Annotated in this window: 38 protein-coding genes and 10 pseudogenes; 30 read left to right on the forward strand and 18 right to left on the reverse strand. The window is 55.0% G+C overall.

Annotated elements, in window-relative coordinates; translation table 11 throughout:
* The first annotated feature begins 2 nt into the window (after nt 1-2).
* Nucleotides 3-679: pseudogene (locus GT355_RS16195) on the forward strand (IS6 family transposase).
* A gap of 63 nt (nt 680-742) precedes the next feature.
* Here GT355_RS16195 and GT355_RS16200 read toward each other — a convergent pair.
* Nucleotides 743-1,477: a uroporphyrinogen-III synthase gene (locus GT355_RS16200; protein WP_160135587.1), complete on the reverse strand. Its 735-nt coding sequence runs from the start codon at nt 1,475-1,477 to the stop codon at nt 743-745.
* Between the two features lie 89 nt (nt 1,478-1,566).
* A complete protein-coding gene (locus GT355_RS16205) occupies nt 1,567-2,202 on the reverse strand; it encodes a helix-turn-helix domain-containing protein (RefSeq protein WP_160135588.1) in 636 nt (211 codons plus the stop codon).
* A 342-nt stretch (nt 2,203-2,544) separates the two neighbouring features.
* Here GT355_RS16205 and GT355_RS16210 point away from each other — a divergent pair, with 342 nt between their 5' ends.
* The 5 genes from GT355_RS16210 to GT355_RS16230 all read left to right on the forward strand — a co-directional run bounded on the left by GT355_RS16210 (nt 2,545) and on the right by GT355_RS16230 (nt 7,642).
* Entirely contained in the window at nt 2,545-3,810 is a 1,266-nt protein-coding gene (locus GT355_RS16210; protein ID WP_275690162.1) for an FAD-binding oxidoreductase, read from the forward strand.
* An 87-nt stretch (nt 3,811-3,897) separates the two neighbouring features.
* Nucleotides 3,898-4,491: an NADPH-dependent FMN reductase gene (locus GT355_RS16215; protein ID WP_160135590.1), complete on the forward strand. Its 594-nt coding sequence runs from the start codon at nt 3,898-3,900 to the stop codon at nt 4,489-4,491.
* A 146-nt stretch (nt 4,492-4,637) separates the two neighbouring features.
* Nucleotides 4,638-5,135, forward strand: coding sequence for a flavin reductase family protein (locus tag GT355_RS16220; RefSeq protein ID WP_160135591.1), 498 nt, complete (start codon nt 4,638-4,640; stop codon nt 5,133-5,135).
* 68 nt (nt 5,136-5,203) lie between these two features.
* A complete protein-coding gene (locus tag GT355_RS16225) occupies nt 5,204-7,144 on the forward strand; it encodes a transposase (RefSeq protein WP_160135592.1) in 1,941 nt (646 codons plus the stop codon).
* Between the two features lie 252 nt (nt 7,145-7,396).
* On the forward strand, nt 7,397-7,642 hold the full coding sequence (locus tag GT355_RS16230) for a hypothetical protein (RefSeq protein ID WP_192928038.1): 246 nt from the start codon (nt 7,397-7,399) through the stop codon (nt 7,640-7,642).
* Nucleotides 7,643-7,704: 62 nt separating this feature from the next.
* On the opposite strand, the gene GT355_RS16235 is transcribed toward GT355_RS16230, so the two are convergent.
* On the reverse strand, nt 7,705-8,139 hold the full coding sequence (locus tag GT355_RS16235; RefSeq protein ID WP_160135593.1) for a hypothetical protein: 435 nt from the start codon (nt 8,137-8,139) through the stop codon (nt 7,705-7,707).
* Between the two features lie 503 nt (nt 8,140-8,642).
* Here GT355_RS16235 and tbsP point away from each other — a divergent pair.
* The 3 genes from tbsP (at nt 8,643) to GT355_RS18360 (ending at nt 10,312) form a co-directional block, all read left to right on the forward strand.
* Complete coding sequence (gene tbsP / locus GT355_RS16240) at nt 8,643-9,476, forward strand: transcriptional regulator TbsP (protein ID WP_160135594.1); 834 nt, start codon at nt 8,643-8,645, stop codon at nt 9,474-9,476.
* A 264-nt stretch (nt 9,477-9,740) separates the two neighbouring features.
* Nucleotides 9,741-10,031 (forward strand): type 1 glutamine amidotransferase family protein, encoded by a 291-nt coding sequence (locus tag GT355_RS18355; RefSeq protein WP_240145851.1) that lies wholly within the window; start codon nt 9,741-9,743, stop codon nt 10,029-10,031.
* A gap of 20 nt (nt 10,032-10,051) precedes the next feature.
* Nucleotides 10,052-10,312 carry a DJ-1/PfpI family protein gene (locus GT355_RS18360; RefSeq protein WP_240145857.1) on the forward strand — a complete coding sequence of 87 codons (261 nt, stop codon included), beginning with the start codon at nt 10,052-10,054 and terminating at the stop codon, nt 10,310-10,312.
* Between the two features lie 699 nt (nt 10,313-11,011).
* Here GT355_RS18360 and GT355_RS16250 read toward each other — a convergent pair.
* Nucleotides 11,012-11,908, reverse strand: a complete 897-nt coding sequence (locus GT355_RS16250) for a mechanosensitive ion channel family protein (protein WP_160135595.1) — start codon at nt 11,906-11,908, stop codon at nt 11,012-11,014.
* Nucleotides 11,909-12,287: 379 nt separating this feature from the next.
* Here GT355_RS16250 and GT355_RS18645 point away from each other — a divergent pair, with 379 nt between their 5' ends.
* Nucleotides 12,288-12,338, forward strand: a complete 51-nt coding sequence (locus GT355_RS18645) for a DUF7563 family protein (RefSeq protein WP_420825981.1) — start codon at nt 12,288-12,290, stop codon at nt 12,336-12,338.
* 441 nt (nt 12,339-12,779) lie between these two features.
* On the opposite strand, the gene GT355_RS16255 is transcribed toward GT355_RS18645, so the two are convergent.
* The gene (locus GT355_RS16255; protein ID WP_160135596.1) at nt 12,780-14,960 is read right to left on the reverse strand and encodes a transposase; all 2,181 of its coding nucleotides are present in this window, start codon (nt 14,958-14,960) and stop codon (nt 12,780-12,782) included.
* A 168-nt stretch (nt 14,961-15,128) separates the two neighbouring features.
* Between GT355_RS16255 and GT355_RS16260 the strand changes: the two genes are divergently transcribed.
* Entirely contained in the window at nt 15,129-15,758 is a 630-nt protein-coding gene (locus GT355_RS16260; RefSeq protein WP_160135597.1) for a methyltransferase domain-containing protein, read from the forward strand.
* 11 nt (nt 15,759-15,769) lie between these two features.
* On the opposite strand, the pseudogene GT355_RS16265 reads toward GT355_RS16260, so the two are convergent.
* Nucleotides 15,770-16,009: pseudogene (locus GT355_RS16265) on the reverse strand (IS5/IS1182 family transposase); the annotation flags it as partial.
* A 357-nt stretch (nt 16,010-16,366) separates the two neighbouring features.
* On the opposite strand from GT355_RS16265, the gene GT355_RS16270 reads away from it, so the two are divergent.
* The 6 genes and pseudogenes from GT355_RS16270 to GT355_RS16295 form a co-directional block, all read left to right on the forward strand.
* Nucleotides 16,367-17,152 (forward strand): DUF7260 family protein, encoded by a 786-nt coding sequence (locus GT355_RS16270; RefSeq protein ID WP_160135598.1) that lies wholly within the window; start codon nt 16,367-16,369, stop codon nt 17,150-17,152.
* Between the two features lie 91 nt (nt 17,153-17,243).
* Nucleotides 17,244-18,323 carry a mechanosensitive ion channel family protein gene (locus tag GT355_RS16275; protein WP_240145852.1) on the forward strand — a complete coding sequence of 360 codons (1,080 nt, stop codon included), beginning with the start codon at nt 17,244-17,246 and terminating at the stop codon, nt 18,321-18,323.
* Nucleotides 18,324-18,621: 298 nt separating this feature from the next.
* The gene (locus GT355_RS16280; protein ID WP_160135599.1) at nt 18,622-19,254 is read left to right on the forward strand and encodes a hypothetical protein; all 633 of its coding nucleotides are present in this window, start codon (nt 18,622-18,624) and stop codon (nt 19,252-19,254) included.
* 1 nt (nt 19,255) lies between these two features.
* Nucleotides 19,256-19,567 (forward strand): transcriptional regulator, encoded by a 312-nt coding sequence (locus GT355_RS18650; protein WP_160135600.1) that lies wholly within the window; start codon nt 19,256-19,258, stop codon nt 19,565-19,567.
* Nucleotides 19,568-19,595: 28 nt separating this feature from the next.
* Nucleotides 19,596-19,840, forward strand: a pseudogene (locus tag GT355_RS16290) (transposase); the annotation flags it as partial.
* A gap of 320 nt (nt 19,841-20,160) precedes the next feature.
* A pseudogene (locus GT355_RS16295) lies at nt 20,161-20,445 on the forward strand (hypothetical protein); the annotation flags it as partial.
* Between the two features lie 287 nt (nt 20,446-20,732).
* Here GT355_RS16295 and nadE read toward each other — a convergent pair.
* Nucleotides 20,733-21,395: an NAD(+) synthase gene (gene nadE, locus GT355_RS16300; RefSeq protein WP_160135616.1), complete on the reverse strand. Its 663-nt coding sequence runs from the start codon at nt 21,393-21,395 to the stop codon at nt 20,733-20,735.
* Nucleotides 21,396-21,403: 8 nt separating this feature from the next.
* Here nadE and GT355_RS16305 point away from each other — a divergent pair, with 8 nt between their 5' ends.
* Nucleotides 21,404-21,625 carry a hypothetical protein gene (locus GT355_RS16305; protein WP_160135602.1) on the forward strand — a complete coding sequence of 74 codons (222 nt, stop codon included), beginning with the start codon at nt 21,404-21,406 and terminating at the stop codon, nt 21,623-21,625.
* A gap of 66 nt (nt 21,626-21,691) precedes the next feature.
* Nucleotides 21,692-21,960: pseudogene (locus GT355_RS18365) on the forward strand (IS5/IS1182 family transposase); the annotation flags it as partial.
* Between the two features lie 312 nt (nt 21,961-22,272).
* On the opposite strand, the gene GT355_RS16315 reads toward GT355_RS18365, so the two are convergent.
* On the reverse strand, nt 22,273-22,773 hold the full coding sequence (locus tag GT355_RS16315) for a helix-hairpin-helix domain-containing protein (protein ID WP_240145853.1): 501 nt from the start codon (nt 22,771-22,773) through the stop codon (nt 22,273-22,275).
* Between the two features lie 268 nt (nt 22,774-23,041).
* On the reverse strand, nt 23,042-24,130 hold the full coding sequence (locus tag GT355_RS16320; RefSeq protein WP_240145854.1) for a mechanosensitive ion channel family protein: 1,089 nt from the start codon (nt 24,128-24,130) through the stop codon (nt 23,042-23,044).
* 169 nt (nt 24,131-24,299) lie between these two features.
* Between GT355_RS16320 and GT355_RS16325 the strand changes: the two genes are divergently transcribed.
* The 5 genes and pseudogenes from GT355_RS16325 to GT355_RS18655 all read left to right on the forward strand — a co-directional run.
* Nucleotides 24,300-25,184, forward strand: a complete 885-nt coding sequence (locus GT355_RS16325) for a mechanosensitive ion channel family protein (protein ID WP_160135603.1) — start codon at nt 24,300-24,302, stop codon at nt 25,182-25,184.
* Nucleotides 25,185-25,509: 325 nt separating this feature from the next.
* The gene (locus tag GT355_RS16330) at nt 25,510-25,833 is read left to right on the forward strand and encodes a DMT family transporter (RefSeq protein WP_160135604.1); all 324 of its coding nucleotides are present in this window, start codon (nt 25,510-25,512) and stop codon (nt 25,831-25,833) included.
* A 174-nt stretch (nt 25,834-26,007) separates the two neighbouring features.
* Nucleotides 26,008-26,769 carry a recombinase family protein gene (locus GT355_RS16335; RefSeq protein ID WP_160135619.1) on the forward strand — a complete coding sequence of 254 codons (762 nt, stop codon included), beginning with the start codon at nt 26,008-26,010 and terminating at the stop codon, nt 26,767-26,769.
* 304 nt (nt 26,770-27,073) lie between these two features.
* Complete coding sequence (locus GT355_RS16340) at nt 27,074-28,972, forward strand: transposase (protein ID WP_160135605.1); 1,899 nt, start codon at nt 27,074-27,076, stop codon at nt 28,970-28,972.
* 191 nt (nt 28,973-29,163) lie between these two features.
* Nucleotides 29,164-29,329, forward strand: a pseudogene (locus GT355_RS18655) (sugar-specific transcriptional regulator TrmB); the annotation flags it as partial.
* On the opposite strand, the pseudogene GT355_RS18660 reads toward GT355_RS18655, so the two are convergent.
* A pseudogene (locus tag GT355_RS18660) lies at nt 29,304-29,378 on the reverse strand (NAD(P)-dependent oxidoreductase); the annotation flags it as partial. The pseudogenes GT355_RS18655 and GT355_RS18660 sit on opposite strands and share 26 nt — an antisense overlap.
* Before the next feature lie 131 nt (nt 29,379-29,509).
* Here GT355_RS18660 and GT355_RS16350 point away from each other — a divergent pair.
* A pseudogene (locus GT355_RS16350) lies at nt 29,510-29,847 on the forward strand (winged helix-turn-helix transcriptional regulator).
* A 39-nt stretch (nt 29,848-29,886) separates the two neighbouring features.
* Here GT355_RS16350 and GT355_RS16355 read toward each other — a convergent pair.
* The 3 genes from GT355_RS16355 to GT355_RS16365 form a co-directional block, all read right to left on the reverse strand.
* Complete coding sequence (locus GT355_RS16355; RefSeq protein WP_160135606.1) at nt 29,887-30,165, reverse strand: DUF7521 family protein; 279 nt, start codon at nt 30,163-30,165, stop codon at nt 29,887-29,889.
* Nucleotides 30,162-30,539 carry a winged helix-turn-helix domain-containing protein gene (locus GT355_RS16360; RefSeq protein ID WP_160135607.1) on the reverse strand — a complete coding sequence of 126 codons (378 nt, stop codon included), beginning with the start codon at nt 30,537-30,539 and terminating at the stop codon, nt 30,162-30,164. The genes GT355_RS16355 and GT355_RS16360 overlap by 4 nt, the downstream gene beginning before the upstream one ends.
* 120 nt (nt 30,540-30,659) lie before the next feature.
* Complete coding sequence (locus GT355_RS16365) at nt 30,660-31,046, reverse strand: TFIIB-type zinc ribbon-containing protein (RefSeq protein WP_160135608.1); 387 nt, start codon at nt 31,044-31,046, stop codon at nt 30,660-30,662.
* Nucleotides 31,047-31,288: 242 nt separating this feature from the next.
* On the opposite strand from GT355_RS16365, the gene GT355_RS16370 reads away from it, so the two are divergent.
* A complete protein-coding gene (locus GT355_RS16370; protein ID WP_160135609.1) occupies nt 31,289-32,737 on the forward strand; it encodes a cytochrome ubiquinol oxidase subunit I in 1,449 nt (482 codons plus the stop codon).
* Complete coding sequence (locus GT355_RS16375) at nt 32,730-33,725, forward strand: cytochrome d ubiquinol oxidase subunit II (RefSeq protein WP_160135610.1); 996 nt, start codon at nt 32,730-32,732, stop codon at nt 33,723-33,725. Before GT355_RS16370 ends, GT355_RS16375 begins: the two co-directional genes overlap by 8 nt.
* Nucleotides 33,726-33,934: 209 nt before the next feature.
* Here the strand turns inward: GT355_RS16375 and GT355_RS18665 are convergent, their stop codons facing one another.
* Entirely contained in the window at nt 33,935-34,174 is a 240-nt protein-coding gene (locus GT355_RS18665; protein WP_420825980.1) for a zinc-binding dehydrogenase, read from the reverse strand.
* A gap of 56 nt (nt 34,175-34,230) precedes the next feature.
* Nucleotides 34,231-34,293: pseudogene (locus GT355_RS18670) on the reverse strand (hypothetical protein); the annotation flags it as partial.
* On the opposite strand from GT355_RS18670, the pseudogene GT355_RS18380 reads away from it, so the two are divergent.
* The 3 genes and pseudogenes from GT355_RS18380 to GT355_RS16390 form a co-directional block, all read left to right on the forward strand.
* Nucleotides 34,285-34,644, forward strand: a pseudogene (locus GT355_RS18380) (hypothetical protein); the annotation flags it as partial. The pseudogenes GT355_RS18670 and GT355_RS18380 overlap by 9 nt on opposite strands.
* Nucleotides 34,645-35,014: 370 nt before the next feature.
* Nucleotides 35,015-35,641: a TetR/AcrR family transcriptional regulator gene (locus GT355_RS16385; protein ID WP_160135611.1), complete on the forward strand. Its 627-nt coding sequence runs from the start codon at nt 35,015-35,017 to the stop codon at nt 35,639-35,641.
* Nucleotides 35,634-38,024: a PEP/pyruvate-binding domain-containing protein gene (locus GT355_RS16390; protein ID WP_240145856.1), complete on the forward strand. Its 2,391-nt coding sequence runs from the start codon at nt 35,634-35,636 to the stop codon at nt 38,022-38,024. Before GT355_RS16385 ends, GT355_RS16390 begins: the two co-directional genes overlap by 8 nt.
* 644 nt (nt 38,025-38,668) lie before the next feature.
* Here GT355_RS16390 and GT355_RS16395 read toward each other — a convergent pair.
* The 3 genes from GT355_RS16395 to gdhB all read right to left on the reverse strand — a co-directional run.
* Nucleotides 38,669-39,637 (reverse strand): deoxyhypusine synthase, encoded by a 969-nt coding sequence (locus GT355_RS16395; protein ID WP_160135612.1) that lies wholly within the window; start codon nt 39,635-39,637, stop codon nt 38,669-38,671.
* Nucleotides 39,638-40,520: 883 nt separating this feature from the next.
* The gene (locus GT355_RS16400) at nt 40,521-40,898 is read right to left on the reverse strand and encodes a hypothetical protein (protein WP_160135613.1); all 378 of its coding nucleotides are present in this window, start codon (nt 40,896-40,898) and stop codon (nt 40,521-40,523) included.
* A 1-nt stretch (nt 40,899) separates the two neighbouring features.
* Nucleotides 40,900-41,960, reverse strand: a 1,061-nt coding sequence (gene gdhB, locus GT355_RS16405; RefSeq protein ID WP_160135614.1) for a glutamate dehydrogenase GdhB, incomplete at its 5' end; no start/stop codon positions are given.

Here is a 41,960-nt window from a genome sequence, read left to right on the forward strand (position 1 = left end):
TCATGCTACTCTCAGATCTGCTCAAGGGGAGTTTTGACACCGCTACGCTTGAATGTTGGCAGCGTGAGCGAACGGCGAACGCCCTAACGGGCGTTCGCCGTTCGTCTCCATGCTGCAGGTCTTTCACGTCGGGAGACAGAAGCGATTTTTCGCCATAGATCGCTCGTTTCAGGCGATCTGGCAGTGGGTACATCGCCTCTCTGACAGCCTGCCAGACCCGCCGAAGGCGAAGCCGAGGCGGGTCGCGGTCGACGAGACGACTGTCAAAATCAATGGCAAACAGTCGTGGTTGTATGCTGCAATAGACCTCGACACAAAACTGATTTTGGATATCGCTCTGTTCAGCCGACATGGCACCGATTCGGCAGCTGCGTTTCTTCATGCAATCACCGAGAAACACGATTGCTCAGAAGCAGTGTTTCTCACAGATGCTTTCGGCTAACGGACTGCCATCTTTCGATTAGGACTCAACGGTCGGGTCGATTACACCGACCGAAACCAAATCGAAAAGTGGTTTCACACGTTCAAGATGCGAGTCGACCGTTTCCACCATTCGTGGGTGGGCAGTCGGCTGAGCGTCCGCCAGTGGCTTGCAGTGTTTGTTCATTACTACAATTATCAGCGACTGCATCAGGCGTTGAATGATCGAACGCCAGCGAGGTTATCTAGACAGTGTTAATTCGTGCAAAAACCGTGGAGCAGGGATGTAATGGCGGTAGTATCGTGGGTACGAGAAGTGGTGTTAGTGGCGAGTGGCGAGTTCCTCCACTGTGCAATCTGCAAGCTGAGTGAACCCGACTGTGTCTGGTATCACGTCCACTGTAATACCGCGTTCTTGAATCGCTTGAGCGGTCGGCATCCCAATCGCTCCGATAACCGTCTCCGCAACGCCGCGCTGGAGTGCGGGCACACCGTCTTGCTCAGCGGCAATCTCGCAGAAATGCTCAACTGTCCTTGGTGATGTGAATAGTATTGCATCCAGTTGGCCGTCTGTTGCGAGAGTGACTGAGCTGCCTGCAGCCGTTGGACGATTCAATCGATACAGCTGCGTTTCATGGACATTCGCACCAGCGGCCGTAAGTCCTCGGACCAATACATCGCTGCCGTGTGCACTGCGAGCGATCTCGACAGTTGATCCATTGACCTCAGTAGCGAGTTCGTCGACGAGACCAGCAGACGTGAACGTCGACGGCATAATATCTACTGCCACGCCGGAGTCTCGTAATGTCGAAGCGGTCTGCTGGCCGACGGCGCATACTGTCGCCTCACCAGGATGCCAATCCTGATCAACAGCTATCTCAACCCCGGTCTGGCTCGTGAAGACGCAATAGTCTGCCACTGCTGGTGACTCCCCGGTCGGCCGAACCTTGAGCATGGGATCTGCGACCGGCGAAACTTCATGTGATCGGAGATAGTCAATTGCCGCAGCGATACGATTGTCATCAGGTCGGAGAACAGCTATCGTCGGCTTGCTCATAGTATAGTAGGCAACTAGGTCGGGGATAATCGCTTGGATTCGCTGTCTTCACTAACTGGATGACCAGTGAAGAGTCGGCCCCGTCCCAGCTATGGTGCCGTTTCAGCCACGAATTTCGTGATAATGCGGCTTTCAGCCCGGCGAAGCAATCTACTTGCCGCCGATTTATGAATGTCAAATGATGCTGCCAGTTCAGCGAGCGTACAATTTCGGGGCGTATCGTAGTAGCCGCGCTCGACCGCCGCGGAGATGAACTCCTCTTGATGATCCGTGAGTAGTTCGTTCGAGTCGTACGACTGTGACAACGACAAAATCTGATATGGGATATCAGCCGCCGCCAACTCGTCAATGAACACCGACAACCGTTCGTGTGAATCCGTCAGCTCGACGCTAAAGCGCCCGTTCCGGAGAATAGATGGTTCTTGTGGAAGAATCTCTGATTCGAGGTACACTTCGTATGGCTCTGTTACCGAGGATGTAAGGCGGACGAGCAGCATCGTCTCATCACGATAGACCACCTCATACGAGCCAACCTCGGAGGTATCCGCTAACCGGCGAACGAGTGGCTCTCCATCCGCTGTCAACACTTGCAGTATTGCGAGCAATCCATTGTCTCTGGGCTGGGCCACCAATACTCTGAATTCAGCCTTCGGGAATTCGGTCGAGGCATCGATCAGCCAACTCTCCGCTTCCGTTCCGTCGAATTGTATCTGGAGATGGGGCATATCAGTCCGAATTCGATTGCCCACCCACTTAAAGACAGGAACTTGTTCCTGCGTAGTCCCATTGCGGTCGCCTGTGTAGCATCTTTGTAGTTGCAATGAACTCAGAGAGTCCCAGCGACACTGAAATCAACGGAGAACAATCCCTATGACAGGTTCGTCGTCACCTCCAGCGGGAGGCCCCAACCCCAATTGGAGAACACTCGACCAGATTGCTGACGAGCAAGTACAGACACTCATCGAAAGCCTCGATGGGAACATCATTCGCCCAGATGATCCGGAGTACGACGAAGAACGTCAGGTACACAATGGAGTGATCGACAAACACCCCGCGCCCTTATCGTCCTGTGTAGCGGGGTTGCCGACATCATCACCCTCGTGGATTTCGTTCGTGAGAACAGAGCTCTGGCAACGGTACGTGGTGGTGGTCATCTCGTGACTGGTGGGTCCGTCTGTGAGAATGGGCTCGTCATTGACCTCTCAGCGATGACTGGAGTTCGTGTCGACCCCGACGAACAGATAGCGCACGTCGAACCCGGAGCAACCGTGGGTGAATTGTTCCGCGAGACGCAGGAGTTCGGGCTGGCCACGCCCGCCGGTGGGGCTACCGATACGGGGGTGGCCGGCTCGACACTCGGGGGTGGTATTGGCTACATCCGACGCAAACATGGGCTTGGCATCGACGCTCTCCGCTCGGTCACCATTGTCACCGCTGACGGCCAGTTGCGTACTGCGAGTGAGGAGCAGAATGCAGACCTGTTTTGGGCGATTCGCGGTGGTGGGGCGAGCTTTGGGGTCGTCACGTCCTTTGAGTTCGATCTCTACCCTGTGGGTCCCGAGGTCATGGTCGCATATACTTTCTACCCGATCGAACAGGGTGCGGATACTCTGCGGAGCTTTCGAGAATTCACGGCCGATGCTCCCGAGGAGGCAACGGCGATGATATTCCATACGGTCGTTCCACCAGCTCCGGTGTTCCCCGAGGAACGACACGGCGACCCTGCGTTCGTCGTCATCGGTGTGTACACGGGACCAGTAGAAGCCGGCAAAGAAGTGCTCGCACCGCTTCAGGAGCTCGATAACCCAATCGTGGATCTCAGCGAACCGATGTCGTTCATTGCTCTCCACGAATTGCAAGACGACATCTTCCCAGCCGGACGGAAGTACGATTGGCGGGCGCTATTTGCAGATGAGTTGAGTGATGATCTCATCGAGCGTTTCCTAGAATGGGGGAGCGAGGGGTCGCCATTATCGAGTATTGGGGTGTGGCATCTCGACGGCGCAATGGGGCGTGTGGCCTCCGACGAGACGGCATTTCCGTGGCGTGATTCGTCGTTCATGATAAGTATCGAAGCAGCCTGGGAAGACTCGGACCCGGAAACGGCACAGGAAACCACCGCATGGGCGCGTCAGGCGCGCAAGGATCTCGTAAAAGTGGATGCGTCACAGGATAGCCTCTACGTCGGATGGGCCAATGCCGATAAAACGGGCGAAGAACTATCACGAGCGGCATACGGTGAGAACTACGACCGCCTCGTCGAAATAAAGAACAAGTACGATCCAGCGGGGCTGTTTCGGCTCGACCAACACCTCGATCTCACGAATGGATAGTGGAACGGAGAGCACTATGACTCGAACGTGGTCCGAATCGGCCAACTGCGTTCGAATCGAGACAATTCCAGCACAGGACACCATCCGATGACAAACAACCGCCGTGACAGGACACGCATAGCTTCTTCGGAGGAGACAGCGGAGCAGCTCCGTGTGATTGGCGTCCATGGGGCAGTCGAACAGCACGCGGGTGCTACCCGCGCACTCAGCGAAGTGCTGACAGGAGCAGAGAACGCAGGGGCAGCGATAGATCTCTTTGATCTCGCCGAGTTGACACTACCACTGTATAATTCGGATCAGCCGGAACCACAGGAGGGGGTCGCCGTTGTGCGCCGGATCGCACGGGCCGATGCCGTGATACTTGCCACCTCGGTTCGGCACGACTCGTACTCGGCCCAACTAAAGACCGCGCTGGAGTATTGTGGCCCCGAGGAGTTCGACAGCAAACCCGTCGGCTTGCTTGGTGTAACTGAGGGATCGGAACCCGCTCTTGCGTTAGAGCATCTCCGAACGGTTTGTACGACACTCAACGCCTGGGTACTCCCAATGCAGGTGTCAATCACTGCGGCAGGGGAGCACGACGAGCTGGCCGTTGACTCCGTGAACGCACTCCGGACGCTGGGACAGCAGATCGTAGACCGGGTATTTCACGAGGCGGAAGGGAGTGGCGAGGACATATGAACCATCCGCAAACTGGCCCGCACTGTGCAATGGCGAGATTCGTCCCAGCGGTCACGATATCGTCACCGGATACTGGAACGTGTCTGGCTGCCCCGCTGCCGACGAGCGACAAGAACAACCACCATGTGTAACATGAAAATCGGACAATGACAGTAGAATCGACCCAGTTCCGGGAGGTAATGGCGAAGTTTGCAACAGGTGTCTCGGTGGTGACGTTCCCCAGTGAGCCTGTCCACGGTCTCACAGTCAATGCACTGTCGAGTCTCTCGCTGGAGCCCCCGCTCGTGCTGATCTGTATCGATCACGGGACGAACACCCACGAGCTGTTGGCAAGCGGCGACATCGATGGCTACTGTGTCAACGTGCTCAGTCGAGACCAACGCCACCTCGGGGAGTATTTCGCGGGGATGACCGATCTCGATGAGAGTCCGTTCGAGACCGAACGGACACAGACGGCAGAGACGGGCGCACCCGTCTTCGAGGACGCGCTTGCCTACCTCGACTGCTCGCTCCAGTCGGCCTATCCCGAGGGCGACCACACGATCTACGTAGGGGCAGTCGAGACCGCCGACGTCCTGCGGCCGGACGCTACTCCACTCACATTCTACCGAGGCAATTGGGGGACGATTCACTCCGATGAGTAATATCACGATGCGTTCGGCGAAGCTCCAGGAGTAGCCGGGCTCGCGCTCGTCTCCAACCATGTCTATCAGTGGAACGATTACAGTCACCAACAGGCGACTCGGAACCGGCGTTCAATCTCCAGTGGAATTCGTTGTACGATCTTTCTGACCGATCTATTGACGAGACCCACGACGGCCAAGTCCGGTTTTCGCTCCGCTATACCGGGACGGCGACGGATGATCCGACCATCAAGATCCTGATCGCCGATCTCTCTATCGATCCAGACCTTCCCGATTCACGGGCCACGTGGCATCGGAACTACACACCGCTCGCTCCGTGGATCAGAGCGCACGTCCTCAAACTGGCGATGGGCTGGAACGGCGAGAAACAGCTTGCTGACCACCTCGAAGCGAACCCAGAGCTAACGAGAGCATACGGATTCATCGACACGTTTCTGACAGAGGAATCGGAGCGGATACAGCCACAACCACCAACGCAGTCCCGGCTCTGGGAGATATGGAACGAGGAGCTCAGCGATGACCTTCGGAACATCTGCCTTGACGTAGCGACTGCACTCGTCGAACTAGCTCGTGAGGAGGGTATCCCCGCTCCGGACGATGTCTTTCAGCCCGACGACAAACAGAACATCTCGGAGCGGTCGGAAACACAGCTCATCACCGACACAACCAAGCAGGTGTGGCAGCATGCGAAGCCGTTCGTCACCGAGGAACTCTTCCTCAAACGCGGGGACAACGCTCAAATCCACGAGAACGCGTTCTGGGAGCAACACGCGTTCATGGGCGTTCGCAAGAACATGTACGCCGAGAGCGGCGCGGACAGTTTCTATGTTGACTCGACCCGCGAGGATACCCCCTCTGGGTTATCCCATCGGTGGCAGATTCGCAAGTTGAGCATCGAGGAAATGCGTCGCCAGCACCGGCGAATCACGAAACGCCTCATCGAACGCGCTCGGCACGACGGCGAACTCGTCGGGAAGCTGTGGGCAGCCATCGACGTGTCGAAAGGTGCGCCGTTCACCGGTGAAATGGACACTAATGACGAGGGCAACGTCGTCGAACCGTACATCCTCGGCCATCGAGACGGCAACTACTACCACAAGTGGGCGAGCATTCAGATCGTCGGCCACGACATTCCACTCGTGCTCGACGCGCTTCCGAAAAAGCGCGGCATGTCGAAAGACGAGATCGTTGATGAGTTGCTTGACCACGCGACCGAGATGGTCGACGACATCGAACTCGTGATAATGGACCGCGAGTTCGACAGCGATCCGGTCAAGGACACTTGCGAAGAGCACGGGGTGTACTTCCTCAATCCGAAGCGGAAGTTCGCCGACCAGAACGACACCATCGAGGTGATGAAACAAAACGACGCAACCGTCAGAATCGTCGAAGAGTCGTCTGAGGACCAACCGATTCGGAAGAACCTGTTCCTGCCTTCAACGAGGGAGACGCCAGAAGACGAGGACACGGAAAGCGAGGCGGGAGACGACCACGATAAGAGGCCGAATCACCGGCAGGAGATGCGTGATGACCTTGGACTTACCGAAGACGACATCGACGGGGATGCATCCCCGCTGGGACGGCTTCTCGGAGAAATTCGTGGCGATGAGCCACTGGAGACGGAGGACGCCGATGGTGACGGCACGGGATTCGTGGTGTTCCAGACCAACCACCCGTTTGTCTCGGCTCGTGATGATGACGGCGAACCCTATACGGAACGCGAGCAGACCCACATGATAGCGCGTCTGATTCGGTGGTACCGCCATCGGTGGGGTATCGAGAACGGGTATAAGAAAATCAAGACGTTCATGGTGCGGACGACGTCGACGTGCCCGCGATATCGCTTTTTCAATTTCATGTTCGCGTGCGTGCTCTATAATGTCTGGCGACTAGTCGATTTGCTCGTCAAACTTTCGCTGGAGGTGCATCCCGACTACGCACCACGCGTCGATGCCAACCAGTTCGTGACGATAGCGAAGCAGTACTACGGTCTCGATCCACCCGACTGACGCTGAATTCTCTCCAGGATCGCGCCTGCTGAGCAGCGGCTCTCTCAATTCTCGATTATTCCAGCATCATAATATCAGTTTAGAATAAATAATAGAAATTAGGATTTTGGGATTCGTCCTGACGGGCGCAAAATCGGGCCGGAAACAGCCGATTCCGAGCGATCATCTGGCTACCTGCTTGCCATCTGCGCGCCGCGCCGCCATATATTTGCATTTTCAAAATTCATATTGCGAGCGCGCGTACAGTCACTCATGACTGACTTCGACCCGGACCCAGCTGGTGAGCAGACCGATGAGCTACGGCAACGCTGGTCCAGCAACACGGATACCTTCGGGCGTGTCTACGATGTTCTCGTTGGAATCACGAGACCAACCTCCTATCGTGAGATCGCTGATATCGCGGACTGCTCGCCGAACGCAGCGAAAAAGCACCTAGACCAGAAGGCGGCTAGGTCGATTCGTCATGCACAGCCACCGACGAAATCAACTCAAAATTGATTTTACTATCTACTGTGCATGAGAAGTCCACTTGCCTGACTTCAGAGAAGAGTATCTAATCCTTACCCGAGAAAGGTTACAATGCGTCGTGTGCCAGCACCGATAACAAATGCAACAGCCCCGACACCAAGTAAAACTACAGTGAGAGAGAGATAGAACCCTCCACCCGGAAATCCTGTAAATGGGGACAGAATGGCGCTGAGGCCCCGTGTGAGCACTGCGGTGATAACGTGTGCGAGTACCACAGCAAGCGCGATCCCAGCTGTATTCAGTGCACTCACGAAAAGCCCATCGTTGAGGTAAGCATTGACCACTGCCCCACCAACTGCGATCAACACTGGCACGTACACGAGTTGCCAGAGGAACGGGACCGCATCAATCGACGCCACACCGTAGAACGCAAGACTACCGAAGCAAACAGCGGCCGCGAGGCTGAGAAATTGGCGAGAGCGATGCCGGTCACGACCGAAGAGTATCGAGGAATCTTTGACACTCATATCAGTTCAATTAACCTCCTCGCTAAAATATCCACCTCTTATTACCTCAAGTCAGGCAGGTAGTTTGCTCATGAATAGCTTGTCTCAAAATCTGATGTCGGCTAGCTAGATTTGTCATACACAGAGGTCTGCGGAATTTATTCTGACGGCATTGGTTTCGATTCTAGTCATGCTTGAGCAGTCTACTTGCCTGACTTCAGGAAGTTAGCGATGATTCCAAAGTGGATGTCCTGTGCCAGGAAGTTGAATGATTGACCAGGAAATTAAGGAGTTGACGGTATTCTCACCGCCGTGTTCGTTTTGAAATGCAGCTAGAACAGCGTTGAAACGGGGAATTATGGTTCCGAATTTGACAGTTGATTCAGCTTTCTGAGTGCTGGGGTTGTCTGAGGGAATGATTTCTCAAAATCAGCCGCATCTGTATCTCAGTTGCCTCCATCTGTTCTAATATAAATTGGTATAATCCAAAAGGTGGATGTAGTCTTTAGACCTATCGTTGGTCTATGACAGTCAGTTCAGGGCAAGTAGGGCCATCGGTTGGCGAGAACCTTCGGATGCTCCTCGCTAGAGAGAGTGGGTCGGTGATTGCAGTGGGATTCGATGAAGAGTCGGCACGCGAACTCGTCGAGACACTCGCCAGCATTGAGGACTCACCGAGAGTGCGTTTGCTCGTGAGGGAGGAAGTACTGAGATGGCTGCGCGATGACTTCGTGGTGGCGAGCACGGCGGCGGAGCTGATCGAAACGGAGACGCTTGAACTGCGGGCGGCCACTGAGCGATTGACGAACACCCTGCTGGTGACCGAGGAGACAGTTGTATCGCTTCTCGCGCTGAATGACGGATATAGTGCTGCTTTAGCCACTAATGACGAGGAGTTCGTTGAGGCGGCTCGCGAGCGCCGGAATGACCTCTGGAAGGATGGTGAAGCGTTCGATTTACGGACGCCAGCGCGTTCGCGAGTGTTGGATTCACTGGCTGAAGCGTTCGGTTCGGAGGTGGAAACGGGCTTCCGAGCGATACTGGGAGCGGTTGGGAGTACGCGTGATGAGACGATTCTCGATGAGGTGGGCGTGAGTTTGTTAGTAGCAGCGAGACACGAAGAACTGCTGTACGAGATTTCGAAGTGGGGGGAGGATTCAGGAGTGGGAAGCAAGGCGACGTTCTCGCGGATGAAAAACACGCTTGAAGATCACGGATTGATAGAGACGGAGAAAGTGCCGATCGACATTGGGCGACCCCGATTACGTTTGCTGGTGGGCGATGAGCGCCTGCGTGAGGCTGATACTGAGGAGATACCGAGCGTGGTTCGGGAACTGATTTCGATGGCTCCGGCATAAGGTGAATGCCTGAGCCTGGTGCGGCCACGACGACAGGACTCCCGATCGCACTTCTGCATTCCCACAAGCGTGCCGAACCGACCAGTATCACCGCTATCGAGGCGCTGGTGGGGACCGAGGTTACACACCCTAGCGCCCCTCCAGAGCGTGTACGTTTGCCATCTTTTCATCGCTTCAGCTATAGCAGGATCTGAGAGTGGGGTGATTATACCGCGATGGCTAGGTGGTCGCAACGAATTTGCGTCCGACTGGTGAAAGACGCCTATGAACGTCGCGTTCTGTATCTACGAGGGAATGACAGCGCTGGATTTCGTCGGCGCATACGACCCGATCACCCGCCTCGATCGGATGGAGTTCATGTCCATCAGTTGGGATATCTGCGCTCAAACAGAGACAGTGAGTGCGAACCGGTTGGAATTCACTGTGGATCGCGTGGAGCCGGATCTCGGTGACTATGACCTCATCTTCATTCCCGGTGGATACGCGACTCGCGATCTCCGCCACGAGAGACGTTCCTCAAGTGGCTTCGAACAGCCGCAAGCTGTACGTATCTGACTTCGGTCTGCACGGGCTCTCTGTTACTCGGTGCGGCAGGCTTCCTTCAGGGACGGCGGGCAACCACCCACCCAAGCGAGCTCGATACGCTCGCGGAATACGCAGAAGTCGTCGACAACCGCGTTGTACGAGACGGGAACGTCATCACGGGACGAGGCGTCTCCGCGGCTGTCGATCTCGGATTGTATGTAGTCGAAATGTTATCTGACGTCGAGACTCGCGAGGCTATTGCGAAGCAGATGGATTATCCCTACGGAGAGGCCGTGTTCAACGACGAGTAACCGTCTCTGTGTTCCGTCCCCCTCACAGGAGCTGAAAGGCTCTACATGCTTTTCAGAGTCGTAGTCATGGACTCAATCCATGGTTGATCTATGACTTTCAGTAGCAGTATCCGCCCACCAGTCGAGCTGGTCCGCCGGCTGTTCGGTCATCGACTGTTGTTACGTGGCGGATTCCGACTTGGAGGATGGCGTGACAGACACCCTGGCGAGCGCGAACACGATTGCTCCGCCCGCTAGCAAGATCCCGACCCCGACAAACGTCGTTCCTAGGCCCAGAGTATCGCGTACTGGCTGGACCACTAGCGGTGAGAGAAACTGCCCGAGGAAGAACGCACTCGTCAAGGCACTGAGCGCCCGTCCGCGAACGGACTCCGGCGTGACCGCTGCAATCCACGCGTTGAGGTTCGTCAAGAGAAATCCACCTGCCTGAAATCAGCTGGACATGGGGAATCCACCTTCTCAACATCAGGCTTCAAAAATTCAGTCTGAGAGGATTGGTAGCGAACTAAATTGAGAGGTACTGACAGACGCTTCCGAGAGTTATGATGAGCAGGAAACGTAGATGCTCCCGCTGATATCAGCTTTGATTTCGACACCCGAAGTCCCTGGCCATCACCGATTGTCGAGTGGTTGAGCGACTCGAACCAGTGTTGATCGTCGTCAAAATACGGAAGGCCGAATCTGGCAGAATTGCTGTGGTTAGTCGTCCGTTGCCGAGTATCCTGCCCTATCAGGATTCTTGACATCGACGCTCCCGGTGAATTCGGTGTAGGGGTACGGCATGCCGATACCTTCGGTATCGAAGCGTTTCTTGACCGCCTCGGTGAACGCGGCGGCCGTCGGTGCGTAGCCAGTACGGTTCGGGTCGATCCATACCCGCCCTGAAAGCACGACTGCGGAGTCGCCCAGACTCGTCACCGGCGCGGCGGGTTCGGGTTCGGTAAGTGTACCATCGAGTTTCCGCGCCTCGTCGAGAATTGCCGCACGCGCGTCTTCGATGTCGTCATCATACTCGATACCGAAGTCGACGCCGACCCTGAGCCGGTCGTTCCCTGTGGGGTTGGTCACGACAGCGTTGGCGAGGTCGCTGTTTGGCACCGTGACTTCCTCGTTGTCGAACGTATCAAGTTTCGTGACTCGGAGTTGGATTTCTCTGACGATGCCGACGTTGCCGTCCCACTCGATCCAGTCGCCGACCTTGAATGGCTCGTCCTGGACGATGAAGATTCCTGCAACGAAGTTCGAGATGATGTCCTGTGCAGCGAACCCGACCGCGAGCGCGAGCGCGCCAGCGAGCGTCGCAAACGCCGCGAGCACGACGCCAGCGCCCGCGATGGTGGCTGCGATCACAATCGCAAGCACAGCCGTGCTGGCGACCACGGTGCTCACGAGCAATCCTGCAATCGTCTCGTCGACATCGCGGCTGTCGAGCGCGACGTTCAACATCCGGACCACGATGGCCTTGCCGACGTAGTAGATGATGACGAACGAGACGACGAACAGCACGATCGTCACGGCGGCGTTGACGAGTGCCGGTCCGTACTGGTTGAGCAATGACTGTGGGTCGAGTGAAAACCCTTGCTGGAGTGGTATCATAGAACCTGCCCGAGTAGATAGACGAGATGATAATCAATGTCACGATTAATGTGTGATATCTTGGAAAAATGTCGGCAAATGGAACAGGTGGATAATATCTTCGAATCGCTCACCGAAAGCGAATTCCTCGAAGGGGAGACTCTCTGGCCGAAAAGACCAATGGTGAGGGGCACTATCGTGCAACCGATATCATGGATGGTAGATCGTATAATACAATGAAAAGAAATGGCAACAGACTTCTCTGTTGTGACCAGGACAACAGCCTGTCTCTTGCCAGAACCACTAGCGATGGAGGCCTGGTTCCGATGGGCACGACCCAGTGTCAGAGTTGCGGGAACGATCAGTTTGTGCAGGTTACTCTCCACGATGATCCTCTCATATGCCTGAATGCCAGAACTGCGAGGCGTTCGTCACTGATCAGTATGCCTAGATGTTCGCATCTCCTAGAATGGGAACGAACCAGTACGCGCCTGTCCGAACCGTCCAGGGAAAGTCCGCGATGGGGCCGACGTCTGCGATGCCCGATCACCGCGACACTGATGAACGACTCCGTGACAGGCTCCACCGCAATACCGCTTGGTAGTCGGAAGACGGTGTTCAGAGATACACTACTGTCGAAAGAGAACGCCCCGGTAACACGCACACGTTTTGCACACAGATCAGTAGTTGAAAGCACGCACCAAAACTGGAACTGATTCCGACCCACTCAGTGCAGATTATCAACGAGAACCAGATCGGTGACCGACTACCTTCTGAGAAGTGACGTTTTCAGTATATGAAATGCCGAAACAAATGACGGGACTCGAAAAACAGTGGTGGCTGGCGAGTCCTGCAACTCACCGTTCAGCTACCACGAGAAGGAAGCGCCGCGTCAGTCGTACTCGACATCCGGGAATTCTACGTCCAGACTCAGACCGCTGAGCACGCGCCGGTCCAGTTCGTCCAAGTACGTGTTCTGCTTGACCACGATCTCGTCGTCATCGCGGGCCGGACTCTGGTCCGAGACAGCGGTATTCAGCATTACCCACCCGTTGTAGAGCAGGTTCTCCATCATCCAGAGGAATCGCCGGTAGCCGAGGTCTCGGGACCGCGTTTTCGCTGCGAACTGCGCTTTTTTGTCACGAAACGCCGTCTCGATACCCCAGCGATCCCGATAAAGCCGACCGATTCCCCACGCCGTCCCTGTGGGGTCGTGCGCGATGGGATTGTCGTCCGGGTCGACTCCCGCTCTCTCGACGGTTTTGCTCGTGATGATGCAGAAGTAGTCGATGTCCTCGTTATCCTTGTGGGTCTCTTCGATGGCCTGGTCCAACGTCAACTGCTGGTCGTCGACGTTCCCGGACTTATCCGTGTCGAAGTCCGCGAGCGTCGTGTCCGGTTCGTCATCTTCGTCCTCGCCGTTCTTCTTGTGGTCGGGGACACTCTTGAAGTCCTTTTCCAGACCGACGAGCGTGGTGTCGTGGGTTTTCTCCCGGCCGCTACTGATGAGCGTCCAGTCGTTGTCCCAGTCTGCACGGCCCTCGAAATCCTCGACCGTGTCCTTCACCGAGTCGGTCGCACCCTTCCGAAGCGCGAAATCACACCCGCAGTGGCGGATATACCGGCATATCTTCGTGTCCACGAACTCGGCGTCGGCCATCACAGTTTCGATGCTCACCAACTCCTGAGCGCGGTCGAGGATGTAGCGGACACCCTGGAACTGGTCGTTCGTCGGGAGGTAGGACAGCGACGCGATGATGAACGCCCGTCCGTTGATCTTGATGGTCCCTTGGAGTTCCTTCCAAGCATAGCCGGTTTCGAGGTGTGACTGTTTGTGGACGCCAATCGGCGGGTCGCTCTTCGTCGAAGAGTGCTTGCTGTAGTTGTGGGTCGTGTAGTCGATGCGAAGGTTAAACGTGTCGTCTTTGCCGATCACGTCATCGTCTTTCAGCCATTCCAGCTGGCGCTCGATGCCTTCCTCGGTCCGTCGGTGCCAGATGGCGGTGTCGCCGTCGGGGTTGTGTGGATCGATGGTCCACGCCTCTTCGAGACCGTCGCGGAGATCACCTCGAACTGTGTTTGGGTCCACGAGGTCGTGCGCCGGAAGCCACCGCGCGCCGTAGGCATCCTCGTTGTCCCAGTCGTAACCGTCGATTTTCTTCCGTTCGGTGTTTCTGACCGTTCTGCGGAACGTTTGTGGTGTGAAGACGTTCCACTCCTCGGTGCCATCGTCGTGCGCCTCGATGAGACCGTAGTCCTTGCCCATCCGCCCGATACCCTGCTCGGCGTACTCGTTGCGGCGGCACATATGGGCCGCCGCGTCGGTGATGAGGTCGCCGTCCCATTCGAAGGAGTCGTCGCGGTCGTACGAGCAGAGGTCGCGGATGATGTCGGCCTGAATGGTGTAGGCGTCATCCTTGATTTCCTGTTCCATCTCGCCAATCGGATCGACGGCCGGTTTTTCGTCCGCGGTGTGGTCGGCGATAAGGTTCTCTCGAATGCCCTCGGCAGTCTCCAGCTCGTAGTTTTCGGCTCTGACCGCACACTCCGCTGCCAGATACCGGACGTGGCGCTGGAACGCGGGACGAACGCGCGTCAGCCACTGCTCCCGAAGCGTCTTCTCGCCCGGCGTCTCGTTGGGGTCGAATCCGAGGCTGGCGGCGAGTTCAACGTCGGTGTCGAGACGGTCGGCCAACTGCTCCCAGCTGACGACCGAGTAGCCGTCGGAGGGTGCGATGAGGCGGTAGATCCACGCACAGACGACGGGCCTGAAGTCGTATGTGGAGTGGGGTTTGAGGTCGTCTTCGGAAGCGGCGTCGATTACCAGCGGGTTGATCACGTCGGCTACGTTGTCGAAGTCGTCAGCGACTTCTCGCCGAGCAGCTTCACGTAAACCGTTAATAGAAGTCAGATCAAGCTCTTCGAGAGGGGTGTCACGAGCACCCTCGATTGGTTGGGGAACCGTATTCAGTGAGACTTGATCGGCAGGAGCGTAGAGGTGGTCAGAATCAGAGGCAACATCAGATTTGATGCTGGCAACGATCTCGTCCTCAATCTTCTCGCGGTTTGCCACGTGTATGTGGTTAGTAGTCTTTCATAACTTAAAATAATTTCCGTCAAAGTTTAGATAGAACAAGTCCGAACATGGGATTACACGCCATCTCAGAGGCTTCTGAATAGACACTGCCACCAATTCGTCGAATCGGTATTGTTATTTGACGGCCGGTACGACTTCAGCGAGATGGGAATTCTTGAAGACAAATCTAACGCCCAGTTCTTTTACAAGTATCTCTCAAAAGTATACGACCAAGTCAACCGGATAAATTGGACTGAAGAGATGCGGTCGGAAGCGTTGGGGTGGCTGGAGTTTGACGACAATGATAAAGTGCTTGACGTGGGATGCGGGACTGGATTCGGGACTGCCGGGTTGTTAGAACACGCTGATAATATTCATGCTCTCGATCAGAGCATTCATCAGATGGAGAAAGCGTTTGAAAAGTTCAGCAAGCAAGATCAAGTAACATTCCATATGGGTGACGCCGAACGCCTCCCCTTCATGGACAACACTTTCGATATTGTCTGGTCTTCCGGGTCTATCGAATACTGGCCAAACCCAATTCAGGGTCTTAAAGAGATCCGTCGTGTTACCAAACCGGGCGGTCAAATACTTATTGTCGGTCCTGATTACCCCTCCAACCCTATCCTCCAACGTGCCGCCGACGCCATTATGCTGTTCTATGACAAGGACGAAGCCGACTATATGTTCACCGAGGCAGGTTATGTTGACTTCCACCACTACATCCAACAAGCTTCATCTCTAAGCCCGAGAGCGATTACGACCGTCGCACATGTCACTGGAAATAACGTGTAATAGAATCCGCCTCATAGCTTGAACATCTCACGACTAGGGTCGTCGCCCTGCTCGAAGTTGGTGATTGCAACGACGATCCGGAGACACAGCGCAAGGAATACTTGTGTTCGTGCGTGAACGCGGCCTCGGGCACGTCTGCGCCGGGCCGCAGTCCTTGACCGCGTCGTTGGTTCTTCGACTCCTGTGCGTCGGTTGTATGTCTCGTCTAAGATGGATTGCTTGAGTTGAACGTCCTTGTTGTGTTCTTCGATACAGTTAGCCTGTTATGCGAATAGGCGGTGTTGTCGTAGGAGCCGGATCGGCTGGTGGCCATACCACTGTTCCGACCTCCACTCTAGTGAATATGATTGTTTCTATCATTAGTGGCCACTGTGCGATACATCTGAACTGATTTCGATACCGTGCAACGGGCTACCGGTACAGAAAAACAGTTCTATAGAACCAACCGTCGATGAGAGTAATCCAGCAGCAACAACCGGAAGAAAGGCTAGAATCTGATAATTTAGGTTGGTTTTGTTATTTAGAATGTAAATAATTCTATTCACAATAACACGCCAACATTAACCGGTTCCGGATTTGCCCCACTTTCAACTACTGACAGATATATCATGACCTCACAAGCGATCGAACCTATCAGCAACGCGCATGAGCGCGTTGAGCGTGAGCAGGCCCGAACACAGGCTGAAAAGCGTGCATTTCAGCGATTTCATAGTCTTGTTGCCGACATCGAATGCAAACACTCCCAGGACGGGGCGTGGAGGCAACATCAGCAATCAATCCACACACTCTCCGATACGGAACCTGGCGGAACAACGGTCGGACGAATTGAGGATGCCTTTCAGGAGACGCTTCTGGATACTAGCCACTATCACAATGAGTACAACGACGCCTCGATCTACGAAACCATTGCGGCAGAACTCGGGCCAGCTATTAGTCATATCCTCAAGCAGAACAGTTACATCACCTCGGATCTCCAGACGACGATCCTTGGCACTGCAGAGCAGGCGTCTCGCGATCGTAAAGCGTTCTTGATATGGCTCGATCAGGAAGCGACATCGCTCACGGAGGCTGACAACCAGCTGTGCGAGATTACCACTACTGTCTCCAAGTTGGCTGATCCACCGTTTGAAGCACGGTCCGCCGAGGATCTCAGAGCTATCCGTGACCAACTCTACGCGCTTGAACACGACTGCGATATGCTTGCCAATCAACGCCAAGCGTTCCTTAATGAACGACCACCATTGGACAACCTGCATCTCAATGGGAAGGGTTTTAATGAGTACCTCTATTCCTCACAGGACTTCACGTACCCTGTCTTATTAGAAATAACAGCCTGTGTCGAGAGAATACAACGAGTACATGGCAAGATATGTAAACACTTAGTTACTGAATGACATTGAACTAATGTATCTCATCGTGATAAACATTTATGATTGGTCTCCGTGAATTGCCGCTGTCTCGCATGAGCTGGGCGTCAGCGAATGTGTGACATCAGTGATAGCAATGAGGTATCCACATACACTCGGCGATGGTATCGTTCTCCAAACAGCCCCGGACTCACTCCAGCCGTTAGTCAACGGGTTTCTCGAAGCGATCCCGTTGGTGGTTGGCGCGATCGTCATCCTACTGCTCGGATGGATCGTCGGCCGGATCTTTGGCGGCGTTGTCAAGCGCCTCGTCGCAGAGATCGGTCCTGCCCAGTACACTGAGGGAACACCCCTCGAACGTGAGGGCGATGCGGACCAAAGCATCGCACAAGGGGTCGGAAAAATCGTCAAGTACGTCATCTATTTACTCGCAGTTCTCGCCGCGGTCAGTTCCCTTGGGATCGCGATTCCAGGCGGGTTCCTAACGAACATCGCCAACGGTGCGGTGCAGATCATTGTCGCCGGCATTATCCTCGTGGTCGGGTTCGCCATCGGGCGGTTCGTCGGCGACCTCGTCGCTAGCGTTGTTTCCAGGTTCAGGCTCAACGGCTATGTCCGGGACACACCGCTCGCCGATGCCACGGACGCGGTCGGCGGTATTGGTAACGCCGCCGGGAAACTCGTCGAGTTCCTCATCTACTACTTCGCGTTGGTCGCGGCGGTCGACGCGCTGGATTTCCCCGCTCTGTCGGAACCACTAACCGCATTCATCGGTCAGATTCCACTGATTCTCGGTGGGCTCGCTGTCCTCATTGTCGGGATCTACGTAGCCGATCTGCTCGGTGACATGGTGGCGAGCGTCGATGCGAGCCGGGCGGCTGACATCGCGGGTCTGGCTGTGCAACTGTTCGTCTACTACATCGTCGTCGTGTTCGCACTCGACACGGCCGGATTCGACACGTCCGTGCTCACGAGCCTGTTCAACACGGTCATCGTGGCGTTCTTCGGTTCGCTCGGGCTCGCACTTGCCATCGGTGTCGGTGGGATGCTTGCACTCGGTGGGCAGGATTACGTTGCCGAAAACATCGATGACTGGATGGGGAGTGTGCGCAATAGCGCGTCCGATCTCAATGAGGACGCAGAATCTGATTCTGGGCCGGGCGACGGCTTCGAGTCGCCGGGATCAACCGACGACTGACACCACTCCTCTCGCTAAAGGGTTCGAGAAACCAGAGGTCAGCTAGGTGGGTTCGTCCTGCATAGCCACCTGCGAAATTTAGACTACTGATATAGATTCGAGTCCAGTGTGCATGAGAAACCCACCTGCCTGACTTCAGAGATGTATGAGAAATCCATCTGCCTGATTTCAGGTTGAACTGTTTGCAATGACTGAGCTAACGCCGACTGATCTCAATCGAGTCAAATTCAGAGGATTTCGATCTTTGTCTTACAAAGGCTCGAATCCAATATTTATCTGCGGGGATAAGGACGAAGTGATGACGGAAGAAACGACCGAAGACTTCTCCGCAACCAAAGCAGTACAGGCACTCTCAGAGATAGAAGGATACGGCGAAACGCTGACCGCACGCACATTTGGCCTAAACCTCATGGTGTTTGCGCTGGCGATCGCAGCGATCCCGATCTCCTACACAGCAGCCGACCCGTGGCTAACCACCCACGAGAACGGCTCACTCGTGCTCGCCTTCCTCTGGCTTCCATGGATAGCAGGCGCAGTTATCACCACGTCAATACTCTGGTCCACGCACTCAATTACACTTGGTCGGGATCAAAATTCACTCAGCCAAGGTGCCCTGGGAATAGGATTCACCATCCTCTTCTTCGCAATTGCAGCTGGCGTCTCAATTACACTCGGATCTGATGTAACCATATACAGCATCATGGGCATTACAGGTGGCGTCCTCACAGCCGTCATCGGTGTGGTCTTCTATATCTTATACAACGCGAGATGGGTGCTGACACCGATGATAATGGCCGGTGCCATGATACTCCTTGCGAGCATCGCAATTCACCAGGCAGACCTCTCACTTCTCGGGGAAGGATTTGCTCTCGGACTTACCCAGGGAGTTGCGTATTTTGCCACAGGCTGGATAATAACGTATCGAGGGTAAAATGAATCTCCCATCGGATCTCGAACTCATCCATCAACCAACTAGACTCCGAATCATGGGGGTTCTATACAAACACAGAGACGTCTCGTACACCCGCATCCGAAATCACCTGGATCTCACAGATGGGAATCTTGCCTCACACGCAGAAAAACTAGAGGAAGCAGGGTATGTTGAGGATCGACGTGCATGGGCTCAAAATGGCTTCGAAACACGCTACCGTATCACAAAATCCGGCGTTACTGCATTCCAATTGTACCTACAAGAACTAAGCGGATTCGTAGACGAACATGAAACATTCCATCGATCAAACTGAAAAGTCCTAGAGGAGCCAGAAGTCGGCTGACGATGACGGGGATGACAGCCTCTTAGAAGTGTGGAAAGAGATATGCGGCGAGTGGGAGTTCGAGGACGTGGACGGTGAACCAAACGAGTGGATACCGTTCTCGCGACTGCTCGCGGACATCCAGCGTGAAGAGGAAGTCGAAGACCGCAAGCAGAAAGCACAGGAGAGAGAGAGATGGACACCAGTGAAACAACGGTATTCGAGACGAATCATCCCTCTGTCACCGCCAGTAACGCCGACGATTATACTATTTCTGTTTTGGGTATTTGTAGCTACCTCAGCGGTTCCCCAATCTCAGACCGGTAAATCAGCTGGATCTGATGGGAAGTGGTCTGCTGAGATCAGCATTAATGCATGAGCTGACTATAGAACAGAATTTTCAGATGAACTTCTTGGAGCCGCCTCTCAAGAGCAGCGGCGAACGCATCGGATTCGTCAGGAACTATCCGTACTCACCGAGTGACTGGTTCCAGTAGTTGCGGATCAATCGGAACGTCCGCGGCATTCCGCCGCGGACTGGATACTGGCGTCGGTAGTAGTCGGGAAGGATGTACGCGAGAAGCCGTCATAACCTCTCCGAGACGAAATTCCTCGTGGACGGTATGGGATATCTGACTGCCCTCGCAGAAACCGATCCGGGCGGTCACCTCGACTACGTTACGCGAAATCTGATCGAAAAGTGGTTCCAGACACTGAAAATGCGCGTCTGGCGCTCCCATAACACGTGGATGGGCGGCAGAGCCAGTGCGCAGCGCTGGCTCGCCGTCTTTGCTTTCTATTACAATCTCCAGCGACCGAATCAAGCACTCGATAACCGCACGCCAGTTGAAGAGGTAACGAACGACTGACTAGACACTACCTGGGTGCAAATTCTATTGGTTTGTTATCAGATCGGTTGAGTGATATTTGAGCAAATGAATAACGCTCATGTATAGTAGTGGTCCATGTCCATCCGAGCGTTGTGAGCGCAATCGAGTGGGGAGTGAATACGGTGCTGAATAGTTCACTTCGCGGTCTCAGGATGCTGGTTGAGCGATTTCGCTGCCAGTGTGGCCGTCTCAGTCGTCGGTTTCCAGCAGCGACGGCGCGAACGACCGCTGGAACTACGACTGGTCGTAGAGCGCCACGACGTGTTCTACGACTTCTTCTTCGACACCGATCGTTCGGCGGTTCGGCCGGACGAGACGGGACCGTTAACGGCGAGCGCGAGGATTGAATCGGCGGTATCGTAGTCAATCCCGAGGTTCTCCTCGTCGGTGCCGAGACCATCGACATCCGGGCTTGCCTTGCGTTCGACAATCCTGTCGGGGACGTCGACGTAGTCGGCGAGCTGTCTGACCTGCTGTTTGTAGAGATGGAGAATCGGCTGACAATCAACGGCAGCATCGCCATGCTTGTCGAAGTGGCCCGTCAGCCACTCGCTCCGGTTGCTCGTGCCGACGAGCACACCACTCGTCGTCATCGCGCTCAACTGTTCGAGCAGGGTCCGGGTTCGAACCGAGGTGACCGTACGCTGGAGCGATTCGATCATCTCACGGAGATCGTCGTCGCCAGTAGCGTCGTTCCGGTCGGGGGCGACGTCGGTGATGGCGTCAACCAGCGGTTCAATTTCTACGATGTTGTAGTCGATACCGAGTTCGTCGGCGGTGCGCTCGGCATCGCTAATAGTCTTATCGTCGCTGACCTCGCTCGGCATTACGAGTCCATAGATGTTCTCGGTGCCGAGCACCTCGTCAGCGAGGTACGCGACGAGGGTGCTGTCGATGCCGCCGGAGAGACCGACGACTGAGTGTCGTATTCGATGGTGTGGCCCATTCGTTCGACCTCGCGTTCGACGTTATCCTCGATGAACGACAGGATTCGGTCGTATTCGGCGTCGAGTTCGTCGTCGGTGAATCGGCGGTCGAGTGGGTCTGCAGCCGTCTCCATGCAGGCGTTGCTGCCATCCCCGACAGGAACGACCGCGAGTTATATCCGTGTGTCCTACCTGACAATTATGTGTTCTTCTTTACGATAGTGACGATATAACGTATGTATCGCTACCGTGTGATAAGCTAGCAAAATTCCGTTCGCGTTCGTTTTTGCGGAAATCAGCTCGTTGCCGACAAAGGCTACAACTGGATAGTGTCGCGGGAGGAACTACGAGAGGAAGGCGTGAGACCTCTGATCAAGCACCGGGTCTTCCGGCCCATCGACTACGCGCACAACCGCGGGTCGACGGCCCTCGATACCGCCAGCGGTCGATGTCCGAGAGCGTGTTCACGATAATCAAGCGCACGCTCGGCAACGCCGTGCGAGCGTAGTTCTGGTATTGTGAGTTCCGTGAGATCGTCCTGATGTTCGCTATTTCGAACATCGAATAACTCTGTGAGCAACTGTGATCACTGTGCTGCCCCCCAATTCAACACGGCAACTCTTTCTGCTCTATTGAAAATGGATGGCAGCGTAGGGATTTGAGGGTTTAGGCAATCATCCTCCGGTATAATCCGCTCCTACTTTGTCTGGATTATACCTGATCGAACGGATCGCGCCGGTCGCTGCCAAACCAGTCTGGGAACTCACGATTCTTTCTGACTCAACTGCGTGACGTCTCTATTCAACGTCAGTGAATCCTGCCGCTGTACCGCATTTTCAATAGAGCAACTCTTTCCACTCTGCTGTTATACCATTTCGAGCTATGTCTCATCGGTAGTTCCCAACACTTGTTGGTGGTTGAATTGTTGTTTGATAGCGCGTGCAGTGTTCGGTCCGATTCCGTATATTTCCTCCAAGTCGGATTTTGACGCTTTCGAAAGCTCCTCTGTCGAACTATATTCCGCAGAAAGCGCAGCACTGATCTCTGGCCCAACGCCTTTCACCTCCTCGACATACCTGCGAAGCTGTTTAGACTCGGGGTCAAGCGCAATGTTGACACGTCGCTCCATCTCCGTCAGTGTGATCCGCCCCTCCGTATACGCTTCACGAGCGGCTTCAACGTCATAGATAGTCGTGTCGTCTGTCCGTTCGGGTGATTCATACTGCAAAATGCCAACAGCAGTGAGTACAACAAGTAAGGCGAGATAGATGATACTCCACCAAGAAGTCCCAGTCGCGTATTGGATGCCGAACCAGACACCACAAAATAAGATCATGACTACATACAATGTATGATACAAAACTCTTGGAATAGCGTCCATTGTCGTCTAGTATGTTCTTCTCGAGAACGGCCTGCTTATAGATGTTGGATATTATGGGGAAATGAGTAGCCTGGTACCCGCTCGATGCTATTAAACAGCAAGTTGGTGAAGGAGAATCAGGGCATTCGCTTGAATCAGATGAACACTCAAAGTAAGAGAGACGCATTACCCGGCCACCTACTGGTTCAACGAGAACCGTGGTAGCTGACCTGCTCATCAAGAGATAGACGAGAAGAATGATAGTAAGGGATATAAACTTTAGATTCAGTTAATCATCAATTGAGCCTGGTGAGTCGAAGTTGTCGTTCGGCGAATCATCGGACTCCTCTGCCAGGTCCGATGCGCTGTCACGGGCGCTCGACATCCACTCGTCGATATTCTCGGCAACGTAGTCCTTGCTCCCCCAGCCGACACCGATGCCGACTGCGAGTGCAAGCGCCACACCGAGTGCGCCGAAGAACGCCACGATCACCGTATTGAAGAGGTTCATCAGCACCGACGTATCGAAGCCGGCAGTATCGAGAGCAAATACGACTACAATATAGTAAACGAACAGCTGAACTGCCAGACCCGCAAAATTCGCCGCGCGGCTCGTGTTGATGTTCGCGACGAACTCGCCGACAATATCCGCGAGATAGATTCCCACGATGAGGATAAGAATACCTGCAATAATTAGCGGAAGCTGGCCTGCGAACGCACTCAATGGTCGTGAAAGGGCTGCGAACTGAAGCGCATCGACCGCTGCGACTAGCGTGAAGTAGTAAATCAATACCGAGACAGCCGTCCCAATTGCACCTCCGACACCGCCTGCCGCCCGCGTGGCGGACGCTAGCGGCGTGTCGCGAACGTAGACTTCGAGTCCGAGGTTGTCGACGATATCCTCGACAACATTACCGACAAACCGACCGATTGCAACACCTGCTATCAGAATAATCGCTGCGACTACAATTTGAAGCCCAGCAGTCGTAATATCCGTAAGGATATCGCCGGGCACTGGGAGATTGACCTGCGCAAGAGCCAACATGAATGCGAAGAAGTAGATGATGTACTTCACGAGGCTCCCGAACGCCTGTGCGATATCGCGATCAACGCCTCCTGGTTGAGCGAGTGGGGTTCCTTGCGTGTACTGCGACGGATTGATGCGCTCGACGACACGCTTGGCGACTCCACCTAAGACTCGACCAAGAATTATCCCCACAAGGAGGATGAGCAGTGCAGCGATTATCCCTAAGATCGCAGGGACGATATTCGTGATCGTCTCTTGGAGGTATTGCGGTACTTGCACCTGGAGTGGAATCATGTTTAGTGTCACTTGTATCACCATTTCGCACCTGTCACTTTCCGTGAGAGGTGCCATGTTCCCCAACAGATGCCCACCAGTTAAATATTAGCAAATTTAATCTCTGTTTATGTTTGTTTTGGGAAGATCTATATAGATTGGCCATAGGTAATCTTGGCATCTTATATCACATCGCTGGATTTGGAAACGGATAAATATAGCTTGCACGTGCCTGTAATCGCAATATATGATACCACTACAACAAGGGTTTTCGCTTGACCCACAGTTGTTGTTAAATCAGTACGGACCAGCGATAGTAAGTGCGGCAGTCACCGTCGTTCTGTTCGCCATCTCGTTCGTAGTCATTTACTACGTTGGGAAGACACTCGTTGTCCGAGCTCTGCGTACGGGACTGAGAAGTCGCGGCATCAATGAAACCATTGTCGGACTGGTTGTCAGTACAGTCGTTGTAATTACAGCTGTAGTGGCGCTGGCGATCGCTGCGACCATCGCAGGTGCCGGTGTCGTCCTCGCAGCGTTCGGGACGCTTGCGGGTGCGCTTGCTCTGGCTGTGGGTTTCGCCGCCCAAGACCTTATCGCGAACTTCGTCGCAGGGATTTTCATCATCCAGGATAAGCCCTTCCAGACGGGCGATTGGATCGAATGGGATGGCCATACTGGCGTCGTTCAAGAGGTCCAGCTTCGCGTGACGAAGCTCAATTCGTTCGATAATGAGGAAATGACCGTACCGAACAGTGACCTCGTCAACGCCGTCGTGACGAATCCGATGGGTAACGATGAACTCCGTGTCGGGGTGGATTTCGGTATCGAGTACGATGCGGACATCGAACAAGCGCGTGGAGTTATCATAGAGGAGGCGAAGAACCTTGACGGTGTGCTTCCGAGCCAGGAACCATCGGCGCCGGTTACGAGTCTCGGGGACTCTGCCGTAGTGCTCTCAGGGCGGGTTTGGATCGACCCGAACAAAACGGGCTACGCATCCACAGTAGCCGCGTTCACTGAAGCCGTTAAAAAGCGCTTCGACGCGGAAGGAATTGGGATGCCGTATCCCTACACTGAAGTCACCGGGAGTGTATCTATGGATGGTGTGGAGGGCGAATTCCAAGTATAGACTAACCGATCAGTGGATGTTTTTGATGTCAGAGCATGAGAAATGAGACTATACAAACCAATATTAGCAGATTCATAATTTCGAAGGTGATTTTGCTGACGAACATATTTGTTAAGATTTATCCACAATCAGCTGAGGCGAAAAGTGGTATGTTGCAGTACCCAACTTCAGACTATTTTCTTAGAAGGAGATGTTGATGCACTACCCGCCCTGAAACAAACGTCTTCTACTGGCGAGAACAGCTGTTCGCGGGTATCGATAATCGTGGTTCGGCTAATGAATTGAGTATCGAAATCAATATGTCTAGAGTTTGCTTATTTCTTAGATGGTCTCACCGTGGTTGTACCTCATCGTTGCAGCGGTCTTCGAAACAGGTTGGGCAATCGGTCTCGAATACTCAGACGGGTTCACGGAACTCGTCCCCAGCGTCGCAACTGTGATTTCAATGGCGATCAGTGTTGTTCTGCTCGCGAAAGCTGTTCAATCGTTACCGATTGGAACAGCCTATGCAGTCTGGACGGGCATCGGAGCTGCTGCAACTGCTATCCTGGGCGTTGTCTTATTTGACGAGACTTCGAGTGTTGTCCGGTTTGGATTTATTGAGCTCATCATCGCTGGTGTTATTGGGTTGGAAGTTACAGGGCATTAGGATGATTTTCACAATTTCAAATGAAGTGTGAGCTGCCTTGGGATAAAGTCACGAGGTACCGCCTCACACATCTGGTGGAGGTCTGCAAGATAAAGAGTAGTTTCCCATACCGATACGAAAACCCACGCTCTTTATATACTGAATCGGGGTACGATTAGGGTGTCCGAACACACCATACAGATCGCCGCCTATGTCCGCGTCTCCACCGACGACCAGAATGAGGATCGCCAGATGCGAGCGATCCGCCAGAAGTACAACGAGGAAGAGAACTCGAACGAGATCGACTGGTTCTGCGACCTCGGCGAGAGCGGGGCGTCAACCTCGCGACAGGAGTATCAGCGCCTCCGCGAGCATGTCGCCGAGTACGACGTGGTGGTCGCCCACGAACTCGACCGGCTTGGACGGTCGTTCACCGACCTGGCTGGCTTCGTCGAAGACCTCCGCGAGAAAGACGTCGACATCGATCTCGTGAACCAACCCATCGGCACGGTCGGTGAGGACGACTGGATGGCCGAGATGATACTCAACATGATGATGGTGTTCGCCGACGCCGAGCGGAAGATGATCCGCTCGCGCGTCCAGGAGGGCATCGACGCCGCCATCGCCGACGGGAAGCGCGTTGGCCGACCGCCGTTTGGCTACACCGTCGAGGACGGCTTCCTCCAGCAGATTCCCTCGGAATACGTTCGCGCCCAGACGTTCATCCGCGAGGTCCGCAAGGGCCGCGAGAAGCACGCCACCGCCGCCTTTTTCGAAATTCCCGATTCAGCGGTCCAGAGCATCCTTGCACGGGCCGAGGCGAATTACGATATCTCGTTCGACAACGACCAATGGCGGCTCGAACGTGCGAAGGTCACCGCTGGCGAGAAGGACCTCCCGCCGCTCAATGCCCAGAGCGGACACCCGCCCGCACCGACGAGAAGCCCAGAGCAGTAATCGCTCGCCGGAAAGCAAGCGTTCAGAGCTATCGGTGCGCTTGAACGAACTGACTCGATCATGACCCGGTGGCAAGGCGACCTCCATACTCGACGGAAACCGATGGGACAACACTCACTGCACTACGGTAGCCGCGTGTAAGCAGTGAGCCCTCCGCTCAGTGTTCGTCTGTTGAACGACTTGTGGGAACGGTTAGATATACGAGATGGGGACGAAGCCAACGCCAGAGTCGGACGAACCCGACACAGATCCACGTATCGACGCGAAATCATCCGCCACAACCCCGCTGAACGACACTGCTGAGATGGTTGCAGCGGCTCTCGTCGCCGATGCGACCGGCTACAATGACCGTTCGCGGTTTGTCGAGGACGAATCCGACGGGAGTGGTGATGGTCTCGACGGATTTGTCGCGGATGTCACGACCATCGCGCAATCACAGTGCGAGCGGTGTGAGAGCTACGCCGACATCGAGACGCTGATCTACCACCTTCCGATCGATCATCTCACGTTCGCCGCACACGATTCGTTAGCGCCGTACTCGGGACCGTATCCGATGGCCCTACTGGTGCGAGCGTGCCTGTTTATGGAGATCAACGGCTGGGACGAAACCGCCCTTCACGACCATCTCCGAGCGCATCCCTCGCTGAGCCAGAATCTCGGCTTCGAGACGCTCCCAAATCAATCGACGTTCTGGCGCGCGTGGAACGAACGCTTCAGTGAGAAGCTCCACGACGCCGTACAGGAGTGTGCTGACGCGATTGTGAGAGCAACGCGTGCCTGCGAGGTTCCGCTCCCCGACCGGATCGAGACCGAAGAAACGGATGAGTCGGAGGATGACGACACTCCCGAACGTCAACTCGTCGCCGAGAAGACCGACGAGGTCTGGCAGCAGGCCAAGCCGTTCGTGACCGACGCCTTCGCGCTCGACCGCGGGCAGAACTGGCAGATTCACGAGAACGCCTTCTGGGAGCAACACGCCTACATGGGGATGCGCGAGGACATGTACGCGCGGAGCGGTCCCGCGTCGTTCTCGCTCGATACCACGCGGGAACGTATCCCGACGGGATCGACCCATCGCTATCAGATCGGGAAGCTCTCCGTCTCGGAGATTCGGGAGATGCTCCGGAACACCACACGAATGCTGATCGCTCGCGCCCGCCAGAACGGCGAACTCGACGGGTCAGTCATGGCGGCCATCGACGTGACCAAGGGCTTCCCGTTTACCGGCGACGTGGAAGACCAAGAGGACGATATCCTCGGGTACAAGGACGGTAGCGACTACTACCAGTGGGCGGTGCTCAAAGTCGTCGGGATGGACGTCCCGCTCGTGCTCGATGCCATTCCGCGCGTGCGCGGACAATCGAAAGACGAGATCGTCGAGAAGCTCCTGTCGCAGGCGACGGAGATGGTGGATATCGACCTCGTGATGATGGACCGTGAGTTCGATAGTGAGTCGGTCAAGGACACCTGCGAGGAGCACGGTGTCCACTACCTGAATCCGACGCGCATCTTCACCAATAGCGACGAAGCAGACACCATCGCGTGGATGTACCGCAACGGCGAACGGTTCCACGTCACTGAGGAGGAAGCCGACGGTGGATCGCCCACCCGCAAGCAGGTCTACCTCCCAAAACGGTCGAATTCGGACGACGACAAGGATGAAGACGACGATCTCTCAGCAGTATGGACGGAGCTGTGCGGCGAGTGGGGGTTCGAGGACGTGGACGGCGAACCGAGCGAGGGGATGTCGTTCTCGCGGCTGCTCGCGGACATCCAGCGCGAAGAGGCAGTCGAAGAGCGTAAGCAGAAAGCACAGAACGGAGAGGTGGACACCGCCGGAACCGTGGTATTCGAGACGAATCACCCCTACGTCACCGCCGGTGACGCCGACGATCAGCAGATGGACGGAATAGCGTTCGTCCACATGATCGAGCGGCTGATTCGATGGTATCGCCGTCGTTGGGGTATCGAGAACGGCTTCAAAAAGCAGAAGCACTTCATGGTGCGAACCACCTCGACCGAGCGCAACTATCGGTTCTTCAACTTCGCGTTCGCGTGCGTCCTCTATAACGTCTGGCGGCTGGTGGACCTGCTGGTGAAGATTGCCATCGACGGTGAGAACCGCACGTACGCACCGCGAGTGGATGCGAACCAGTTCCTGACCGTCGCCAAGCAGTACCACGGGCTCGATCCGCCAGACTGAGGCCGGAACAGCCCTGTGATCGCCTCGGTGGTGAGCAGCGGCACTGTTCAGCACCGCTTTATTTCGCTTCATGCTGGTCCGGTTCTGAGATACCACCCTGAGACTGACCTGCGCTCGTTTACCACTGCCGGGACAGAGCCGAAACAAACGCCCGATCCATGCATTGAGCAGCTACCTAGCCGACATCAGACCTAGACCGGGTCACAGAGCTAGGTATCGCGCGAGCCAACCGCCAGAGTCGTCCAGCACAGTACCAGCGCAACGACGGGTTACTTCGAATGGCAGGACGCGAACCGTCTCGCCAACGAGTTCACCGTCGAGGAGATTATCGACCGCGTCCGAGCAGCTCGCTTGCAATTCGTTGGCCGATTCGTCCGCTTGCACCGAGTAGTAGTACGTTCGTTATGTTTTCTGATTGTCGATAGTCGTCTGACGATACGTGGCGAGTGCCACAGTTCCGACCACATCTTCACACTTTGGTATTAGAATGTGACCTTAATATAGTTGAGCGAACATAGTTGTGACCAAGTCACATCAATGTCGTCGGACTCATCCATCGAAGCAAAGTACGATAGTTGCCCCGTGCTCGAAACGCTCGAAGAAGTCGGGTCTCGGTGGCGAATGTCCGTAATCCATGTTCCTCGGAGGGGGATCTCCGATTCAACGAAATCAAGCGAGCGACGGATGCTAATTCACAAACACTGTTCCGCGTACTGGATGATATCGAAGAGAAAGAATACGTCGAACGTCAGGTTGAAGAAGCAAGTCCAGTCGCGGTTTATTATTCGTTGACACCAAAGGGCGAGGGCCTCCTCTCCGCATTCGACGAGATTTATGAGTGGGGACAAAAATGGCTTGATAGCGAAGACAGATGAGTTGGTACAGGCTGGATAATCCAAATACCAAATCGGTAGTTATCGCTCGATATAGAGGGAGTATGTGATGATCGCGAATCCAAGCATCGTCAAGAGATTATCTATTGCGACACCTGTTGCGAAGCCAACGTTGAATACCTGATCGGCGATCCCTCCGAGGAGTGCCCCAAATGTGATAGTCCCGAAACCGATTGCAAGGGCGCGTAATGAAGAGGCTCCTGTCCGTCGATGTGCCCGGTATGCGATATAGGTAATTCCTCCACCTAAGAGCAGAATTGCGGCTTTGAGCACGATAATCGTTAACATCATCTGGCTCATAGCTCATCACCCATTTCCGACCATATCTCAGCGAGGCGTTCATCTGCCGACAGCCTCTGTCGGTCGATTGCTACGTCGAACTGATCGTCGTCGCCTACTGAGATGGTCACATTTTCAAAGTCTCGTTGATACCGCGTAATCCGGCCACGTTCTGAATCAATGTGCATGAGCTCTCGCACGAGCGAGGTCGTACTGAGGAGGTCCAGTTTACGGTATACTGTCGACGGTGGGATCTTACAGTGTTTTGCGAGTTCTTTAGCAGTCATGGGCTCATCAGTGTTTTTGAGAATATCTCGGCAGTCAGGATCATCCAGCGCATCGAGAACGTCCTGAAGTGTCGGTTCGTCCTCGTTCTTTGCTGGGTCGGTTCCCATCGTCGACTTTTAATTCGTGTGCATCGGGAATACGTGGCTCGATTTGGTGATCAGTACTCTGAGGCTTATCACTCTCATACTGGGTAGCTGCCGTCATGGGATGATACACGATATCCCGTTCTATAGTATCTCGCCGATTCGACCCCGGGGAGAGAACGGCGTTCGGTGACGTCTTGGGCTCACTTTTCTCATACTATGGGTCTCGGTAGGAGTTATCCGAAAGTCGTTGTCGACTGTTACTGGTGAGCTGATAGCGACCGACACTTCTACGCGACTCCGATCTGCTGTTTCCTCGTCATCGAAATTGCGCCACTCCGGCCCACGATCGAGGGCATCTCCCGAGAGCACTAAGCCGCACTCGTCACAGACTGCTTCGCCGTGCTCTGCATCATCGACAATCCGCCCGCTACACTCGGGACAGGCCGAGCGTGATCGCCCTTCGGATCCGGTAGACTGTGTGTCGGAACCCCGACGACGTTCGTGTAGTCTGGTGCTCATCTCATTCATGATTCTGGCAGCGGAGTTGAATCGGTTGAGCTACTCTCGATCGAGTGAGTCTCTCTATCAAAGATAGTCGAGCTAGTAGTATGACCAATCGGCGGATTCCCAGCTTCTGAGAATCCCCCCAAGGAGCAATGCTGTCGCCGTTCTTGAAGCTGTTCCCACCTATTGGGAATCCACCGACGATTGACTCACAACCGCACCTAACGGACACTCATGAACCGAGATCCGAGGAATGGGGCCAGTGTATGAGTCTAACCACACTGCTGAGTACTGTTGGCCCAGGGTGGGTGGCGTTCCTCTCCCCGGAACTCGCCAGCCGCATGCAGTTCGGATGGACGATCTCCGTCCACATCATCTTCGCGTCCCTCTCGATCGGGCTCGCGCCATTTATCATCTACTTCACTTGGAAAGACGTGCGGACGAGTGAACAGCGTTATGCGCGATTGCGTTCGTTCTGGGTAAAGGTGTTCGCCGCTGGCTTCGTGATGGGCACTGTCACCGGGATTCCGATGAGCTTCCAGTTCGGCACGAACTTTCCGCAGTTCGCCGAGGTGGCCGGTGAACTGATCGGCGGCCCGCTGGCCTTCGAAGCGAAGATGGCGTTCTTTCTGGAGGCCGTCTTCCTCGGCGTATTGCTGTACGGCCGCGACCGCGTTGGGGACCGAACGTATCTCATCTCGTCGGTGCTCGTCGGCTTCGGCGCTTGGTTATCAGGATTCTGGATTCTGATCGTCAACGCCTGGATGCAGACCCCACGGGGCTACGAGATGGTCACCCGCAACGGGGTGGAGATCGCCAAACTAACCGACCCGTTTGCCGCGTTTCTCACCCCACGAATGCCCTGGATGTACGTCCATATGATGAACGCGTCGGTGATTTCGGTCTCACTGCTGGTCGCCGGCGTCTCGGCGTACATCATCTGGAAAAAGCCCGATACGGATGTCTGGAACACCGCACTCAAGCTGGCTGTCGTACTCCTGATCGTCTCCGCACCGCTTCAGGCGGTCCACGGCGACGCTTACGGCCGTCACGTCGAAGATACCCAGCCACAGAAGTTCGCCGCGATGGAGGCTCACTACGAGACGGGACAGGCCGACCTGCACCTACTCGCGTTTCCGAGGTCCCTCGAGGCACTTACCGACCCGCGCGCCGAGAATCTCATCACCGTGAGCCTCCCGGCGATCGGGTCGTTCCTCGCCAGTGGTGGGGATTTTGAGGCCGAGGTCATCGGACTGAACGAGTACGAGGAAAACCCTCCCGTAGCACTCGTGTTCTGGTCATTCCGCTTCATGGTCGGGCTCGGGTTCCTGTTTATCGGGCTAGCGCTGTGGGGCGGTTACCTCACGTACCGTGGACGGCTGTCTGACAGCACACGTTATCTGAGGACGATGATTGCTGCATCGCCACTCGGCTACGCCGCGTTACTCACCGGCTGGTACGTCACTGAGATCGGCCGCCAGCCGTGGGTCATCCAGGGTGAACTCAGGACCAACGAGGTGGTCTCCTCGACACTGACCGGGACGGAAGCGACACTGACCCTAGTCGGGTTCGTCGTCGTCTACGTTGGGTTGATGTTGACAGCCCTGTACGTCCTGAAGTGGCTGGTCCGGGAAGAACTCCAGGCGCTCGGTGTCAGAGAGTCGAGTGAGGGGCGCTGGCACGGTCCGATCCCGGGGGTGAGCGACGATGACTGACCTATTGTTGCCCGTCGACGCCTACCTTGTCGAGTGGCTGCCAGAGATATGGTTTGGTGCCGTGCTGTTCGCACTGGGGATGTACGTCATCCTCGACGGATTCGACTTCGGCATCGGTATACTGTATGCGACCCGGACGGACGAACACGAACGGGAGACGTTGTTGGCGGCGTTTGGCCCGGTTTGGGACGCCAACGAGGTGTGGATCGTCGCCTTCGGGACGATGCTGCTGGCGGCGTTCCCGCGGGTGTATTCCCGGCTCCTTGCGGACAACTATTTGCTCGCAATCGGGTTCGTCCTCGCGTTGGTGTTTCGCGGAGTCGGCCCAGAACTTCGCGAGCAGCGCGACGACGAATGGTGGAAGCGCTACGCCGACTACGCCTTCGTCGGTGGCAGCGTCTTCGCACCGCTGCTATTCGGGATGCTCGCCGGCCGCTGGCTGTTCGGCGAGGCGACGCTACCAGTGGTGCTGACTGGTATCGGTCTAGTCGCTGTCTCTATCGCCACGGGTGCGGCGTTCCTCGCGGCCAAAACCGAGCCCGGTCTGGCGTCGGAACTGCATGCGTACGGCATCGGTGCGACACTGGCGTACCTCGGTGGGGTGGTCGTGCTACTAGGAGTGGTTGTCCTGACCGACGCAGGCGGCGCTGCCGACACGGTGCTCTCGCTTCCCGTGGCTGCAGTCGTCGTCCTCTCGGTCACCGTGGGGCTAGGGGGGAGCGTGCTAGCCAGACACGGCCAGTACCGCGCCTGGCTGGCGAGCGCGCTGATGCTTCCCACACTACTGACGATCTTGGTCGCAGTTCTGCTGTATCCGACGATCTACCCGCCAACCGGGTTGCTGGTTAGGGAGGCGATCGTGTCGCCACTGGCGCTGAATCTCGTGACCGTCCTCGGGTTTCCGGTGCTGCTGCTGGTGTTGTGGTACTTCAAGTTCCTCTACGGCGTGTTCAGCGGCCCGATCGAGGGTGAGGGGTACCGGGGGTAACCCCACCAGCTTCTCGGCTTCTGGTCCTATAAAGCGTCTTTGTTGTGTCCTCTCGTGCAAATGGTCGATTTCTCATCTCACTTTACGGTTGGAAATTACTATTAGATGGAACCCACCGAATCAGATCTGTGTCCGAACGAGCCAAAATATCGGGCTCACAGAGAGACGTTCCTTAGAAGCGGTCAGGAACACTCACAGCCGTATTCGGATCAGTCGATATGGACGACGACTTTGCCCTGGTGAGCGCCGCTCTCGAGGTAACAGTACGCTTCGGTGGCCTCGTCAAATTCGGACGTCCGGTCGATGACAGGCGTCATCCCGGCCACCTCGATGGCCCGAACCATCCGGTCGAACATCGCTCGGCTGCCGACTCCGGAGACGCCTTCGAGTTCGATCGCCTTCCCGAGAACGAGCGCTGGATTGACCTCGCCCTGCTGACCCGTGAGCACGCCGATGAGATGGACGTGGCCGTTTTGCCCTGCCCGCCGACCTCGATCACGTGGTCGACGCCGCCCTCCGTGAGGTCACGAACTGGGTCGTCCCAGTCGGGCGTCGCTTCGTAGTTGATGGCCTCCCACGCACCGAGATCGGCGGCGGTTGCGAGTTTCTCATCGCTGTCGTCGTTCCCATCTACGTCACGTTCCTCGTCATCATGGCGATCCTCGGTCGTATCGTAGGCGCTCGACTCCAGCTTCCCGACGAGGAGAGTCGAGCACTCGTATTCACGTCGGTAACGCGAAACTCGCTGGTGGTCCTTCCACTCGCACTCGCGCTCCCGGCGGACTACGCGCTGGTTCCAGCAGTCGTGGTTACGCAGACGCTAGTCGAACTCATTGGAATGGTTGTTCTCACTCGTCTCGTCGGCTTGCGCGTCTGGGAACGGTCGGGAGCGCTGATTCGGAATGTCGGCTCTCTCTGATCAGCCACACTCCCAGGGAGAGTTGAGTGGCCTCGGCTGACGGTGAAGAAGCGGACGCATCAAGCCTATCTCTGATGGCGTGCCGGTAGGGCCATGCATTAAGAGAGCTAGTCTCAACTTCCCCCATACTGGAGAAGTTCACAGATTCGGAGGATGGACTATTTTCGCGTGCTTTTGGGCTTATCTTGGCTCGGACAGGCTACATTGGTGGTGCATCAAGTTAATATCTATTTGACCAAAATAGTCTAATAGTCATATAGCATATGTCCACGTGTGGAACTCATGTTAAAGCAAGATCGATTGTCGCAATGTCGCGTGTGGAACAGAGAGGAACACTCACGCGACTCACAACCATTCCACAGTACTACCCATGCCGACTTTTACTGAAGAGAAACGCAAGCGGGTCCGAGAAGCGCTCCGTGAGACCGGGCGCGAACTCTTCGCTCAGTATGGTATCCGCAAAACGTCGATCTCGGAACTTACCGAAGCGGTTGGGATCGGGAAGGGCACATTCTACCAGTTCTACGATTCGAAAGAGGATCTCTACGTCGATATCTTGGAACAAGACATCGAGACCTTGATTCCGCAACTCTTGCGTGAATCCGTCCAGAAATACGACGATCCGGAGCAGGCTATCACTGCGTTGCTCAACGAAACGCTTGATGAGTTCGAGTCGAATCCACTGCTCCGACAGGTTCTCGCCGAAGGCGAGATTGACCATCTCCGTGATAGCATTCCGGATGAGGAACTCACGGAGAAGCGTGCTCATTCGATGAGCTTCTTTTATCCATATATCGAGGACTGGTACGACGACGGGAAAGTCGTAGGACCGGACCCTGAAATGGTCACGGAAACGATTCGCGCGGTCAGCCGGATCGTCCTTCAGAGAGAGCAAATCGCTGAGGAAAGATACCCAAAGGTTCGAGAGACACTCGTCGAAGCGGTTGCAGCAGGATTGACACGCGACGTCAAGCATTCGGAGGGCTTAGATGAGTAACATTGACAGCCGGGAATCCCTCGAAGCTGACGACCCGTACGTCGTCACTCTGAATCACCCGACGGCTGCCGACCGTGCACTCGTCGGCGGGAAAGAGGCAAATTTAGCTCGGCTTGTCGAAGCTGGATTTCCAGTACCCGACGGGTTCTGTGTGACGACTCTTGCATACTGGGAACTTATCGACGATGATTCGATCGACGCATTGCTTGACGATCTCTCCAATCTTGATCCGACAGACACCGAGGCCCTCGCCGCCGTAGGGTCGTCTCTTCGCGCCTGTATCGAAAACCAGGACGTCACACCATCTATCCGAGAGGCTATCGAGAACGCGCTCGCTAATGTTGAGGCCGAAGCCGGGTCCGAGACAGCGTATGCAGTGCGCTCTTCGGCGACAGCTGAAGACCTCCCGGACGCTTCCTTTGCGGGCCAGCAAGAGACGTTTCTTAACGTTCGCGGTGCGGACGATATTGTCGACCGAATCCGCGACTGTATGGCGAGCCTATTCACCGACCGCGCGATTGCCTACCGGGCAAGAAACGACATCCCTCACAAAGAGGTAGCGCTGGCAGTCGTCGTCCAACGGATGGTCACCCCCGACGCAGCGGGTATCCTGTTCACCGCCGATTCACAGACGGGTAACCGCCGCGTCACGACCATCGAAGCCGGAATCGGACTGGGGGAGGTGTTGGTGTCCGGGGAGGTGAACGCAGACACTGTTCACGTCGATACACGAACCGGCAAAATTCTCGGCTACGAGGTGGGCAACCAAGGATTCGCAGTGCAGCCGCTCGAGGAGGGAGGAACCAAGACGGTCGAACTAGACGACCGCGACAACCGCGTGCTCTCGGACAAGCAGGTCCGGACGCTCGTGGAACGGGGTACAGAAATCGAAGCGCTGTTCGAGTGCCCCCAGGACATCGAGTGGTGTCTCGCGGACGGGGACTTGTATATCGTGCAGGCCCGACCGATCACGTCGCTATTTCCGCTGCCGTCACCCGAACCCGAGGACGACCGTTTGCATGTATACCTCAGCTTCGGACACGTTCAGGCGTTCGCCGAAGCGATGCCACCGCTCGTGAGGGACGTCTGGATGGCGTACATTCGCCTTTGGATGACAGAGGTCGGAATGGACCCCGACACGCAGTGGTTCGTCGAGGCTGGTGGGCGTCTCTACATAGACATGACGACGCTCTTACGGGTCGGCGTCTTTCGGAGGCAGATTCCGGATCAGCTAGCGGAGATGAGCGAATCGGTGGGTGCAGCCTTCGAGAATGTGTTGGCTCGGCGCGGCGAGGAATTCCGGAGCGATCGGACGGTACGCGATACGCTCGCGGCCCTCCCCCGGTTCGCTGGCATGGTCGGGTGGGGGATTTGGATGGGTTTTCCGATCATGTCATCGATGTTTTCCGGGTTTTTCAGTGCGTTCGTTGGCGAGCCGAACCCCCCCGAACGTGAGGAAACCAAGTGGACAGATTGGGGGCGGGACGTCGCAGCTGGGGTGCGTGCACCCGACACGCCCATCAAGCGGGTAAACGCTGGCTTTAATCTCTCGGAACAGGCCATCCATTACCCACCCACTGGGCCATTGTTTCCAGACACTCCCGAGGACGTCAACGATGTCGCCAAAGGCCTTCCAGTTGATCTGGTGACGCGGATTAATCTCGGGCTGGGTGACCTCGCGGATGTCGCTCGTGACCATCCCGAGGTTGTTGAGGCGCTGCGGGAGGATGCGTCGCTAGAGGAGATCGAAGCATGCGAGGGTGGCGAGGCGTTCCGTGCCGTACTCGATGAGTTCCTTGAGGAGTTCGGCCACCGTGCAGCCGGCGAGATCGACGTCAGCCGGCCACGATGGCGCGAGAATCCGTCGGGGTTGCTCGCGACGGTCCGCGCAAACCTCAAACATGAGGGAGAAGGTGAGCACCGTGAACACCTTCGCAAGATGGAGCGAGAGGCGAAGGCGGCAGCCGAACGGCTCGAACAGCGGGCCGACCACGGGCTGCTCGGCCCGATACAGAAACGATTCGTCCGCCGACTGATCCGAACGTATCGCGGCTACATCCAGACCCGCGAATATCCCAAACAGGGCGTCTCTTACCTCTTCGCCGCATGGCACGAAACTTTCCAAGAGGCCGGCGAACGTCTCGCCGACGAGGGCCGACTGGCCGATTCCGATGACGTCTGGTTGCTCCGGGAGGACGAGTTGCTCGCCGCACTGGAGGGCGATTCGATCGACGTTGATCTCGCGGCACGGCGAGCCGAATTCGAGCGCCACGCAGCGATGGATGCGCCACCAGTGCTCACGAGCGAGGGGGAAGCGCCGAGCGCGGTCATCGACACACGAAGGAAAGAATGGAAGACATGGGTGGCAATGGGGATTGACTGATCTCCAAAAGTGTCAGAACACATCTAAAATCAATGCTGCGGGCTATTTTCCTGATAGTAGCCGTGATCGTCCGTCACTGGCAGCTTCCGTGATTTGAAGTTGGAGGTTTCGGCTATTGGCCTCGCCAGTCTGGAGGTCGTAACTCCCGCGAACCGAAACATCGTTTTCGTGTGCTTTTGCGACGAGCTGGTGGAGCTGCTGTTCGAATTCATCGCTGTCCATAGTAGCACGCCGATCACGATAAACCGTAACATAGTTATTTCGGAATTGGCATCATCACCTCAAAATCAGTTCCTCGTTCACAGGCTTAAAGAGAATGCGTGCGAGGCGCCAATACGAATCTGTGCACCCTAGTCGGTGTCGGCGAGTAGGTCGCTGAGCGATACGAGTAGAATGCTACCTACTGCTCAGTGGTCGTTGGCCCAGAGAACACCGACACATCGGATTTTTGGGTCATTCTAATCCCTTGGCTTCAGAGACGCTTGAGTTCCAAACTTTGTCATAGTATCAAAATAGTCCTCTCCTCGTCGGTATATTCGATGAATTCAACTATTAAATAACATACTAAATGTATGTAAACTATTGTTGCTCATTACTACGTCATCAAACAATACTGAGGACTATATTGTTAGTTACCGGGTATACTAGCTAAACGCACCTGCGACGAGTAACGGGAAGACGAGTGTCGCCTCAGCTTGCACTTGGGTATAGTTCGTTTCTTCTGCCTTAATTTTGCCCCATGAAACGGCTTCGTTGGGAGGGGCTCCCGAGAGAGAGCCGTCTCCCTCCATCCCTGTTGAAATATAAACCGCGTAATCTGCCCCACCTCGGAAGAGATTGGTCATGATTGCATGGTGTTTTGGGACACCATCACCGACCGCGATAAGCCCCGTTGTGTCTGCATCCATTCCCCCCTCAATGAGCCTCTCATAATCATCAAGCAGTTTGATATCGATTTTAGCGTCGTGTTGCTGGCGATAGTAATAGAGGAAATTTCCGACTTCCGCATCGGTTAATGCCGGACAGTACACCGGTACTTCGTGCTCAGCAGCCTGTTTCAGCACTGAATTCTCATCGTCCAAAGCTTCACCCAGTTCGTATGCAAACGCGGTTGGCGTCCGCACTGACTCTTCAGCGAAAAATTCATCAAAGAACTCGTAGAGAAATTCTTCTAACCAGACGTATCGATCTGAGGGAACGAAAATGTTCCCGAGTCGGTTGATCCCTCTCTCACGGAGTGCCGCTTCGTCCGCATCCCACTCGCCCATCTTAAATGGGTGCGCTGTTTTGATGACGTCCTCAGTTAGTCCGCCAGAAGTAGTGATAAGGACATCAATATATCCTCTACGGATGAGTGAAGCGACGATCTCACGTAGTCCTGAGGAAATGATGTTTGACGTACATGTGAGATAAATCGTTGCGTTCGCTTCTTGCATTTGTTTGGCGATGTCGATGGCTTCTGCGAGCTGTGTCGCTTGGAAGCCAGTTGTTGCATATGAGTCTAGCAGGTCGTGGAAGTCAAACTCCCCACGAAATTCGTAGCCTTGTACATCTGGTGTATTTAGTTCTTCATCGCTTCCTGGAACCACCTGCTCGTGAGAATCTTCATCCATGGATCTCAGTATGTAGAGAGTGATTTTGAATCAATCGAAAAGACCCGAGTGAATGACCACCCTGGGTTGGTACCATGGGCATAGTGATTGTTCGTACTGTGAACCGTACACATCAAGATAAACCCCCCGCTCCGGATTCATTTACAGGCCATCAATCGCAGTGGTTTCAGCGTGATTCGTGGGATTGTTCGTCCATTTGATGGAGTTCGGAGCCTTGGCTACGACCTCGCTGTCTCGACAATAACACAGGAGAGGGAGCGCTCATCGGAAAACCAAGTGATTTGAACGCTCAGGCAATCATAACCGACGAGTTTACACAATGGCACGGTAAGCATGGTAGAGTAGTTCCCATTCTTCCTGAACGTGTCAAGTAATGCACGTCGGATTCTCGCCCCGTATGAAGTAGTTCAATCGGTTATTTGCTATGCCGGCGGAGGCATATTCGTTGTATTCGGCTCGATTCTTATTCCAGAGAGTCGACCTACTCAGTAGTGTACGATCGGGAGTGTATTTTCATCGCTTGAGCTTCACTGCAGAGAATGCTAAGTCGATTATTGATATCCTCCACAAAATCATTCACCCTATCAGTTGTAACTACTCCTTGCGTTGTCGGTTTGATGAGATCGTTTTCTTCGAGAATACGAAGTGAGTAACGTACATGATGCTCTGGATATTCTGTTTGACCCGAAATTTTCGGACTCCCAATTGGTTCGTTTTCAATCACCAACTCCAGTATCTCTAGGTGGCGTCCGACTGTGTCGATCTCTCTGCTCATTATTTCCATCATGGTTTTATTTTACAGTTGGTTTGCTACAAATATTTATGTTAAGGTTTATCTGGAAAAATAAAGTGAATTCTTTGTGCGTGTGTTTTTGTGTGGTTTTCATATTAGCACACCCATAGAAATACGTATTACTCCAAGGCTTAGGCCGAAACCAGCCATTCCGATAACGATCACAAACCCATTGTTTACGCTATCGCCTTCAGTCAGCAATGCCAGAGAGACCAAGCTGCCGGTGCTTACTGCCAAGAATAGTCCAATTGCAAGACTAATGGCTAAAAAGACGGGATCACGCATGCTAGCAAACCGATAGACAGGCGAAAATACACCTTGAATCAGTGCAATATATCCACAGATAAGATATCCAAAAAACCCACAAAAGGCTAATCCAGCACCGTACGTAGCACTCCGATGAATTCGGAATAACGTCTCCTCGAAGATATTTGCTTTTCGTTTTGGCTGGTAGAGCAGCGGTTGCATATTATGGCCAGAGACCACGAGCTTCGTGGGCTTCTGCCAGACGAGACAGAGCAACAATGTATGCAGCATCACGCCACGAGACGTCCCGTTTCTCAACTTCCGCTCTGACTTTGTTCCATGCTCTCATCATCTCTTTCTCTAATTCATTATTGACCTGCTCAAGCGACCATTGTCGACGATTGATATCCTGTAGCCATTCGAAGTAGCTAACAGTTACACCACCAGCATTTGCGAGAATATCTGGGATGACAGGGATGTCACGTCCTCTGAGAATTTCATCTCCTCTGGAAGTCGTCGGCCCGTTTGCTCCTTCTACGACAATGTTTGCTTGGAGTGTATCTGCGTTGTCTTGAGTGATGACATTCCCGATTGCAGCCGGAATGAGAACGTCTACATCGACTTCGAACAATTCTGCTGCAGGCAGAATTTCATTCGCATGTTTTGTGACCGCCTCAGGCTCTTCATCGTGCGAAGGGATTCTTTGGACGTCAACACCATCAGCATCGTACGCAACACCGTTGACGTCGCTCACTGCAGTGATGGTTGCTCCCCAACTATCGAGCAATCGAGCAGCATTTGCACCGACACTTCCGAACCCTTGTACAGCAACTGATGTCTCTTTTAGCGGACGATCGTAGTAATCACAGACCTCTCGGGTGATGATCGCAACACTTCGACCAGGTGCTTCTTCCCGCCCATAGCTTCCGCCAATGACTGGTGGCTTGCCGGTGACAACACCTGGCGAGGTTTCTCCCTGTTGCATACTATATGCATCCATGAGCCATCCCATCGTCTGAGCATCAGTTCCCATATCAGGCGCTGGAATATCCTGCATGGGACCGGTGCTCTCCCGGAGCTCCTGCGCTAATCGACGAGTCAACCGCTCCTTTTCACCTTCGCTCAAAGACTTGGGGTTGACAACGACACCACCCTTCGCGCCGCCGAATGGAAGATCCATGACCGCGGTTTTCCATGTCATCCACATCGCTAAGCCAGTGCATTCTGCCTCGCTGACTCCAGGATGATAGCGGAGACCTCCTTTGTAGGGACCGCGGACGCTGT

This window comes from Halococcus salsus (assembly GCF_009900715.1).
GTDB classification, from domain to species: domain Archaea; phylum Halobacteriota; class Halobacteria; order Halobacteriales; family Halococcaceae; genus Halococcus; species Halococcus salsus.

What these genes read in the sequence shown, in the direction of transcription:
- GT355_RS16375 (WP_160135610.1), top strand. Translation starts at nt 32,730, where the DNA reads ATGACTGACCTATTGTTGCCCGTCGACGCCTACCTTGTCGAGTGGCTG.
- GT355_RS16370 (WP_160135609.1), top strand. Translation starts at nt 31,289, where the DNA reads ATGAGTCTAACCACACTGCTGAGTACTGTTGGCCCAGGGTGGGTGGCG.
- GT355_RS16330 (WP_160135604.1), top strand. Translation starts at nt 25,510, where the DNA reads ATGGTCTCACCGTGGTTGTACCTCATCGTTGCAGCGGTCTTCGAAACA.
- GT355_RS16385 (WP_160135611.1), top strand. Translation starts at nt 35,015, where the DNA reads ATGCCGACTTTTACTGAAGAGAAACGCAAGCGGGTCCGAGAAGCGCTC.
- GT355_RS16315 (WP_240145853.1), bottom strand. Translation starts at nt 22,773, where the DNA reads ATGGACGCTATTCCAAGAGTTTTGTATCATACATTGTATGTAGTCATG.
- GT355_RS16395 (WP_160135612.1), bottom strand. Translation starts at nt 39,637, where the DNA reads ATGGATGAAGATTCTCACGAGCAGGTGGTTCCAGGAAGCGATGAAGAA.
- GT355_RS16215 (WP_160135590.1), top strand. Translation starts at nt 3,898, where the DNA reads ATGACAAACAACCGCCGTGACAGGACACGCATAGCTTCTTCGGAGGAG.
- GT355_RS18650 (WP_160135600.1), top strand. Translation starts at nt 19,256, where the DNA reads ATGAATCTCCCATCGGATCTCGAACTCATCCATCAACCAACTAGACTC.
- GT355_RS16340 (WP_160135605.1), top strand. Translation starts at nt 27,074, where the DNA reads ATGGTTGCAGCGGCTCTCGTCGCCGATGCGACCGGCTACAATGACCGT.
- GT355_RS16270 (WP_160135598.1), top strand. Translation starts at nt 16,367, where the DNA reads ATGACCTCACAAGCGATCGAACCTATCAGCAACGCGCATGAGCGCGTT.
- GT355_RS16355 (WP_160135606.1), bottom strand. Translation starts at nt 30,165, where the DNA reads ATGAGCCAGATGATGTTAACGATTATCGTGCTCAAAGCCGCAATTCTG.
- GT355_RS16260 (WP_160135597.1), top strand. Translation starts at nt 15,129, where the DNA reads ATGGGAATTCTTGAAGACAAATCTAACGCCCAGTTCTTTTACAAGTAT.
- GT355_RS16235 (WP_160135593.1), bottom strand. Translation starts at nt 8,139, where the DNA reads ATGAGTGTCAAAGATTCCTCGATACTCTTCGGTCGTGACCGGCATCGC.
- GT355_RS16205 (WP_160135588.1), bottom strand. Translation starts at nt 2,202, where the DNA reads ATGCCCCATCTCCAGATACAATTCGACGGAACGGAAGCGGAGAGTTGG.
- GT355_RS16200 (WP_160135587.1), bottom strand. Translation starts at nt 1,477, where the DNA reads ATGAGCAAGCCGACGATAGCTGTTCTCCGACCTGATGACAATCGTATC.
- GT355_RS16250 (WP_160135595.1), bottom strand. Translation starts at nt 11,908, where the DNA reads ATGATACCACTCCAGCAAGGGTTTTCACTCGACCCACAGTCATTGCTC.
- GT355_RS18355 (WP_240145851.1), top strand. Translation starts at nt 9,741, where the DNA reads ATGAACGTCGCGTTCTGTATCTACGAGGGAATGACAGCGCTGGATTTC.
- GT355_RS16390 (WP_240145856.1), top strand. Translation starts at nt 35,634, where the DNA reads ATGAGTAACATTGACAGCCGGGAATCCCTCGAAGCTGACGACCCGTAC.
- GT355_RS16280 (WP_160135599.1), top strand. Translation starts at nt 18,622, where the DNA reads ATGACGGAAGAAACGACCGAAGACTTCTCCGCAACCAAAGCAGTACAG.
- GT355_RS16220 (WP_160135591.1), top strand. Translation starts at nt 4,638, where the DNA reads ATGACAGTAGAATCGACCCAGTTCCGGGAGGTAATGGCGAAGTTTGCA.
- GT355_RS16365 (WP_160135608.1), bottom strand. Translation starts at nt 31,046, where the DNA reads ATGAATGAGATGAGCACCAGACTACACGAACGTCGTCGGGGTTCCGAC.
- GT355_RS16400 (WP_160135613.1), bottom strand. Translation starts at nt 40,898, where the DNA reads ATGCAACCGCTGCTCTACCAGCCAAAACGAAAAGCAAATATCTTCGAG.
- tbsP (WP_160135594.1), top strand. Translation starts at nt 8,643, where the DNA reads ATGACAGTCAGTTCAGGGCAAGTAGGGCCATCGGTTGGCGAGAACCTT.
- GT355_RS16325 (WP_160135603.1), top strand. Translation starts at nt 24,300, where the DNA reads ATGATACCACTACAACAAGGGTTTTCGCTTGACCCACAGTTGTTGTTA.
- GT355_RS16320 (WP_240145854.1), bottom strand. Translation starts at nt 24,130, where the DNA reads ATGGCACCTCTCACGGAAAGTGACAGGTGCGAAATGGTGATACAAGTG.
- GT355_RS16230 (WP_192928038.1), top strand. Translation starts at nt 7,397, where the DNA reads ATGACTGACTTCGACCCGGACCCAGCTGGTGAGCAGACCGATGAGCTA.
- GT355_RS16360 (WP_160135607.1), bottom strand. Translation starts at nt 30,539, where the DNA reads ATGGGAACCGACCCAGCAAAGAACGAGGACGAACCGACACTTCAGGAC.